At 62.1% G+C, this 57,671-nt stretch carries 54 protein-coding genes (1 of these 54 running past the window's edge); 29 read left to right on the forward strand and 25 right to left on the reverse strand.

Annotation, left to right across the window (positions count from 1 at the left end):
- Nucleotides 1–255: 255 nt before the first annotated feature.
- A complete protein-coding gene (locus AC1DN2_RS19335) occupies nt 256–816 on the forward strand; it encodes a hypothetical protein (RefSeq protein ID WP_476851566.1) in 561 nt (186 codons plus the stop codon).
- Nucleotides 817–1,059: 243 nt separating this feature from the next.
- Here AC1DN2_RS19335 and AC1DN2_RS19340 read toward each other — a convergent pair whose 3' ends face one another.
- A complete protein-coding gene (locus AC1DN2_RS19340) occupies nt 1,060–2,118 on the reverse strand; it encodes a hypothetical protein (protein WP_476851567.1) in 1,059 nt (352 codons plus the stop codon).
- Nucleotides 2,119–2,320: 202 nt separating this feature from the next.
- On the reverse strand, nt 2,321–2,614 hold the full coding sequence (locus tag AC1DN2_RS19345) for a hypothetical protein (RefSeq protein ID WP_476851568.1): 294 nt from the start codon (nt 2,612–2,614) through the stop codon (nt 2,321–2,323).
- 223 nt (nt 2,615–2,837) lie between these two features.
- On the opposite strand from AC1DN2_RS19345, the gene mobC reads away from it, so the two are divergent.
- The 10 genes from mobC to AC1DN2_RS19395 all read left to right on the forward strand — a co-directional run bounded on the left by mobC (nt 2,838) and on the right by AC1DN2_RS19395 (nt 15,954).
- Entirely contained in the window at nt 2,838–3,230 is a 393-nt protein-coding gene (mobC, locus tag AC1DN2_RS19350; protein WP_476851569.1) for a plasmid mobilization relaxosome protein MobC, read from the forward strand.
- Between the two features lie 2 nt (nt 3,231–3,232).
- Nucleotides 3,233–4,849 carry a relaxase/mobilization nuclease domain-containing protein gene (locus tag AC1DN2_RS19355; protein WP_476851570.1) on the forward strand — a complete coding sequence of 539 codons (1,617 nt, stop codon included), beginning with the start codon at nt 3,233–3,235 and terminating at the stop codon, nt 4,847–4,849.
- Nucleotides 4,850–4,878: 29 nt separating this feature from the next.
- Nucleotides 4,879–6,111: a hypothetical protein gene (locus AC1DN2_RS19360; protein ID WP_476851571.1), complete on the forward strand. Its 1,233-nt coding sequence runs from the start codon at nt 4,879–4,881 to the stop codon at nt 6,109–6,111.
- 205 nt (nt 6,112–6,316) lie between these two features.
- A complete protein-coding gene (locus AC1DN2_RS19365) occupies nt 6,317–7,009 on the forward strand; it encodes a hypothetical protein (RefSeq protein WP_243182102.1) in 693 nt (230 codons plus the stop codon).
- 768 nt (nt 7,010–7,777) lie between these two features.
- Nucleotides 7,778–8,149, forward strand: coding sequence for a hypothetical protein (locus AC1DN2_RS19370; protein WP_476851572.1), 372 nt, complete (start codon nt 7,778–7,780; stop codon nt 8,147–8,149).
- A gap of 456 nt (nt 8,150–8,605) precedes the next feature.
- The gene (locus AC1DN2_RS19375; RefSeq protein ID WP_243182100.1) at nt 8,606–11,815 is read left to right on the forward strand and encodes an RHS repeat domain-containing protein; all 3,210 of its coding nucleotides are present in this window, start codon (nt 8,606–8,608) and stop codon (nt 11,813–11,815) included.
- A gap of 1,403 nt (nt 11,816–13,218) precedes the next feature.
- Nucleotides 13,219–13,821, forward strand: coding sequence for a zinc metalloprotease (locus AC1DN2_RS19380; RefSeq protein ID WP_243182099.1), 603 nt, complete (start codon nt 13,219–13,221; stop codon nt 13,819–13,821).
- 14 nt (nt 13,822–13,835) lie between these two features.
- Entirely contained in the window at nt 13,836–14,381 is a 546-nt protein-coding gene (locus tag AC1DN2_RS19385; RefSeq protein WP_476851573.1) for a hypothetical protein, read from the forward strand.
- A 609-nt stretch (nt 14,382–14,990) separates the two neighbouring features.
- The gene (locus tag AC1DN2_RS19390) at nt 14,991–15,452 is read left to right on the forward strand and encodes a hypothetical protein (protein ID WP_243182097.1); all 462 of its coding nucleotides are present in this window, start codon (nt 14,991–14,993) and stop codon (nt 15,450–15,452) included.
- A 40-nt stretch (nt 15,453–15,492) separates the two neighbouring features.
- The gene (locus tag AC1DN2_RS19395; protein WP_243182096.1) at nt 15,493–15,954 is read left to right on the forward strand and encodes a hypothetical protein; all 462 of its coding nucleotides are present in this window, start codon (nt 15,493–15,495) and stop codon (nt 15,952–15,954) included.
- Between the two features lie 211 nt (nt 15,955–16,165).
- Here the strand turns inward: AC1DN2_RS19395 and AC1DN2_RS19400 are convergent, their stop codons facing one another.
- The 13 genes from AC1DN2_RS19400 to AC1DN2_RS19460 form a co-directional block, all read right to left on the reverse strand.
- Nucleotides 16,166–17,098 (reverse strand): DUF8175 domain-containg protein, encoded by a 933-nt coding sequence (locus AC1DN2_RS19400; RefSeq protein ID WP_476851574.1) that lies wholly within the window; start codon nt 17,096–17,098, stop codon nt 16,166–16,168.
- 425 nt (nt 17,099–17,523) lie between these two features.
- Nucleotides 17,524–18,120, reverse strand: a complete 597-nt coding sequence (locus AC1DN2_RS19405; protein ID WP_243182094.1) for an RNA polymerase sigma factor — start codon at nt 18,118–18,120, stop codon at nt 17,524–17,526.
- 324 nt (nt 18,121–18,444) lie between these two features.
- Entirely contained in the window at nt 18,445–18,882 is a 438-nt protein-coding gene (locus AC1DN2_RS19410) for a DUF4913 domain-containing protein (RefSeq protein WP_476851575.1), read from the reverse strand.
- Nucleotides 18,883–18,896: 14 nt separating this feature from the next.
- Nucleotides 18,897–20,669, reverse strand: coding sequence for a type IV secretory system conjugative DNA transfer family protein (locus tag AC1DN2_RS19415; protein WP_476851576.1), 1,773 nt, complete (start codon nt 20,667–20,669; stop codon nt 18,897–18,899).
- Entirely contained in the window at nt 20,666–22,264 is a 1,599-nt protein-coding gene (locus AC1DN2_RS19420) for an ATP/GTP-binding protein (RefSeq protein ID WP_476851577.1), read from the reverse strand. Before AC1DN2_RS19420 ends, AC1DN2_RS19415 begins: the two co-directional genes overlap by 4 nt.
- Nucleotides 22,264–23,772: an SCO6880 family protein gene (locus AC1DN2_RS19425; RefSeq protein ID WP_476851578.1), complete on the reverse strand. Its 1,509-nt coding sequence runs from the start codon at nt 23,770–23,772 to the stop codon at nt 22,264–22,266. The genes AC1DN2_RS19420 and AC1DN2_RS19425 overlap by 1 nt, the downstream gene beginning before the upstream one ends.
- Entirely contained in the window at nt 23,759–25,042 is a 1,284-nt protein-coding gene (locus AC1DN2_RS19430; protein ID WP_476851579.1) for a TrbL/VirB6 family protein, read from the reverse strand. Before AC1DN2_RS19430 ends, AC1DN2_RS19425 begins: the two co-directional genes overlap by 14 nt.
- Nucleotide 25,043: 1 nt before the next feature.
- Nucleotides 25,044–25,793, reverse strand: a complete 750-nt coding sequence (locus AC1DN2_RS19435; RefSeq protein ID WP_476851580.1) for a DUF8175 domain-containg protein — start codon at nt 25,791–25,793, stop codon at nt 25,044–25,046.
- A 26-nt stretch (nt 25,794–25,819) separates the two neighbouring features.
- Nucleotides 25,820–26,089, reverse strand: coding sequence for a hypothetical protein (locus AC1DN2_RS19440; protein ID WP_476851581.1), 270 nt, complete (start codon nt 26,087–26,089; stop codon nt 25,820–25,822).
- A gap of 11 nt (nt 26,090–26,100) precedes the next feature.
- Nucleotides 26,101–26,712 carry a DUF6668 family protein gene (locus tag AC1DN2_RS19445; protein ID WP_476851582.1) on the reverse strand — a complete coding sequence of 204 codons (612 nt, stop codon included), beginning with the start codon at nt 26,710–26,712 and terminating at the stop codon, nt 26,101–26,103.
- Between the two features lie 33 nt (nt 26,713–26,745).
- On the reverse strand, nt 26,746–28,221 hold the full coding sequence (locus AC1DN2_RS19450) for a MinD/ParA family ATP-binding protein (protein WP_476851583.1): 1,476 nt from the start codon (nt 28,219–28,221) through the stop codon (nt 26,746–26,748).
- A 41-nt stretch (nt 28,222–28,262) separates the two neighbouring features.
- Entirely contained in the window at nt 28,263–28,772 is a 510-nt protein-coding gene (locus AC1DN2_RS19455; RefSeq protein WP_476851584.1) for a hypothetical protein, read from the reverse strand.
- A complete protein-coding gene (locus AC1DN2_RS19460) occupies nt 28,769–29,800 on the reverse strand; it encodes a CHAP domain-containing protein (RefSeq protein ID WP_476851615.1) in 1,032 nt (343 codons plus the stop codon). Before AC1DN2_RS19460 ends, AC1DN2_RS19455 begins: the two co-directional genes overlap by 4 nt.
- Before the next feature lie 244 nt (nt 29,801–30,044).
- Here AC1DN2_RS19460 and AC1DN2_RS19465 point away from each other — a divergent pair, with 244 nt between their 5' ends.
- The 7 genes from AC1DN2_RS19465 to AC1DN2_RS19495 all read left to right on the forward strand — a co-directional run bounded on the left by AC1DN2_RS19465 (nt 30,045) and on the right by AC1DN2_RS19495 (nt 35,889).
- Nucleotides 30,045–30,782, forward strand: a complete 738-nt coding sequence (locus AC1DN2_RS19465; RefSeq protein ID WP_476851585.1) for a hypothetical protein — start codon at nt 30,045–30,047, stop codon at nt 30,780–30,782.
- Nucleotides 30,779–31,543 carry a hypothetical protein gene (locus AC1DN2_RS19470; protein ID WP_476851586.1) on the forward strand — a complete coding sequence of 255 codons (765 nt, stop codon included), beginning with the start codon at nt 30,779–30,781 and terminating at the stop codon, nt 31,541–31,543. Before AC1DN2_RS19465 ends, AC1DN2_RS19470 begins: the two co-directional genes overlap by 4 nt.
- Before the next feature lie 12 nt (nt 31,544–31,555).
- Nucleotides 31,556–31,864, forward strand: a complete 309-nt coding sequence (locus tag AC1DN2_RS19475; RefSeq protein WP_476851587.1) for a hypothetical protein — start codon at nt 31,556–31,558, stop codon at nt 31,862–31,864.
- 240 nt (nt 31,865–32,104) lie between these two features.
- Nucleotides 32,105–32,308 (forward strand): hypothetical protein, encoded by a 204-nt coding sequence (locus tag AC1DN2_RS19480; protein WP_243182081.1) that lies wholly within the window; start codon nt 32,105–32,107, stop codon nt 32,306–32,308.
- Between the two features lie 374 nt (nt 32,309–32,682).
- Nucleotides 32,683–34,299 carry a hypothetical protein gene (locus AC1DN2_RS19485; protein WP_476851588.1) on the forward strand — a complete coding sequence of 539 codons (1,617 nt, stop codon included), beginning with the start codon at nt 32,683–32,685 and terminating at the stop codon, nt 34,297–34,299.
- A gap of 310 nt (nt 34,300–34,609) precedes the next feature.
- Nucleotides 34,610–35,524: a ParA family protein gene (locus AC1DN2_RS19490; protein WP_476851589.1), complete on the forward strand. Its 915-nt coding sequence runs from the start codon at nt 34,610–34,612 to the stop codon at nt 35,522–35,524.
- A gap of 152 nt (nt 35,525–35,676) precedes the next feature.
- A complete protein-coding gene (locus AC1DN2_RS19495) occupies nt 35,677–35,889 on the forward strand; it encodes a hypothetical protein (protein ID WP_476851590.1) in 213 nt (70 codons plus the stop codon).
- Between the two features lie 59 nt (nt 35,890–35,948).
- Here the strand turns inward: AC1DN2_RS19495 and AC1DN2_RS19500 are convergent, their stop codons facing one another.
- Nucleotides 35,949–36,122 (reverse strand): hypothetical protein, encoded by a 174-nt coding sequence (locus AC1DN2_RS19500; protein WP_476851591.1) that lies wholly within the window; start codon nt 36,120–36,122, stop codon nt 35,949–35,951.
- Between the two features lie 452 nt (nt 36,123–36,574).
- On the opposite strand from AC1DN2_RS19500, the gene AC1DN2_RS19505 reads away from it, so the two are divergent.
- The gene (locus tag AC1DN2_RS19505; RefSeq protein WP_476851592.1) at nt 36,575–37,405 is read left to right on the forward strand and encodes a class II glutamine amidotransferase; all 831 of its coding nucleotides are present in this window, start codon (nt 36,575–36,577) and stop codon (nt 37,403–37,405) included.
- A 263-nt stretch (nt 37,406–37,668) separates the two neighbouring features.
- Here AC1DN2_RS19505 and AC1DN2_RS19510 read toward each other — a convergent pair whose 3' ends face one another.
- On the reverse strand, nt 37,669–37,830 hold the full coding sequence (locus AC1DN2_RS19510; RefSeq protein ID WP_476851593.1) for a hypothetical protein: 162 nt from the start codon (nt 37,828–37,830) through the stop codon (nt 37,669–37,671).
- 304 nt (nt 37,831–38,134) lie between these two features.
- On the opposite strand from AC1DN2_RS19510, the gene AC1DN2_RS19515 reads away from it, so the two are divergent.
- From AC1DN2_RS19515 to AC1DN2_RS19560, 10 genes are all read left to right on the forward strand, one after another.
- Complete coding sequence (locus AC1DN2_RS19515) at nt 38,135–38,647, forward strand: hypothetical protein (RefSeq protein WP_476851594.1); 513 nt, start codon at nt 38,135–38,137, stop codon at nt 38,645–38,647.
- A 260-nt stretch (nt 38,648–38,907) separates the two neighbouring features.
- On the forward strand, nt 38,908–39,519 hold the full coding sequence (locus tag AC1DN2_RS19520) for a recombinase family protein (RefSeq protein WP_476851595.1): 612 nt from the start codon (nt 38,908–38,910) through the stop codon (nt 39,517–39,519).
- Nucleotides 39,520–39,759: 240 nt separating this feature from the next.
- Nucleotides 39,760–40,281: a hypothetical protein gene (locus tag AC1DN2_RS19525; RefSeq protein WP_476851596.1), complete on the forward strand. Its 522-nt coding sequence runs from the start codon at nt 39,760–39,762 to the stop codon at nt 40,279–40,281.
- 250 nt (nt 40,282–40,531) lie between these two features.
- On the forward strand, nt 40,532–41,353 hold the full coding sequence (locus AC1DN2_RS19530; protein WP_476851597.1) for a hypothetical protein: 822 nt from the start codon (nt 40,532–40,534) through the stop codon (nt 41,351–41,353).
- Between the two features lie 414 nt (nt 41,354–41,767).
- The gene (locus AC1DN2_RS19535; protein ID WP_476851598.1) at nt 41,768–42,967 is read left to right on the forward strand and encodes a competence protein CoiA; all 1,200 of its coding nucleotides are present in this window, start codon (nt 41,768–41,770) and stop codon (nt 42,965–42,967) included.
- 217 nt (nt 42,968–43,184) lie between these two features.
- On the forward strand, nt 43,185–43,394 hold the full coding sequence (locus tag AC1DN2_RS19540; RefSeq protein WP_476851599.1) for a helix-turn-helix domain-containing protein: 210 nt from the start codon (nt 43,185–43,187) through the stop codon (nt 43,392–43,394).
- 6 nt (nt 43,395–43,400) lie between these two features.
- A complete protein-coding gene (locus tag AC1DN2_RS19545; protein ID WP_476851600.1) occupies nt 43,401–46,664 on the forward strand; it encodes a helicase-related protein in 3,264 nt (1,087 codons plus the stop codon).
- The gene (locus AC1DN2_RS19550; protein ID WP_476851601.1) at nt 46,661–47,359 is read left to right on the forward strand and encodes a DUF4391 domain-containing protein; all 699 of its coding nucleotides are present in this window, start codon (nt 46,661–46,663) and stop codon (nt 47,357–47,359) included. Before AC1DN2_RS19545 ends, AC1DN2_RS19550 begins: the two co-directional genes overlap by 4 nt.
- On the forward strand, nt 47,347–49,209 hold the full coding sequence (locus tag AC1DN2_RS19555; RefSeq protein ID WP_476851602.1) for a site-specific DNA-methyltransferase: 1,863 nt from the start codon (nt 47,347–47,349) through the stop codon (nt 49,207–49,209). The genes AC1DN2_RS19550 and AC1DN2_RS19555 overlap by 13 nt, the downstream gene beginning before the upstream one ends.
- Before the next feature lie 5 nt (nt 49,210–49,214).
- Nucleotides 49,215–52,295, forward strand: coding sequence for a type III restriction-modification system endonuclease (locus AC1DN2_RS19560; protein ID WP_476851603.1), 3,081 nt, complete (start codon nt 49,215–49,217; stop codon nt 52,293–52,295).
- 115 nt (nt 52,296–52,410) lie between these two features.
- On the opposite strand, the gene AC1DN2_RS19565 is transcribed toward AC1DN2_RS19560, so the two are convergent.
- The 8 genes from AC1DN2_RS19565 to AC1DN2_RS19600 all read right to left on the reverse strand — a co-directional run.
- Nucleotides 52,411–52,965 carry a hypothetical protein gene (locus AC1DN2_RS19565; protein WP_476851604.1) on the reverse strand — a complete coding sequence of 185 codons (555 nt, stop codon included), beginning with the start codon at nt 52,963–52,965 and terminating at the stop codon, nt 52,411–52,413.
- A gap of 72 nt (nt 52,966–53,037) precedes the next feature.
- Complete coding sequence (locus AC1DN2_RS19570) at nt 53,038–54,081, reverse strand: ATP-dependent DNA ligase (RefSeq protein ID WP_476851605.1); 1,044 nt, start codon at nt 54,079–54,081, stop codon at nt 53,038–53,040.
- Nucleotides 54,068–54,352, reverse strand: a complete 285-nt coding sequence (locus AC1DN2_RS19575; RefSeq protein ID WP_476851606.1) for a hypothetical protein — start codon at nt 54,350–54,352, stop codon at nt 54,068–54,070. Before AC1DN2_RS19575 ends, AC1DN2_RS19570 begins: the two co-directional genes overlap by 14 nt.
- 44 nt (nt 54,353–54,396) lie before the next feature.
- Nucleotides 54,397–54,705 carry a hypothetical protein gene (locus AC1DN2_RS19580; protein ID WP_476851607.1) on the reverse strand — a complete coding sequence of 103 codons (309 nt, stop codon included), beginning with the start codon at nt 54,703–54,705 and terminating at the stop codon, nt 54,397–54,399.
- Between the two features lie 62 nt (nt 54,706–54,767).
- The gene (locus tag AC1DN2_RS19585) at nt 54,768–55,103 is read right to left on the reverse strand and encodes a hypothetical protein (protein ID WP_476851608.1); all 336 of its coding nucleotides are present in this window, start codon (nt 55,101–55,103) and stop codon (nt 54,768–54,770) included.
- Between the two features lie 38 nt (nt 55,104–55,141).
- Nucleotides 55,142–56,422, reverse strand: coding sequence for a Y-family DNA polymerase (locus AC1DN2_RS19590; protein WP_476851609.1), 1,281 nt, complete (start codon nt 56,420–56,422; stop codon nt 55,142–55,144).
- Between the two features lie 10 nt (nt 56,423–56,432).
- Nucleotides 56,433–56,864: a LexA family protein gene (locus tag AC1DN2_RS19595; protein ID WP_476851610.1), complete on the reverse strand. Its 432-nt coding sequence runs from the start codon at nt 56,862–56,864 to the stop codon at nt 56,433–56,435.
- A gap of 350 nt (nt 56,865–57,214) precedes the next feature.
- Nucleotides 57,215–57,671: the 3' portion of a helicase associated domain-containing protein gene (locus AC1DN2_RS19600; RefSeq protein ID WP_476851611.1), read on the reverse strand. It continues 200 nt past the right edge of the window; the window shows 457 of its 657 coding nt (coding positions 201–657); its start codon lies beyond the right edge, outside the window — the gene reads right to left on this strand; it ends in the stop codon at nt 57,215–57,217.

Here is a 57,671-nt window from a genome sequence, read left to right on the forward strand (position 1 = left end):
CACACACCAGCCCCGGAGCTTCAGAGGTCCGGCGCTGGTGTTTTAGTGCTGCTTACGGGGCGACCGTGAGAGCGCGGCGGGTGGCCGTGAAGTCCAGACCTGGTTGGTTTTCTATGTCGCTCATGTGTGCGGAGATGACCTTCTGCCTTCCCGCTGCATATAGATGAGGCTCCCGGCCTTGACAAGTATTATCCCGCCAAACATACTTGAGTCACCCGGGACCACTATCTATTACTTTCCAGCCAAGGAGCACCAATGCTGCACATCACCGTCACCGCCAAGAAGCCTGTCAATCCTGAACAGGACGGTCTCGGCCGCCCGTACGTCGGCTATGAACCCGGCATGAGCCAGGATGAAATGTACGAGGCTAACCACGGCGAATGGGCAATCGGGGCCCGTGGCCAGAAGGAGCGGTACGCGCTGTTCTCCTTCGGGCGGACCGTCATCCAGGCCGTCGAAATCGACTCCCTGGAACGCACCACGCTGTACGGACGGAACCCCGAGGAGAAGCGCGATGACCGCTACACGATCCACGGCAAGATCCTCAGCAAGGGACACCCGGTCTTCGACAGGTACGTCGGCCACCCTAGCCCCGTCAGCGCCGCCCGGAACCCGGTTCGCTACTTCGAGGACACTGACTTCGACGGCGAAGCCGGCCAGCCTTGCCGGTGCGGGTGCGGCGAGATGACGACGGGAGGCGACTTCGTTCCCGGCCACGACCAGAAGGCCATCCACGAGCGCATCGCGCGGATCGGTACTGTTGCCGAGTTCCTGGACTGGATGGACGTCGTACGGCCCGCTTCACTTAGCAGGTAGGACCTGGAAGGCCCGGGCACAGTCTCTTAGGGCAGGGCCCGGGCCTTCCTGGTGACCTCTGGCCGAGCCGGTGCTTCTGGGCCATCCAGTGACAGGACAAAGCCCGCAAGTTTGCTTCAGCCATACCTGGCATCCCATGTGTGCGAGGGGCGCGCCTATTGAGCCACGGTATCCGGACCTTCGTAGGCAGGGGAGTACAACATCGGCCAAACGCGTGGTGCTGAATCGAATGCAGCAGCTGCCCTACAAAGCCGGTGGTGCTCCTAAGAGCAACCGATCAAATGTTTCTGGTGTGGGTAAGTCGTTGTCAGAGTCGATCATGTTAATAAGAACATCGCGGAGGAGGACCCACGATTCCTCGGCCGTCTTGACCAGAACTGCTTCCTTGATTCCTGCTCCATGTACAGCTTTGGAGCGCAATCCATAGAGCTTCTTTATCCGGCTTCTGATTGCCACTCTTGACTCAGGGTCATCGGAGAGTATGACCGCTAGGTACATCGGGATTCTGTAGCTCAGTTCATGTTCGATCCCAAGCAAAGATTCAAGGCCCGCCCACGACGTGGCAATAGACATTCGTTCGGTGGACTGAAATGGTGCTTCACTGAGGGAATCGAAAGCAAGGCGGAAGCCCGGTTCTTCGTAAAGTTCGAACGTACGCCTCATGCGTTGAACCACCCAGTTGAGGTCACCGGATGAAACGAAGCCGATCGGAAGCAGCTGCGTTTTGCGCTCTTCCAAGGCAATGGGGTTGAGGAAGACCTGCTTATCTTTTCCTGCTATTTGGTTCCACGAGGTGTCACTCCAGAAGGGCACCCTAAAGAAGCAGCCGCCCCGGGCTCGGAGCAAGCACAAAACCAGATGGGCAAGTTTCAATGCCTGCTCAGAATCGAGTGCGATGGTGTTACTGATGTATAGCTCGTAGAGCCTCGAGCGGGGCTCACCGAAGACTTGATACGTGTAGTGGGCGCATTCGTCGGTAAGCGCTTGGAGTAGGTGGATTTGTCCTGGAAAGTTGTCCACGACATGAAGACTGATGAGTCCGCTGTCGATGAGAAACTGACCTTCTTGGTGACTCTCCGTCACAACGCCTGAAACATCGTAAGGAACACCCGAGATACATTCGTCATCGAGTTCTCTCACACCTTGAAGAAGGAAGAAATACCCCGCCCGCTTATCATTTTGCGAGTAAGCATGGGACCGTGCTTCGGCAGACCTCATCACTTGGTCAACACGGGCATATCGCGCCCTAATCTCATCCAGTCGTGAAAGAGGGCCACCAGTTTGCTGTGATGGTTCGTCCATACGGGCCTTCATCCTTTTCTTCTTGACGGCAGCCGACAAGTTGGAGGTTGTGCATGATCGCCGGCACGCTGGGGTGACGTGATCGCCATCGGTGACCTGGCGATTGTGTGCAGCCGGTCCGATGGGTCCCGTCGTCCAGATGTGTGCGGGAAAAGCAGCGGAGCGATTGGGCTTTTGCCGTGCACATGTGGGCGAGGGGTTACTACTCGGAGCCGCCAGCAACCGGAGCGGACTTCTGCGTTCGGCCACGCGGACGCCCGCCGGCCTTCTTGGCCGGAGCGTCCAAGCCGAAGCCCCGCAGGTCGGATTCGGTCCAGTCTGCGCGCAACGCCATCTGATAATCCTTGGCATATTTCTGCTCGGCCGCGGCAAGCAGCTGGGCAGCCTCCTGGACCTCAACACCGCTGGCAGCGGCCCTCTTCACCGCGTTCACTTTGGTGTCCCTGGCGGCGTCGATCTTGGCGGCAGCTTTTGCGGCAATGTCTTTGATGTCCATACCTAAACCCTACCGGCCGCCGCTGACACCGGACGGCAGGTTCTCGGAGACCACGCACATGAGGCGAAAAAACCATCAAAGACCACGGTGCGGAGCAAGCTATACACTTACACGGGTGTAAGTGGCTTGCCGCGCTCGACACTGGCGGTCGAGTGCGGCACACTGGTCAGTGTGGTCCCCGGTTCCGGGGTCGCTGCGCTGGGCCTTTGAAGGGATGGATTGAATGTCGGATGAGGACTTCACTCACCGTTTCAATCTGTCGCGCCGACGCCGGGAGAATACTCCCGCCGGCAGCAAGAAGCGCCGTGACCTGTGGGTCACTGTTGAAGAGGAAGCCGCGCTTGTGGCTAGGGCTGAGCGGGAGAAGGTTTCCGTCCCGAACTTGCTGATCACAGCGGCGTTGTCCGAGACGCAGGAGACGACAACGGAACGGCGTGCCGCTATTGCGGAATTGATGTCCCTGCACAATCTGCTGGCTCGTTCTTCGAACAACATCAACCAGCTCGCACGTCAGGCCAACGCCACGAGCGAGTTCCCTGCCGAGGCGCACGAAGCGTTGAAGCACCTCCGGTCGGTGGCGATGCGTATTGACCGCACCATTGAGGGGTTGATGTAGGGATGATCCCGAACATCACCCGCGGTTCACGCATGGGCGGACTCATGGTTTATTTGGCCTCGACCGATGCCAACAAGACCAAGAACGCACACAGCGATCCCCACTTGGTAGCGGGCGACGCTGCGATCATGGCGTGGTACGACGACGGTGTTCTGAACCATGACGATGCCCTGGCTATTGCCAAGCATCTTGACCAGCCGCGCAGGGCATATGACGTATCGGTGCAGATTAAGGACATGCAGTGGGACGCGGCCAAGAAGGAGCGCGTCCACGTCGGCTACAAGGATGCCAGCGTGTGGCACTGCTCGCTGAGTCTGCGCGCCGAAGAGGGCGCATTGACGGACCAGCAGTGGGGCGATATCGCCAACGACTTCGTGGACTCCATGGGCTTTACCGAAGCCAGTGGGAAGGCCCGCTGCCGGTGGGTCGCGGTCAACCACGGCACGAGTGAGAACGGCAATCACCACATCCACCTGGCCGTGTCCCTGGTCCGCGAAGACGGCACCAAAGCATCGACCCACGGGGACTACAAGAGGGCGCAGGAGTCGTGCCGTGAGCTGGAGGTTAAGTACGGGCTGGAACAGCTCTCTACCGTGCACTCCACCCGTGGCTACGACCGGGCCGAGAAGGCCACCGCTGTCCGGGACGAGCGGGAGATGCACCGGTCCTCTTTGGCCCGGAAAGTCCGTGCCAGCGCCAGCTCTTCCGCGACAGAGGGTGAGTTTGTCCGGCGTGCCCGCGACACCGGGATGCTGGTCCGACCCCGCTATGCGAAGAACACCACCGAGGTCATCGTTGGCTACTCCGTGGCCGAACGCCCCAAGCAGGGCGAGCGGCCTATCTGGTTCGGCGGCGGCACCCTCGCCTCGGACCTGAAGCTGGGTGCTTTGCGTGAAGAGTGGATGGACTCACCGCACCTTGCAACAGAGGCTGCAGCTGAGTGGAACGCGGCAGCCCGCAACAGGCGCACCGTGTCCAGGACCGGCCCCGAGAACGGAACACCTCCGGCGGAAATGTGGGTGGAGTACACCCGGAACGCGACCGCGTTGGTGGAGCATCTGCGCACACTGCCTCGTGATGATCACGCGACCTGGGCGAAGGCAGCGCGGGAAGTCTCCGGCGCGTTCGCGGCGTGGTCCCACCGGCTCGAACCGACGCCGGGTCCGTTGGCGGCCACCGCCGCCGAACTGTCCCGCACCGCCCAGCTCCGCGCCCCCCGGCAGCACAGCAAGCCCGTCGCCCTGCCGTCCATTGCCGGCACTGCCATGTTGTTCATGGCCGCGTCCAGCAAGAACAAGACGGCCGCCCAGTCGGCGCTCATGCTGCAGTTGGTCAACACTGCCTTTGCCATCCACGAAATGCACCAACAGTCCGGACGGACCCGTGAAGCGCAGCGGCTCCGTGCCGTCGTCACGGAACAGCTGAAGCCGTTCGCGGCGACGATGCCCCGGCCGGTCACCGTCGGTGCACCGGAACAGGCAGCGGCATCGAACTCCGTAGAACTTGGGCTGCGTGGCATGGCGCCCATCCGTCCAGGGTCAGCGGTGCCGAGCACACCAACGCCGGCCAGGACCCGCCAGTACACGGGCCGTGATTCGGGCCCCGTACTTGACCGATAACGACTACCACCAACTGCAAGGGGAGCACGATGAGTGAATCAGACGGAATTGAAGAAGTTCTGGACGGCGGAATGCGGCAGTCGCTGATGATCGCGTCCCGCATTGCCGAGACGCTGGCCCGTCGCCGGCAGGAGTCCCAACGGCAGCAGGAACACCAGGATGCACAGGCAGCGCACGAAGCGCAGGCACGCCTTGCGGCAGACCGCAGTGCAGCGCACGCGGCGCTGGCACCGGTAGAGAAGGACCAGTGGTGGGACAAGGCCCGGCCCCATGACATTGCCACGGCCCACGCCGTCGCGATGAGCTGGAAAGACTACGACCCGACCGCCCTAGCGGCCTCGGAAAAGATCCGTAGGCAAGTCCTCGCCCGCTACGGCATCGACACCCGCGACGTCGGCGCGGACGGCGCCTACCTGGAGTCAGGGATCCAGACCATCACCACGGACAAGGCCCGGCAGGACGCACTGGAACGCAGCCAGGAAGAGACACGCAGGGCGGCCGCCGAGCACGAGAAGGCCATGGGATTGCTCGCCGCGGCCCGCGCGGAAGAACTCCGCGCCCAGGCCGCGACACTGGCCCCGGAAATGGAACGCCACCAGGTGCCCGTGGAATACCTTGCCAACCCCGAGCTGGCCCAGGCATTGCAGACTGCCCACACCGCCAAGACACCTACAGCGGTAGAGGCAGCGGACGCCATCGTGAAGGAACGCCTGTTCCTCATCGGCAAGGACGGCATCAACGGTCCCGACATCGACCAGCTCCGCAAAGAGACCACCGCGAACATCAACGGCGCCGGCGACGCGCACTTCGAGGATCCGGAGTTCGTGCAAGCAGCCAAGAATATGCACGAGGCCAGGCTTCTGGCCGCGGCCGGTGTCAAGAGCGAACAGTGGGAGTACCTGGAACAGCGGTACGAGCAAGCCGAAAAGGAACTCTTCGCCCGCATGGAAAGCGTCGGCCGCGAGATCGAGAACCGCGTCACCGGCAACGACAGCAGCCGGCTCAAAGACCAGGGACTGAAGACTGAGGCGACGTCGGCCGCCGACTATGGCTCAGCGGAACGCCAGGAAGCTTTCGCCGCATCCTTGGCCGGAACCGGAGCGAACGAAGCACAAGTCCGTGGGCGCGCCACCGCAGAACGCAGTGAGGGCACACACCCCCGCGCGGCGGTCACCATGGGCAAGAGTGCAGCTAAAGCCAAGAAGACCCGCACAGGGGCGGCCGTGGGTGCGGAACGGACCAAGAGCGGTCCGGCTCGCTAGGCAGTTGCCCGGTATCTGGACTCAGTCCGCTGAGCCTGGCATCGGAGTGTCTCACTGAACAACAGGAAGCCCCGATCGGGTCATCCGGTCGGGGTTTCTAAACTGTCTTTATGAACCGCTTTTTTTGCCCCAATGTATGTGTTACTTTTCAACCAGCCTTTCATTTGGGGGAGGCGATCAATGCGGATCGCTTGAAAGGAAGAACGTGGTTCAAACACGAAGAAAATTCGGCGCGACTGTCATGGCAATCGGAGTCTCACTGGCGGTACTGCTGCCGACATCCGCCGTCACAGCAAATGCGGCGACCGAGGATAAAACCTCAAGTGCGGAAACCCAGTACAACGGGATTTACGTCGTCAGTGAGGCAGCCGTTGCTCCTGACGTGGAAGGCAAAGCCACGTTCATCCCGCTTCCGGAGAATGCGAAGCAGTCACTTGTTGTCCTTCCGGAGGTTGCTCGGAAGCTGAACCTCAAGCAGGGCAAGGTAGCTAAAGCCGATGAGGCTCGCGTTTTTGGTGAGCTTGGGGCGCCCGGCGGCAAGAAGAAATCCGAACCCACTGTCACGCCAATGGCAACAACCAGTAACTGGACGAATTTCAACGCCCCGCTCGGCGGCGGGTGGTCGGGTTCAATCCGTCGCAACACCTCTTTCATCGGGTCGGGCGGCAAGGTCTACAACTGGTACATGGATGGAGCCACCGGCACCTCGGTCTGCGCCCAGGGCGTCGGCTACTACCAGGGATACTACGGAAGCAGCTTTGGCATCTGGAGGACCTGGTACGACATTGGTTGCGGACGGGCTGCCACTATTCGCGTTCCGTGGGACGGAGTCTCTGCCTATCCCGAATTCAACGTAAGGTCGATCACCTATACGTGGGGTTTTGGGCAGTTCGAGTAAATCGGACGACTGAAACTGCATGAGAAATGGAGGGATGACATGTCATCCCTCCATTTCTTTACCATTTTGTGTGACAGCTTTGTCATGCATACTTGACCGGCCCGCGATATGCTTCTGGCTATTCATTACACAGCGGGAGCATGCAAGAGAGACATCACCACTGATCCGCGTTTCCGCCGAGCAGTCCAACTAAATGCGTGAGGACGGACGTTATGACTACCCCCGATGAACCGAACGGAAGCCTGGTTGGCTCCGAAGACGGTGGCGGACACAGCTGGCCACCCAAGCTTTCAGCTCACCGACTGTGTACTGTCGGCATCGTCCTCATCTGCGTGGGCGTATTGGGCGGTGAGTGGATCATGCCGGCTCTGGCTATCGCCATAGATTCCGCATCGGGGTCCACTGCTCAGATCGGGACGAGCCTCGTATTTGGCCTGGCAGGTCTCTTGACGAAGCTCATGCTTCCCCTGGGCATCGGCCTGTTTTCAGCATCCCTTGTGGTTCGAGCGTTGGACGCCAGCCCAAGATAACTGGTGCCCATATGCAATCGGGCGACGTTTGCGGCCCTCGGGCCTGTGAGCCACGCCCACCTTATGTCAGGATAATTTCAACGAGACAAGTGGGGGTCTGAAGACCATGGACAAGCTCAAGTACAGGAACGCCGCCGCCGCTCTGGCGCTAGGGTGCCTCCTTTCAAGTTGCGCGGCAGCTGGACAGCAGACCGCTGCGCAACAGCCGGCTGCGCAACAGCCAGCCGGACAACAGTTGGTGGATCAGGGGCTACCCGAATTCGGCTCCCTCGACGATGCCCTCCACGCCGTTGACAAAGTCCTGGGCTGCGAGAAGAAGCCCACGACGGATCCGATCATCAACAAGGCCATTGACGAGAAGGGGATCAAAGCCGAATATGCCGTGTGCTCCGGCCACGTCCAGATCGACTGGTTCAAGGATGAAGCGGGTCGGAAGGCGGACTACCAGGTGTACGCAGACGCCAAAACCCAGCCCGTCTCTGTCGTGACGGGAAAGAACTGGCTGGTCGTAGACCTCTCCGAGGCATTGCATGAGCCGGCCAGCGGGAAGGATCTGCAGAAACTCGCAAAGGAACTGGGGGCCGAGTACGCGGCTCTGAATCGGCCCTAGCCTCAGGGGGACATACCCCCGAAAACACAGAACCCCGTCCGGGCCATCCCGGACGGGGTTTCTTTTTGTGGGCCTCCAACGCAGCCTAAGGGCGCAGCCAAAGCCAAGAAGACCCGACCCGCGCAGGGGCAGCAGTTGGCTGAGCGGAGCAGAAGCGGGCCGGCCTTGTAGGGCTGACTGTGGCAAGTGTTTCCAGCCCCGGGAGGACGGTTGAAAATGACGGCACCCCCGTGATGTCTGGAGGGCTCGGCCTTCCGCTGAAGGTGGTACGTGACAGCCGGTGCAATATTTTGTCACGAAAATGACAAGCATACTTCTCTAGTCATTGGACAAAACCCGTGCCTAAAGTGAGCGCCATCACTCACTTCCAAGTCTGGGGGCACAATGCTTGTTGGGGGAAGGCGGCCTGCGCCGCAACGTTCAAATCGATCTGCCGGTGGCCATAGGCCGCCGGCTTTGTTGTTGCGGGGCGCCATCGCCTCCTGCCTGGGCATCGGCCTGCTGGCCGGGACCGCGGGCCCGGGCCTGGCAGTAGTGCCTGTCCCGATGGTCCTCCCCGGCGCCTCGTCCGGGGAACAGACCACCATCGGCGAGCTCGGCTCCCGGCCCGGGGCGACCCGGCTGCCGCTGCAGATCTCCGACCAGGTCACCGGCTCCGTGGACGTCGGCACCGGCAACCTGATGCTGTCCGTGAATGGGCTGGCCCTGCCAGGGGTCAATGCCGACGTTCCGCTCGGCGCGGTGTTCAACTCCCAGTCCACCGCCACAACCCAAGGGGACGCCGCACAACGGTGGACCCTGAACCTCGGCGGGACCGGTTCCCTTTCATCGATCCCTTCCGGCGTGCTCTACACCGCCGGCGACGGCTATTCGGCCCTGTTCACCCCGGTCTCCGGATCGACGACGGCGTTCACGGCACCGGCCGGGACGAAGGCCGACCTGGTGAAGTACGGGGACGGCACCTACACGCTGACGTCCAGAACCAACGCATCCGTTGTGACGTTCAACGCCGACGGGCGGGTGAAGTCCCTCGCGGACCGCAACGGCAACACGACGACGTTCACCCCGGGGACCGGGAAAATCACCGACATCAGCGGGAATAAGGGCGTGGGCGGCAAACTCGCCTACGACTCCTACTCCGGAACCCTCGCGACCATCTCCCTGACCAGCGGGTCAGCGACTCGGTCGGCTGCCCTGTTCAACGACGGCTACGGCAACTGGACCAGGTTCACCGATCCGGCCGGGAAGATCACGACCTTCGGCTACAACAGCGGAAGGATCTCGGCGATCACCCCGCCCACAGGCGGTAAAACCCTCCTGACCTACGACACCACCGGCCGGGTCACGCAGATCGAACGGGTCAACACCTCCGCCGGGTCCCCGGGGAACTCGATCACCCGGATCACCTACCCGACGAGCACCCAAACCCTCGTCGCCGGACCCAACACCGACCCCGCGGTTCCGGTCGCCTCGGGACCCCGCACCACGTACAACCTCAGCACGGACGGACGCGTCACCTCCGCGACGGATCCGATGGGCCGGGCACAGGGGGCGACCTACACCGGCGACTTCGACACGCTCACCGCCACCCAGGGCACCGGAACGACGTCGGGGACGACGACGAACACCTACGGGGCGAACTCCGGCCAGTCCATCACCGCCTCAGCCTCCCAGGGCGGCGCCGCCGGCCAGGCCGAGTACGCCAACACGGCCGTGAACACGAGGTACCTGGCCAGCTCGAGCACGGACGATGCCGGGAACAAGTCGCTCTACACCTACAACGGTGCCGGGAACGCGCTGACCTCCTCCGACGCCATGGCCGCCACGGCCACCCTGGGGTACAACACCAACCTGGACGGCACGGTTGTCTCCGCCCTCGCGCCGGGGAACGGGACGAACAAGACCCTGTACGGCTACAACAACCTCCACGAGCTCACGGACCTGACCCCGGTCACCGGCTCCTCGCTCGGGGCCAGGGCCTTTACCTACGATGCCTGGGCCCGGCCGCTCACCGCCACCGACGGCCGCGGTAACACCACCACCTATTCCTACGACGCCGTCGGACGGCTCATTGGCACGAGCTTCTCGGACGGCACCCCGGCCGTGGCGTACACGTACAACGCCAACGGCCAGGTCCTCACCCGGGTCGACGGCTCCGGCACCACCACCTACGGCTACGACCAGATGGGCCGGCTGACGTCCCGGGTGAACACCGCCGGCGGCGGGACCATCTCCTACGCCTACGACAAGGCCTCCAACCTGGTCTCCACCACGGACACCCGCGGCACCACCTCCTATGCCTTCGACACCTCGGGCGTCATGACCACGATGACCTACCTCTACAACGGCACGCCCCAGACCCTGGCCGTCGCGACCGATGACCGGGGCCGGCGCACCGATACCTGGCTGCAGGCCAGCGCGGACCGGACCACCTGGGCCGCGCACACCCACACCGACTACGACCGGACCGGACGGGTCACCCGCGTCCTCGCAGAGCAGGGGACAGGGGATGCCAGTAACTCCAATGTCGTGGACCTGACCTACTGCTATTCCGCCGGTTCCACAGCACCGACCTGCCCGAGCACCACGACGGCGGACCGGTCCAAGATCCAGTGGGTCAAGAACAACCTCACCGGAGCCGTCACCGCCTACACGTACGACAAGGCCGGGCGCCTCACTAAGGCCGCGATCACCGGCGGCTCATCGCCGACGACCTACCTCTACACCTACGATGCCCGCGGCAACCGGCTCACCGCCAGCGGCGGCACCGGGGCCAGCCAGAACTTCACCGCCAACCCGGCCAACCAGATCAGCACCGCCGGCTACACCTACGACGGGGCCGGCAACCTCACCGCCGACCCGAACGGCAGCTACGGCTACAACGGTGCCGAGCAGATGACCTCGGTCACCAAGGCCGGCACCACCTACAATTACACCTACGCCGGAGCCTCGCAGAACGAGGTGCTTTCCCAGACCACCCCGAACGGGACCTACAAGGTCATCTACGGCCGCACCGACGCCCAGGGCCAGCCCATCATCGAGCAGTACAAAAAGGACAACGCCACGGCCTACGTCGAGCACGACCCCGTCACCGGAGAAGCCCTGATGCTGCGCACCAGCTCCGGGATGCAGTCCCTCTACGTCTACGACGGCACAGGCAACCCGGCAGCGCTCATCACCAGTGCTTCCTACAGGGCATTCGCCTACGATTACGACCCCTACGGCGTCCCGACCATCACCGCGGACTCCGGCGGGCTCGGCACCTCCCAGAACCCCTACATGTTCAAGGCCGGCATCCAGGACCGCGTCACCGGCTGGGTCAAATACGGCCAACGCTGGTACAGCCCGACCCTCGGGCGGTGGACCCAGCAGGACACCCTCGACGCACCACTGAACCCCAAGAACGCCAACCGGTACGCCTTCGCCGGATGTGATGCCATCAACCACAGCGATCCAACCGGACGCAGTGTATGCGACGGTCTTACCGCTGCAGCGGCTGGGATAGGGGTTTTCGCCGCGGGCCTCTTCGGTTTGTCCGTTCTGGCTGATCTCTCCATCATTGCTCTTCCAGAAGGTGTGGCGCTCGGCGCCCTCTCAGGGGCGGCAGGGGCTGTCGCCGGCCTAACTGGCGGAGCAGCTTTCGTTGCATGCGCGGCAGGGTGGTGAACGATTGATCTACTGGCCACTTGTTCCGCTTGCCGCTGGTCTCATTCTGCTCGCCGCCTGCGCTCTCTATGTGAGGTCAAAGCGACCCGGCCCAGGACAGCCATACCAGGGATCGCGGATCGTCTTGATCTTCATAGGGCTTGCCCTGGCCCTGTGCGCCTCCGCTCTGATCGGGGTTTTTACGACACCCAGCTAATGCAACACGCCGTTGCTGCACCGATCACACTCAGATGGTGACCATGCCATTTGTCCCGCTCGCCGCCGGACTAATTATCTTCTGGGGTTGCTTCCTCTACGTGAGATCTATACGACTCGGCCCGGGAAAGCCCTTCTCGGGCCGGGGTGGGTGGCTGGGCTCGGGGGAGCCGTAACTGTCGTCTCATGCGTGATTTAGGGAGTGGCTTCAATGGGCAAGATAGTTACAGTGATTTCTCGGGCAACGTGGTGGCAGGTTGGCCTTCTTGTCGCGCTTGCCGTGGTGAGTCTCTTGGACCTAACTCCTCCACGTGTCGCGGGAGGAATATTGTTGTTGGCCTTCGCCCTTTTGATTGCTATGTGTAAGCTCCTCGCACGCGGCAACAGAGACGCGCCTCCCCAGGCATGACTTCTCCCAAGCCAGCAGAGAAGCGATTCTTTCCCAGTGTCGGAGGGGTCATCGCCGGGCTCCTCCCAGGGGTATTCGCACTATTCACAGATGTATCCCAACCATTTTGGATTGGCTTCAAGGTGGTCCTGGTAGCAGCGGCGCTGGGGTTCGCCGCTGCAAACATCATCGGGTTGGTCAAGCATCGTCGCTCATCTAGGGATGGAGCGAGGAATTACTTAGCTAGTGTCGTCGCACTCCCCGGGCCCCGACGGGGAGGCCGGGAGACCCCGGACCGATATGCGGTCCGAGGTCTCCCGAGGAAGTTAGGCCATGGTAGTGCCTTAAAGAAGGCAAGGGACAGAAAAGTCCTTGGAAGGAGCAGGAGTGAGCCTCCACTGGCGCGTGGCCAGGGCTGCCGCTCTTGGGGCGTAGTAAGAGGCTAGGGCAGGCAACTCCGATCTCACGCACCAAACACTACATGTGGCGTCTTTTCCACAATTTTTGCCATATCTTGTGGTTCTGACATCACCGATAACCATGATTACGTAAAGCTGTGCTCTCCGTGCACCTCGGTTACCGACTACGGCTCCCCCGAACACCACGAAAAGTTCGGGGAATCCCTGACAAACACCGGCGCGAACGAAACCCAGATACGCGCACTCACCGCAGCCCACAGCAAGGGGTTCCGAAAGGGGCAAGAACGGCCTCACGTGGTAGTTCTTGGTCCGAACGGCTGGGGCGGTCCCGCCCGATGGGCGACTCCCAGGTTCCAAACCGGTTTTATCCAGATCACATTTATGTCACAAATACATACTTATTGCTCATTCTGTTCATTCCGGGCAGATACTTCTGGTATGCCGGAACCGGCACTCATGGAACAAGGGGGATCCAGATGCTATTGCGCCGCCTTACGCGTATTTCCGCTTTCTTCGCCGCACTTCTCTTCATCACCGTAACCGCCCTGCCCGCCCAGGCATACAGCTGGTCCGGCTATAAATGGGGCTCCTCAACCCTTGCCGTCTACATTGATGGCGGTCAAAGCGGGCAAAATTCCAGTGGATGGTCAGCGGCGACCTCCAACTGGTCCAGCGCGACCGATATTAACCTCTATGTCACGACGGGGACCGCCAACATTTATTTGCGCCAGACGCGAATTAGCAATGTGACGTGGGACGGTATTACTTACCGTTCGACGGCTGGAAGCCTGTACCAGGCACCCATGAATGCGTACCTGAATTCGTACTACACCGACGGGTACACCTACACAACGACTCGCGGTGTTGCGGCACATGAGCTGGGACACGCGCTTGGGTTGGAGCACGTGGGCGGGTGCTACTTGATGAACTCGGCGACGCCCAATCGTTGCGGAATTTACTATCCAACAAGCGACGAAATCGCCGGTGTCAACGCAATTTACTGAAAGGGGTGACCACCATGAAGAAACTTCCATTTCTCCCATCAATGGCTGCGGTCTTTGTCGGAGCTTTACTCCTGAGTGGCTGCGCCTCGCCGCAGGCACAACCGCCGGCCAAGACTACGTCCATAAGCGCAAGCTGGGCCAAGGCATACCCGACACTGAAGGATCTCGCACAGAGCGCTGACGCAATTGTCGTGGGGACAGTTGAGAAGTCCGCACCGGCAGCAGCTGTTGATGGCATCCCCTTCACAGACGCTACGGTGACCGTTAAATCGTGGCTGAAGGGAACCAAACCGGCAGCGACCATAACGGTGCAGCAAACCGGCGGGGCGCTGAAGGACTCGGTTGTTGTTGTGGAAGGCGATGCGATTATGCAGCCAGGGGAAGAATCCATGCTTTTCCTCCAGAAGAACGACGATGGCACATACGTGGCACTTTCAGGGCCGACAGGCCGTTTGCCGGTCTCCGGCACGTCGGTCAAGAAGATGCCGGATACCACCCTCACCGAAGCAATTCCTGAGACGCTTCCCGAACTGATTGCCGCCGTTACACGACTTCTCTGAAACGACCGCCCAACCCGACAAGGGGTCGGCCGATTCACTCGACGCACCCCGGGCTCGGGTTAGTTTTCAATCCAGGGAAGAGCAGGGATGGCCACGCCATCCCTGCTCTGACCTTCTTGGCGGGATGTTGCCATCTCCGGCGCCAAATGTGGGTCCCGATGAGACTGCAATTTAGGTCCATCGTGGGCACAAATCAGACTGACATTCCCAGACCGGATTTGCAGTCTCACTCAGCGCTGGGCGCTGCTTCTGACAGCCTTGCCCACAGCACCGCTTGGCAGCCCGCCGGCCGCGGGCTCGGTTTGAGTTTGAACTCAACGATGTATTCAAGCATCACTGGACACTCGATTAGTTGGCGCGTAGCCAGCGTCCATGCTCGAACGTTTGCTCGCACTGGGCTGGCTCTCCACTTGACTTGTATTTTAGGGTGCCGCCCATCTCACCCCATAGCACGATTGATTGCGAATTTCACGACGGCTTAACACAGTATTTCCTCAAGACTTCATGATCTAACTGCGTGTTTTTCGAAACCTTGACATTCAGGTTTAGCTGATGGAATGAACCGCATAAGCGTCGCTCGGGGCGCGCATTATTTCTTTTGGGGGAAATATGATCGAGATCAAGAGTGCACTTGCGGCGATACTAGTAACCATCGGGTTGGTATCAGTTCCAGTCGCCGCCCAGGCGAATGGAACCAGTGCAAGTCCGAATGGTAACTACTCGGTTGATGGAGTATCTTTCTACAATTATGCCTTAGTTCAAACCTCTAACGGCTTCGCTACCGGATACACCTACAGTGCTCCGGTATCTAAGTGTGTCATTGCTGGCGGAATAGCCGTTCAAGCACGCTTGATTCAAAATTACCAACAGAGCGCTGAGGTTCTTGTTTCCAGCAGTGCGATGTCATACTCGGATCGAACGCTCTGTGGCGCCCAAACGTGGCGGACGTCTGCAAGTTATGCCGGAAAGGGAAACTTCTATAGCAAGGGAATATCTTGGGCTTTCAACTATTCCAACTATGCTTACGAAGGATTCGAGACATTCCCAACGGGAATGCAGACTGCAAACTGACCTAAAACAATCTTGGGGGAATGTTTTGAAGAAAATAAAAATGACCGCCGGCACGAAGATCATGACCGCAACCGCTGCCCTTCTGATCGCGGGGATTGGCATGGGATCAGTTGCGGCTGCCGCTTCCATCTCCAGCGATGCGCCAGCCACGCGTCTAGCCTCTGAGCCTCACGACAATAGGAACCGCGAGGGGCAGACCATCTTCAAAAGAAACGCAGCCGGCCAGACGTACGGATCGATCAAGAACGTAGACGGCGTGGTCGTAGAACCCGATTTAATCAAAGCCCTTGCGACCAACGGAGAACTGGGCTATGTCAGTAACGATCAACTAAAAAAAGGGGAAGGGCATCCGTCGTTGTTCAAGTCCCCAGCGGAAGCCTTGAAATGGCAAGAGTCTCAAGGAAAAAAGGCAGTCAGCATTCCGGTGTACGACGAAGCCGGAACCACAAAGATCGGTGAGTTTGTGATCGCTCCGGGTTCTGGGGAAGTCGCCGGGGGTTAGTTTTTCAGAATAACTCGCGACACAAAAGCGAACTGCCACCATCGGATGGACTCTGATGGTGGCAGTTCTTTTGGTGGCAGGGTGGCTTTGGACTCAAGCAGCGGAGGCTTGGTTTCCCGGCTACAAGCGCGTCTGCATCGTCATGCCGGCCGACTCTTCCATGTCTGTCCTCGAATGACGACTTCCTGATCGCGTGAGGGGCTCATCAAACTCAAGCTCCGGCCCATGGGGTGTAGCCCGTGAGGTCGTTGATTGGGGCACCAAGACTGCTGAGGACACTTGAGGCGGCGATAGTCCAGTCCGATCCGGCCCACTCCAGGTTCATTTGCCCGCTGACAAGTGAGCCTTTCAGTGAGATTGCCATCTGAACAATTGCCTTGTCCGGTCCATCCATGGTGATCCGGTATCCCTTGATCTGCGGAACGGGATCGGGCAGGGATGCCGCCCTGGTGTTCAGGCTGTCCAGTACCCAGACCTTTTCCGGGGAATCCACGGCGTATTTGGTAACGACCGCTGCGGGGCCGTCCTGCCAGGTCACGGAGAGCATATGGGCTGCGGCGAACAGGGCCCCGGAGGGGTTGTGCGCGAAACACTTGGCTATGCCACCGGTGGTCGTGGCGGGCCCGAACGTCGTCGGGGCGGAAGGGACGGCAACTTTACGGTCCAGTGCCCAAATTGCTTCGGGTGCGGTCCGCGGTATTCCTTGTTCCCCCTTAGGCAGGGCGCAAGCAGTGCTGCTACCAGGGCCGGTCGGAAGCTCGCCGGAGAGTACATTGTCGTTGTTCTCACCAGGCCCGCCTCTATCTGCTTCGACGACGAACTCACCCACGACCGTTTTGCCGGCCACGTCATAGACGGGGATGGGGAATGATTTTCCGCGGCGGGCCTTTTGCCAGTCGACTGCGTCCTGGGGGCTCCTAAACGTCCGCATGGCTGCCGTGCCGTCGGCTTCTTCCAGGTCAGTGCGGTAGGCGTAGCCCCGGATGCCATTGGTTGCCATAACAGAGACTAGGTCGGGTGCTCCGGTTTCGTTCTGGACGCCGTACGAGTTGCCGTTTTCGTTGCGGACCCAGCCTGTGGTTTCCTGCCGCACGTACTGTGCCGTCAGTCGCCAGCGCGCGTCTGGTTCGGTCGTGATGGTCACGCTCTCCTGCCCAGGGGAGAGTGGGACGGTGAGTCCGCTCCGCTCTCCGAGCGAGCCGACGTCGGCCGCTGCACAAGAGCTGCTGGCGGCTCCTTCGTATTCGAAACGCCCAGGAGTCAGGCAGACAATATCCATTTGGACGCCGGTTGCCCCGTCCGGTGGTGCCCCGAGTTGCACAGTCGCCGTCCCCGAGTGTGTTGCTGTCACCGGCGATGATAGCGGCGTAACGCGCAGGCTGCCGGGCGTCACGAACACCCCGGCAGCAGTTGCGCCTACCCCGCCGAGAAGTCCCGCCCCCGCAAGTGCGGCGGCACTAAGCCAACGCCGAGCCCGCTTCCGAGCACGGGCGGGTCCCGTGTCCTGAACCCGTGTCACAAGTTCCGCCCGGAGTGCTCTGCTGAAACGGTCATCGCTGCGAAGCTCGTTCATGGCCTTTCTCCTTCCAGTGCGGGTTTAGTCGTTGGGTGTCCCTGAAATGATTCGGACAGCGACGCCTTCATACGCTTTCGTGCCCGATGCATGCGCGTCTTCGCCGCGGTCGGCGTCAGGTTCAGAACGGTTGCCGCCGCGACGACACTGTATTCCTCGAAGATGACCAGAGTCACGAGCTTTAGATCCAGGGCGTTTAGTCCCCCCAGCGCACGGGCGGCAACCTTGTCCATCTCGTTCTGCAGATACGGGTCGCCGGCGGCATCTGATACATCGCTGTTCCGAGGGAGAGAGCTCAGCAATCTTCGGTAGCGAAATGCGGCCCTCCCGCTATTACGGGCCACATTGGTCGTCGTGACGAGCAGCCAGGGAAGTACGGAGGCCCCCACGAGCCGCACCTTCGCCCGCCGCCGCCAAAGTTCGAGAAAGGCCGCGGCCATAATGTCTTCAGCGTCATGTCGATCCCCGGCCAGCCGGTAGGCATGGCGAAAGACTCTATCGCGGTGTCGGTCGAACAACACCCCAAAGGCTCCGCCGTCGCCCTCGAGGCTTTGCGACCACAACTCCTCATCTTCAGATTCAAAGTTCCCCATGCCTTGTATTGTCCGGGAAAGGCCAAAAGGTTTCACAACCAGAGAAGTTTAAAAAAGAATCTGCAATTCCGATGAAGTTGACATTCCCGCCAGGTCAGACCGCGCCGCTGATTGAGCTCTTGAACCGGGTCCTAGGGCGGAAGGCAGCACCGCCAATCCTCAAGCCCTTCAACATCAGTTCACCCCCTGGCTCAGAGTTCAGCAGTGACCCCGCAACCTCCGCGCGTGGCCACCCTGAGAAGCCGCGAACGCGAGGGCGATGCCCAACTTAGTCAAGATTGCGGAGCCTGCTGGCAGTCTCCCCTTTACGGTCCCGCTGGGTTCCTACATTGCCTGAGTTCGCACGTCAGGGAACCAGCCCTCAGGTGCTTTCTTTGGTTCCAGATGGTCAGGGTCGCGATGTTCTTTCATGTCGCAGTTAAAGAACGGCCCTTGAGGGTTCAGCAGGACGCCCATGTGAGCGTCTGCGTGGTCGCGCCACCAGACGCTCATTCCGGTGGCCGGGTCGAGGCGCAGGTGCTCCCAGGAACGCCACAGCGCCGCAACGCGGGAGACGGCTTCGGGGTGGAAGTACCACTCGATGCACCACTTCGCGGTCTTCCCGGTGACGCTGCGGACGTACGTCGGCAGCAGCTGCTCGTGAAGGAACTCCTCAGCCGTGCCATAGACGAGCTCCGGTGTCTTCTCCGGTTTTCCGTCTTCTCCCGTGCCGGGGTTGGGGGTCGGCGTGTCCGTGTCGAACAGTCCGAAATCATCTGCCATGGCTGTCTGCTTCCTTACCCGGTGACCCAGGGATTAGCGGCCGGAGCGGAGGGCACCGGGACGGCCGCCGGTTCCTCCGGGCGGGGGCTGTACTTCTTGATGGACGTCTCCACGGCGTCTTTGTGCCGGCCGGTGTACCAGGGCACGGTGCGGACCAAGGTGGCCGGGGCGCCGGAGGCGAGGACGACGGCGCGGCCGCGGTCGAGTTCGGCGAGGTTGGAGACGTCGAAGATGCGTTCCTTGCCTTCTTGGCGGGAGCGGCTGGAGCCGGACTTGCCGGAGGAGATGGAGACGTTGGTGTAGCTGTAGTCCCCGATGAGATCCGAGAGTGCCCGGAGGAAGCCTTCTTCAGCGACGCCGCCGCCGTAGACCTTGACGTTCGCGGCTGACCAGATTTTCCGCATGTTCGCCTCGCCCCACAGTTCGACGCCCTGGGACCAGGACTGCAGGATGCCCATGACGATGAGGCCCTTGGAGCCGTAGTGGCTGAACTGGTCCGGCAGGGCTGCCCAGCGGACGACGTTGGCCAGTTCATCGAGGGCGAACAGCGCGGGTTTGGGCAGGCGTCCGCCGCTGCGTTCGGCCCGTTCCTCCATGGCCTCAGCGATCGCCACCGTCAACGCCGTGGTGAGCGGGGACGCGGAGCCGGCACCTTCCTTGGAGAGGATGTAGATCGTCTCCTGGGAGGCGGCGAAGGCGTGCGGGTTGAACTGCCGGCGGGCATCCGTGGCTACCGTCGCGCCGGCCATCGGGGCGACCCAGCGCAGCGTGTTCCTGGACTTGAGGCACTGGATCATCTTCTCGGCGGTGCCGAAGATCCCGTCGCGCTGTTTGTCGGCCAGCTCCAGCGTGGACTCCAGGCCCTTGTACTGCAGCTCGTAGTCATGCTCTTTCAGGATGTTGATCGGTTCCCGGTTTACCTGCTCCGTCACCCACAGGTAGACCTGCGTGATGGGAAGTTCACCGAGCGCGGCCGCGAGGAAGTACGAGGAGAGGATGTCTTCGGCTTTGGGGTCGAAGTAGGCGTCCGGTTTGGACCCCGGGACCCGGGAGCCGACGGAGAAATGCTGGGTGAGTTTGTAGGCCTTCTCTTCGTCGGTGACGTAGGAGAGCGGGTTCCACCACCAGTCTGCTTCCTCCTGTGCGATCTTCTGCGGATCAAAGACCCATACCGGGGCCGTGAGCTCGCGGACGCCACGGGTGCCGTCCACGACGTCACGCTTGTTTGAGGTGGAGACCACGGCGCCGGGTGCGTCCAAGATGGCGGGCATGACCCGTGAGGTGGACTTACCGGTACGGGGACCCCAGATGTCGAGGCTGAGGTCTTCCCAGGACTGAATGAACGTCTGGCCGGTGGAGACCACCTTGCCGACGACGATGCCCGGCGTGTCCTTCACGCCCAGGCGCTCAGCCGTTGCCCTCGCGCCCTTCTCGGAGAACGCGGCCAGGGATTTGCCGCGGCCCAGATACCGGGCGGCCTTGTCGACGCGGGCACGCTTGGACGCACCCTTCCTCCACGCCACGAGCACGACGATGGCCAGAACCAGGACAACGCCTGCCATGAGGGCCGCCGCGACGGTGGACTGGACGGGCCACGGCACCCGGCCCTTGACCAGCCCGGCGATCAGATCAATGGGATGTTTGGGCGGCGCGTCGATGCCGGCCATCCAGGATCCCAGGTGAACGGCCGCGTAGGTTCCGCCGCCGACCACGACGATGAAGCCGATGGCGAACCAGACCAGCAGGGCATCTCCCAGGCCCATTCCTTTACGGTTCGGTGCACTCACAGCGAACCTCCTTCAAGGGGCAGGTCAGGGGTCATTGGGTCGAGGAGGGTTTCCGGCGCCTCATGCCACTTCCCCTCGGTGTCGTTGACTCCATCCGGGCCCTGTTCAAGCGAGGTCAGTCCCACCAGGACGGGGATCCCGGGCCGGCCGCCGACCTTGATCAGGAACTTCCCGCGTCCGGGAGGTTCGACATCGAGCCCGCGGGAGTCCCAGGCGGGCGGGTCCTGCCAGGAGATGAGCTTCTGCTGCTCCTGCCGCGACAACGGAATGGCGGAGGTCAGCAGCGGCATCTCGGAGGCAGGGAGGCCGCCGCAGATCACCATGCCGGAGCGTTCGACGAAGCCGCGGGCCTTCATCCGGTCCTCTTCTGCCGGCAGGGCCAGCAGGTCGGACATGGTGTGGGAAATCATGATCTGCCCGACACCCACGGAGCGGTTGAGACGGGTCAGGGCGTCCACCCGGTCCACCATGCCTTTACCGGCGCGCAGTGCCCTCCAGAGTTCATCGAGGACGACGAAGTAGTTCCGGCGCGGTTCCAGCCCGGCGTCCGCGAGGGCGTTGGCGACGTTGACGGTGCCGAAGCCGTAGGACCAGCACGCGAGCAGAATGGCAGCCTGCAGGTCGGTTTCAGTCTCGTCAATGCTGGAGACATCGAAGACCACGGCGCGGTCGCGCATCATCGGGTTGGTGGTGCGCCGGGAGAAGATTTCTCCGAGCTTCCCGCCGCCGGTCAGGCCCAGCAAGGTCGCCTCCAAGGCCCTTGTTTCCTGCAGATAGACGTTCATGTCGCCGCGGTCCAGCGCGACCTGGCGCAGCTCATCGGGGGCGGAGATGATCACGTCCAGCAGGTCTTTGAGGACAGGAACGCCGTCAAACCGGTCATCGAGGACGCGCAGCGCACGATCCAGGATGGTCTGTTCCTGATCGGTCGGCGGGTTGTTCCGGCTGATCGTGATCAGGGAGACGACCATGGTCAGGCGCCGGCCGTGCGCGTCGGCGCGGACCCGGGTCGCGTCCTCATGGTGGCCGCTGTCTTCGAGCAGCTGCGCCGCTTCGACGGCCTGGCCGGGATCAAGGATGTTCAGGTAGCCCACGCCGCGGCCGAGCCTGATGACCTGCCCGCCGAGCGCCTGGACGGCCTTGACGTGCTCGCCTTTCAAATCCCCGAGGATCAGGGGGTGGACGCCCTGGCCGGAGAGTCCGATGAACATCCGGCGGACCACGGTGGACTTGCCCAGCCCCGGCTTGCCCAGGATGAACGCCGACGGATTGGAAATCAGCCGTGCCCGCTGGAACCAGCTGATCGGGTCACAGCAGACCGTGGCCTGTGTTTCTTCATGGCGTCCGAGCGGGACGCCGATCATGGGCGAGGATGCTCCGGAGGAAAAAGGCCACAGACCGCAAACCTGGACCGTAGTTCCCCGGTATTCCTTCACGGACGGCACGAGCTGGGCCATGCCGCCGCCGCGTCCGGTCCAGCCGCGGGCCGACGGCCCGGGCTGACGCTGTTCCTTCTCAGCCTTCTTCTTCGGTGCAGCCTTGACCGGTGCTGCAGCCTTCTTGGCAGGGCGGGTGAAAAGTTTCATGCGGGCCATTACAGGGCATCCTTGATTTCGGAGGGCAGGAGGCTGTGCTTGGGAAGGACCAGACCCAGCGGCAGCGACGCGGCGAACGCGGTTTCCTGGGCGCCGTAGGCCCGGCGCAGCAGCACCCGGGCGGTACCGGAGGTCTGTTCCACGGCGGCCACGGCATCGGCGAGGCGTTCCCTGTCGGTCACGGTGGCGGTGACGACCATGCCGAAGTTAACCAGCCCTGCGCCCTGGGCTTCTTCCTGGGCGGTCTGCACGGCGGAGCGGGCATCGACCAGGGCGCGGGCGGACGGGCGTCCCCCGGAGGTGATGCGGACGTTGGCGTTGTTCTGGTCCCGCTCGACCACGGCCGCGGCACGGGCCGAATCCATCGGACGGTAGAGCAGTGAAACGCGCTTGCGGTCGATGTCCCCGTGCGGGGCCAGCAGCCGGGACAGGACCGAGGAGTTCACCGACCCGCGCGGGGCACCTGTCATGGTCCACGAGACGGAGAACGCGCCCTCGTGCCGGTAGTCGTCCCAGGACGCCTGAGTTGCGGAGGGTCCGACTTCGCCCCAGGTCAAGGAGACCGGGGAACCGGCGGAGTGCGCTTCGTCAATGATCAGGGCGGCAGGCGGATCGTAGGCGATCCGGACGACCTCGCAGAGTTCCTGAGCGGACATGGGACGGGCGATCCCGGCGCCGGTGGACTGCAGCCGGGCCGACAGGCCGGGGATCCGGGACGCGAGGTCCCGGGCTACGTCCTCCGGCGTGCGCTTCTTCGATCCTGCCCGGAGGGAGGCGTTGAAGGACAGGGACACCCAGGCCCGGACCGTGGCCGACCCTTCCGGATACGTGTCGACGACCTCGTGGAGCACGTTCTTGGCAAACTCCGGGGCGTTCGGGTCGATGTTCATCGTGACCTCGTTGCGGAGCCGGTAGCCCGAATCCGGTGCGGTCTCCACCGTCACCGCTGCGGCGTCCAGGCCTGCTTCATCCCCGAGGCCGGCGATCCAGCCGCCCCAGTTCGCGACCCACGCATCAACCTGCTCCGGGTCCACCAGGGACGCACCGTCGGGTTCGGTGGAGAAGATCACGGTGTAATGGCTGGTGGAAGGCACATGCAGGAGGGCGAACGGGCGCTTGTAGGAGTCGGTGAATTCATACAGGGTCGACTTCGCCGCAAGTCCGGGCAGCTGGTACATGCCCCGCTCCGTCACACCGAGGGGGCCGGAACGGTAAAGATTCGTTCCCGAGGACCTGGAGAGACGGAAGCTCATCCGTGTTCCGAAACGGTCGACAACGGACTGGCCGTGCTTGTCCTTGACCGTCAGCAACAGGGCGCTGGCCCCGGCCACGGCCAGGACAGCAAGGCCCGGGAACAGTCCCCAGATGGCGAAGCTGATGATGCCCAGCAACAACCCGGCCATGACAATGCCGGTGCCGATAGCTCCGAGGTTGCCCAACCCGGCAGAGCGCGGGACGCGCCAGTTGCCGTAGGACGGTTCCTTGTATTCGGTATTAATTGCTGCCACTGGGGCCCTCCCCGGTTGAATCCTGCGCGGTCTGTTGTGCGGCCTGAGAAACCCTGGACGCTGCTTGTGCTCCTACGGCGACGGCCATGCCAGCCGGACCGGCGGCCTTCGCCGCACCCGAGGCGGCGCCTGCGCTGCCCGCGGCAGCTCCTGCCCCGGTGCTGCCTGCTGTCCCCGCGGTTGCGGCGCCGGCTGTCCCACCCGGACCGGTAGCCCCGGGTGTCGGCTGGCCTCCGCTCCCCTTCGGGCCAGGCGTTCCGTTACTGCCCTTCGGAGATGCGCCTGACTGGTTGCTTTGTGTACTGGCCGGTGTCGGGGCGGCGTTGCCCTTACCGCTGCCACTGCGGCCCATGGACACGGCGCCTGTGGCCATGGCCCCAACGGCGGCTCCTGCTCCCGCTCCTCCGCCGGAGGCGACGGCACCGACCATCGGCGTCACGAAGCGCATCAGCGCCGGCAAAGCGAAGAGGGCCACAACCATCAACGTGAATCCAGTGATGGACCTGATCAGGCCGTCCTTCCCGCTGTTGTGCCCCATGAGCAGGAATGCGACGGAGTAGACGATGGCCGCAGCTGGTTTGTAGAGGATGAACGCGATGGTCCAGCCAATTGCTTTTTGGAACCACTGCTTTCCCATCTCCGTGTTCGTGAAAGCAGCGGTGGTGGGCAGGATGCCCGCCAGGATCACCAACATGCCGCTGCGGACCACCATCAGAACGATTTGGACGAGGGAGGCAATCAGACCGATCAATCCCAGAACGATAAGGATGAAAACGCCCACCCCCGTCTGGCCGGACACGATCAGGAGGTTCATCGACTCAGCAAAGCCCTTTCCGTCCGTGGATCGGTCGATGATGGCGGCAGAGAAAGCATCCGCGGCGACTACCAGAATCGAGATGACACCCAGGCCCAAGCCACTGACAAGTGTGAGCGTGACGAGGGACCGCAGTAGCTCCTTTAGCGGTGCTCCGCGCTGTTCCCAGATCATCCGGATACCGCCGAGAATGACGGCGAGGACAGCCAGCGTCAGCGTCCAGACCATCAATTCACTGTTCACCATGGAGACGATGGGGCTCGGCGTCGCACCGTCGGCGCTGGCCAGGTTCACCGTGGGCATGGACACCCAGAAAGTCGACAGAGTCGTCACCATCTGGCTCATGCCCTCCATGATGGCCTTCGCCATGTTGCCCATGGCGTCATCGGCGAGCCCTGAGACCCAGTTCCCGACTGCACATCCGGCATCAATGGGTCCACATGCTTTTTCTGCCACGTCAGGCTCCCGACCAGGGGATGAAGCCGCTCAGGTCTCGAAGTTGGGCTATTTCGTTGATCAATTGACCGGAATCGGCAATTGCCAGTTTCCAGTCCCCATCGGCCCATTGCAAAGGAAGGACCGCGTGCCCAAGCATCCCTTTGTCGGTCTGAAAGGCGATGTCAACGTTTGCTGCGGAAGGTGAGTAACTCTTGATTACGAAGCCGCGAAATTGAACGGTTGTGTTCGACGTGGACTTTGTCGAGGAGTCTGCCCTAGCGATATCCCGGCCCGGCCCGGGCATCAAGAGCTTGTCTGTTGCTTTCCGATTGAGGACAGGATCTCCAGAGGAGCCCAAAGCCAAGATGTTGGCGGCCGCATATAGGGCACCAGTTGGGGACTTCGCGAAGCATGATCTGAAGCCGTCTCCGTCTGTCACGCCCGGACCGAAGGTCTTGGGCTCGGTGGGTGCCGCCATTTTTCCTACAAGTTCCCACTTGGATTTAGGCGCTGCCCCCAGCGCCGTTTCCGTGCTTGAGGGCAGTCCGCAGACGCTTTTGTCAGCGGCAGCGTGGGCGGTGGGGCTCGTTGTGGCTGAGCTGCTGGGCTCCGCCGTCCCGGGGGCCGGTTGTGCGTTCCCCTGTCCTTTGGGGAGCAGGAAGATGACGACGGCTGCTGCTATCAGCGCGACCACCAGCGCGGCAGCAATGATGAAACCGGGTTTGGTGAACGGATTGCTTTCGGTGGTGCTCTCTGTTGACTGGCTCATGGTGAACCTCCCGTTGTTGGTGCTGGTTAGACGAAGGCGCGGACGATGCCGGCGGAGCCGGTGATGATGATGCAGCCCATCAGGACCCAGCCGAGCTTGCCGATGGCTTGGGCTCCTTCGCCGCGTTGGAGCTGGATGACCATGCCGATGCCGACGATGATGACGCCCAGGACGCCGAGGACCAGGCCGATGCCGGAGGCCCAGTTCAGGATCGTGAGCAGTCCACCTGCCTGTGCCGGGACGACCGGGGTGGGGTTGGGGATGACGCTTGCTGCAATTGCGGAGAAGGAGTTCATAGTGAGACCTTTCAGTTCGTGGTGGGTGTGGTGTCGGTAGCCAGGGCGGCTAAGTCAGTGATGAAGCGTTGGTATTCGCGGGCCGGCGGCGGTGTTGTGGAGTCTCCGTGCCGCCAGGCCTCGACCCAGGGCAGGGTCCAGAGCCGGGGCGCTCCCCCGCCGACGATGGCGGCGAAGTCACGCAAGGGTTTGGGAGTCTTCCCCGGTGCGTCCGCCAGGACGGCGAGGCCGAGCAGATCAACCGCGGGTGCCGCGCCTGATGCCCACTGGGTCAGGGCGCTCTGTGCGGCTGTCAGGCCGCGCATGTCTGCGCGGCAGACCAGCAGCACTCGAGGTTTGCTGCCGTCCCGGAGGGCGGGCCAGCAGTGATCCGCGATGCGTGCGCCGTCGACCAGATCGGCGATTCGGCTTTCCCCGGATCCACCGTGGGCGCCGGTGACCCACAGTGCTGCGGATCCTGCGACGGTGCGGCGGGCCAGACGGTCTGCGGCGTCCGGTTCGACCATGCCCCTCAGCGGCGCACTGATCACTGCCGCCGGCGGCACGTGCGCCTCCGGGGATGCCGCCTCCGCGCCGCCGGCCGGAGCCGGGCTGGTAATCCAGGGGTTCAGGGACTGCTGCATGGCTCCTCCTCTCAAAGTCCGTTGGTGGGTGGTTTAGAAGCCGGCGGCGACGGCGGCCGCGGCTGCCAGCCATGCCCGCTGGGTGGCGGGCTGGAGGGCTTCATAGCGGATGGGTCCGTTGACCAGGGCCGGATCGTAGGGAATCCGGACGACGGCCCGGACGAACGGGGCGAAGCCGTCAGCGATCCGCTGGGCCTCGTCCTTGGCCCGCTTCAGGGCATCCCCGCTCATGCTGCGTTTGGCGTCGGTGGACTCGGAGACGATCACGACGGCGCCCCGTGCCAGTTCTGCGTCGTGGCCGCCACGGGATTCCAGGGTCTGCAGGGTCAGCCGGGCGGCTTCGGCGCGGTCCTCGATGGCGGTGACGGGCACGACGAGCTGGTTGGTGTGGTCGATCATCCGGCGCCAGTTCGCTGCCCGGGCGGTGTTGCCGGAGTCCATCACGACGAGGCGGTAGTAGCGGGTGAGGACCTGGTGGGCGATGTCGACTTCCTCGGCGGTGACTTCGTGGTCGCCTTCTTCGTTTTCATCCGAGCGCAGGACATCGAATTTGTCGGCGGTCTGGTGGTGGACGAACTTGGCGATTTCGGCGGCGTTCGTTGACGGGGAGAGCAGTTCGGTGGATGCGTCGATCAGGTCCAGGACGCTGCGGTCGTGGGAGCCCTTTTCTGTCCGCCAGCCGAGGGTGCCTTGGGACTCGTTGTTATCCCACGCGACGGCGGCGGCCCCGCTGTAGCGGGCGAGGATGGCCGAGAGCATCACCACGGTGGGGGTCTTGTTCGCCCCGCCCTTGCGGTTGACGACGGCAATGGTCCGGGGACCGGGCCAGTGCTGGCTGACCGTGCGAATGTCCTCCCGCTCGGAGAGTTCTTCCTCCGAGGGGTCCATCCGCAGTCCCAGGCGCGTCAGCATTCCCCGCCAACCCTGAGTGGCCGGTTCCAGCACCGGGGCGCTGACCAGAAACGAGGTTTCTTTCAAGCTGCGCCGCGTCGGCGCCGCTTCTTCAGTAACGGCGGCGGCCGTCTGCGGTTCCGGGTTGGCCGGCACCGGAGCCGCATCGGCTGCGACGGGGGCAGGTGGCCACGGCTGGGCGTCCACCGGTGCCGCCGGAGCAGGAGATGGCGCGGATTCAGCTGGAGTGGCCACGGGCTCCGGTGCGGGGACGGTCTCTATGATCGCCGGGGCGACTGCCTTGGGTGTGGTTTCCGGAGCTTCCGCCCGGCGGCGGGTCTGCCGGGGGTCGTAGGAAACGGATTCGATCTTGTTATCCGGGTGGACGATGAGCTCACCGTGGCCTTCGGGGTCCTCGATTTGGACCCGCACGGGGCGCTGGAGGGTCTGTGCCTCGCCCACGATGAGGGCCAGGGCATTGTTGCGCAGTTCCTGAACGGAGTCTCCGGCAGGGACGACGCGGGAGTTGCCCGCGACGACGACCTCGGCGGTGCCGTTGTCGCGGACGATGGCCCGGATGTTGGGAAAGGCCATGACTTCGGTTGGTGTAGTACCCATGAGCTTCTTCCTTACGTGTGTGAGATTCAGAGGTGCGGCGCTTAGGGCAAGGGCGGGGTGAGCCGGTTGACCTTCCACGGGGCGTCCCTGCCTGTGCGGAGCAACTGCACCGTGTAGGTCCCGGCGTTGGTGGGGACCGCTGCCATGACGCCGAAGCCGTTGGCTTCATCGACGCTCAGCGTGGCGGGGCCGGTGACGCGGCTGACCGGGACGTTGGACGGGTCCACCGCCGAGTAGTCAGCGGTCGCTTGCGGGGTCAGCCAGCGGGCCAGGTCATTGGCCCACTGTTTTTCCTCCACCGTGGGGCGGGCGAAGTCCGTCATTGCCTTCCCCGCGACTTCCCCCGCGTTGTCTTTGCTGGCCTGATCCCAGGTGATGCCGATCGTGGCCGGGACCGTTCCCCCGGGCGCCTGGGGTCCGCTGTTGGCGCTCAGTGAGACCGGTGCGGACGCTGTGGGCTGGCTGGTTGATGCCGCCGGAGTCGTGTTCGCCGCCGGTGCGCAGGAAGCGCAGAGCAGCGCCACGGCGAGCAGGGTCAAGGGCTTCTTCACTTCTTCTCCTCTTCAGTGGGCAGGTACAGGAAAGCGGAGGGGACGGTGTTGGCCACTGTCCGGGTGTAGTAGCTGTGGTCCGCCGGGGCCGGGTTGCCGTTGTAGCCCTCTTCGACGTAGGTCCCGTTGTCCTTGACTTCCTTGACCACGGCTACGTGGCCGAAGTTCGGGTCCGCTCCCCCGGACCCTGGCGCGTACCAGACGACGGCGCCGACCCGGGGTGTGCTGCCGGTTGGCCAGCCTTTGGCGTCCCAGCCGGCCTTCCACGTCACTGCGGAACCCAGCTGCTGCCCGTCCGGGCGGAAGGTGCCGTTGAGGACCTTGAACGGTGCGCTGGTTGAACCCATCTGCTGGTTCACCCGCCACAGGGCGAAGTCCACACACTCGCGGTAGTACATGCCCAGCGGTGACGTGCTGGCTGTGTTCGCTCCGGCCTGCAACCAGGTCGGGGCGTTCTTCCACGGGTAGTCATCCCCCGCGCCGGATTGTCCCGGGATGGCGCAGTCGCTGCCTTGCAGGGAGAACTTCGAGTTCGAGAGCGCCTGAACGAGTTTGACGGCCCCGGGCCAGTACCTCTGGTAGTGGTACGGGTCGGCATTGCGCTGGACCTTGTTACCGGCAAGGGTCGGTTCCAACAGCTCCCAGCCGGGCACGGCCTGCAGGGCCTTGATGAAGTTGGTGGCGCTCCTGGTGGGGTCCATGCGGTCTGCGTAGGAGCCCCACGCGCCGTTGTCGCGCTGCTGGAACAAACCCCGCGAGTCCGGGCCGGCACCGTCGCCGGAGTCCAGCACCCGCAGGCCCGACTCTCCCAGGGCCACCATGACGCTGATCATCTGACCGTTTGCGGATAAGTTCAGTGCCTTGCCGGCGCCCATGATGGCTGCGGCATTCTTCAGCTGCTCCTGGGTGTACCCCTCGACCTTGGTGCTGCCGTCGATGACGACGGACACGGCAGGCCCGCAGTCAGCCGCGGCGGGTTTCGCGGGGGCCAGCAGCAGGAGCATGGCGAAAACCGAGCCGAGCATCATCACGGGTGCTACGACGGCGGTTCCGGTGCTGAGCCTCTTGGACGGCTTCACGGCTTCCCCCTGTGCTTCTGTGCTGTGTTGCCTAGCGGTCATGTCTCGTAGGTGGGCCCCGGCTAAACTCGGTGCAGAAGATACGATGGATTCAACCAAGATTTGATCTATCGAAGAAAGTTTAATTATTGGTTCAACCCTAGCAGGTATTGATCGCCCGTGCTTGTCTATGCCCTTTGTCTAAGGAGTGTCCGTGCCTGTCTCAGCCGCCGAATTTAGGGAGTGGTTAGAGGGGAGCGCCGTCAGCCCGTCACCTACTGCGTTGAGCACGCTGACCGGTATAAATCGGGGGACCCTGAACAATCAGCTCAGGCGTGGAAATGTTGCGGAGTCCACGGTGATTGCCGTTGCAAGGGCTACCGGCACGAACGTCATCGATGCGCTCAGCGTTTTCAGTCCGTACCGGATCATTAAGTCCCGGCCCATAGAGCCCTCTTCGGCAGAGGTTTTGAGCCAGGTTCATCACGCCGATCTCATGGCCGAGCTGCAGTTCCGCACCTCTCAAAGGCACTATCCCCGTGAGATGCGCAAGGGAATCGACCTCATTGCCTTCCCTCATGAGGGCTCTGTTCGGGCCTGGATCGATGCCATCGACCCGGGGGACATTCGTCAGAGGATGTCAGAGGAAACGGGCATGGCGCTTACCTATATCGCCACACAGCTCACTGAAAATAAGTTGAATCCTCACTTGGCGATTGCTGCGTCTCGGGCCGGCGGGGGCTCGTACGCGTCCGGCCTTGTGGTGACTGAATTGATCACGCCGGCCGAGGGAGGGTGGCAGATCCGGGCGCGCGAAGACGAACTACTTGAAGTTTCCGATGATGTCCTAGTGGACGCCATTTCCGCCCGCATTCATCTTTTGCAGAGGCGTGTGAAGCAACGCAAGGAAGCCCGCGAATACGCGGAGAAGATGACGGAACTTCTGGGATGAACCCGCTCACCGTCGTCCCGGTAAGCCTGATGCTCATTCTCCTGGGCAGCCTGACGTTCAAACGCATCAATACGCCGGTGTTGGGACACCAACACGCACTGCAGGGAAAAGCCAGCAGCATCGCCCTGTCGGGCATTTTCCTGACCCTTGCTTATCTGTTGCTCCTGCCCCCGGTCTACATGGGTGTGGAGTCGCTCATGCCTCTGACCAATGGCACCGACCTGATCTCCAAATACTTCGCCCTCGTGGCCGTCGCCTTCCTGGGCGGGCACCTCAGCGTTGCCTACGACTCACCGCTTGCGCGCAGGTGGACTGTCGGGGCGCCCGGAGCGGCCGTGCTGGGAATCGTCGCCACGGGCCTGCTTGGGACCCTTCTGGCGACGGATGCCCCGAATCCGTCACCGCAGCTGCTGGATTACGCTTCGCAGCCGAGTGTGCGCCTGAATACGTGGCTCGTGCTGGCCTACGTCGCCTACATAGTTTTCCCGCTCATCAGGCCCGCCTACAAGGACTCACGCAAGAATCCGCTCCGTGTCGGCCGGCTCGCGTCCGGGCTTATTGCCACCGGCTTTGCGCTGTCACTGATGCGTGCCTTCACCTATCCGGTCGAATTGGGCGCGACCGGCGACGTCACCTACCTCTTCATGATTGTTTCCTATGTCTCCACCGCCTTCGTGGTGATAGGCCTGGCACTCTTCGCCTATGCCCGGAAGAACCGCACACCGCAGACCGAGCTTCGCTCGGCTCTTTCGATCGACTAGAAAGGCTGCCTCATGAATGCCACGCCGCAAGACGCCCAACTAGCCGTCAAACGCGTCCTCGCCAAGGTCCCCAAGGAAGACGAGGCCGCCTACAGGGTCATCTTCGAAGCAGTGAAAATCTGCATCGTCTCCGGGATGAATCGACGGGAGGCAGCTAAGTTCCTTGGCGTGCAGGCTCGACGAATCGACCGCCGCGGACAGTACTTCCGATCACTCCTGGCAACCAGGAACCTGTTCCGTGGCGCCTTGAACGCCGGCGGCGGCTCATCGGCCGATGCTGCCGAGGTCGAAGCCATCGTTCGGCGGGCCTGGAAGCGCTAACCTTGAGGCCGCAGTTTGATCCATAACTAAAATTTCTTGATTTTGTGGCATATTGGAACCATGGCGCTATCAATGTCTTGCAACCCAGTCGCGAACCGTCGCCCGCACGGGAATAGCGCGGTCGACCTGCGGGAACGACTGCCCGGAGATTGGTGCGACACGGCAGCGACATCCCACTTAAGGGAACCTGATTCCGGTTCCATGGAGAATGTCCATGGAAAACCAAGGAATGAGGACGCCATGCCACAGCCCTTCAAGGGAGACCGCCGGAACATCACCGTGCGGATGCAGGCTGCTGATGCCCAGAAGCTGCAAGCTTTCTCGGACATTACCGGCGACTCCAAGAGCGATGTTGTTGCTCGCTTGGTGATCGACTTCCTAAAGACCATCGACTTCGACAGCATCTCTGGCCAGGAGGCCCTGCCTATCGCTAAGGCCAGTTAAAAACTGAAGGCCCGCTTTCGCGGGCCTTCAAAAAGTATGACGTTCAGATCCACATCTTGGCGGATCAGCGATCTGAACTTATCAAGCTCCCCGTGAGGGGCGCTCCATTTGCTATACCCCGAAGGGACTAGCTGTTGTCTATGGTACCTGTAGCGGCCGTGTCGTCAACATCCGACGCACTACAGTCGGCGCGTCAAGTCACGCCCGAAATGACATGGGCACTTGCCCCATTAATCGCCGGCGCATCTACTTACCGCTTGGGACGCTGGATCGGCGGTCGCTTCCAGTACCCGCGGCCGCAGAATCCGCCCCGGATCACTGCGACGTTGCCGGCACGGCCGGCGGCTGTCCTCATTCATGGTGCAGATGGCTCTGTGGCTACTCTCTGCCTTGACCTGGACACCTCTAAAGCGCTGCAGGGAGTCGTCGATGATGACGCCCAACGGCTCGGGAACCTCTTGGAAAGCTGCAGTATCCGCTACGTCGGGGACGTCTCCCCCAGCGGCGGCCGCCACCTTTACATCCCGCTTGCAGAGCGCATGAGCGGCACGGAGGCCCGGGAGCTCGTCGAAGCCATGGCTCTGATGGCTCCGAGTCTCGATCCCGGTCCGCACCAGAACGTCACGGACGGCTGTATCCGGGTTCCTGGTTCCGCGCATAAGTCCGGCGGTCACCAGCTCCTGACTACTCCCTTGGCTGCTGCCTATGACATCCTGCGCCGCCGTAATCCCGCCAATGCTGTGGCCGCGCTCCGGCTGGTCCTTGCGCCGGAGCTCAGGCGCGCCCGCGAACTGAAAGACCGGACGGCCAAGATGACGGCCGCCGCGACGGCGCACGGTATTCGCCCCGTCCCCTTCGGCGGGAGCCAATCCCCCTTGCGGGTGCTGGCCCGTACCGGCCTGTACGACACGGCCAAGTACGCCAGCCCGTCAGAGGCCCGCATGGCGGTCCTGAACCACTTCGCTGCCTGTGGCTGGACCCTGGAGCAGGTCCGCCTCGAGCTGGGCGGCCAGTTCCCCGGCCTCGCAGCCCTGTACACCACCACCGACCGGCAGGAGCGTCTCATCGACACAGAGTGGGCCAAGGCCTGCCGCTGGATCGAAAAACGGGGAACCCAGCCAGCAGGCAGAAGGACTACCCGTATTAACGACACAAGCCCCCCTAAACCCACAGGGGGGGGCGATAGAACCACCAGCAAGGCTGGCACACACCAGCTCGTGAACGATCTGGAAAATGTCCTCTACGCTGTCCTGGACCACAGACTGAAAGAACGCGGCCGCGAGGGCGTGAGTCTGCGTCTGCTGCTTCGGGCGGTGCTCGGCTACATGCGGACCACGGAGACTGATCTGCTGGACGTAGGCTGCCGTACCTTCGCTACCGCACTGGGCAAACACCACGGCACTATCGCCAGACTCCTTCCGCTGCTTCAACAGGCGTCTGATGGCATCCTGACCAAAGTCTCCGATGCCCGCGGCCGCGACGCTGATGTCTACGTGATTCAACTCCCCCAGCACTTTGAACAACTCGCGCGGGAACTGTCCTGGCGCAGCGGAAAAATCCATGGCATCCGCCCCGTTTTCCGCGTCCTGGGCGACGTCGCTGCCCTCGTTTACGAAGCCATCGAACGCGGACGCCTCTCCCCCACCACAGCAACCATCGTCCGATCCACAGGCCTCAGCCGGACAGCCGTAGAAACAGCCCTGGGCACCATGAGCAGCTACAACATGATTGAACGCCGGCACGGGCAATGGAGAATTACGGCCGGGACCAGCCTGACGGCGTTGGCGCGCCGGCTCGGGGCACTTGAGGATGCTGCAGAGCAGATTGGCCGCCATCGAAAGCAGCGCGCAGCCTGGCACGCATGGCTGGATCGGAACCTGGTACCTGAACTTGCAGAACATGAAGTGGAAGACCCCGACTCGGACCTGTACTGGATCCCTCCCTCCGAAAGTGAACTGGACTGGGGCGGGACGCTGTGGCGGGTGGCCTAGCGCTTCGCCGCGGGCAGATGACTGGAAACCAGCAATCAATATCAGCAGTATGTACTGGTTTCACAAGTGAAAAAAGTGAACAAAGGGAAACCATCTTCACAAGTAAATCCAATTGTCAGGGGAGTGCCACGTTAGCCCGGACGCTTGGAGAGTGTTCGCTTGTAAAGCAAGTGAACACAGCAGAGACAGTCAACCCGTATTTGCTGGCTTCACTGGTTTCACAAGTGAAAAAAGCGAAGACACGGAAACCAGCTTCACAAGTAAAGCCAGTGTTGCTGGCTACGCTGGAATCACTTTGGAAGGGGATTTGATGAAACACGATCTGGACCGCGGTGCCCTAAGCCGCGTTATCGCGGTAATTAACGGCAAGGGCGGTGTCTTCAAGACCAGCCTGGTGGCCAACGTAGGTGGACTCCTCGCTGAGGGCGGATCGCGTGTGCTCCTCGTGGATCTCGACCCTCAAGGAAACCTCGCCGAGGACCTTGGCTACGCCGACCAAGGTGACGGTGGTAGAAGTCTGGCGGCTTCGCTATGTTTCGGCGGAGAGCCCGACCTGCTGGCCGGCGTTCGACCCAACCTCGACGTCATCGCCGGCGGCGCCCATCTCGACGATGCCGCGGCATTCCTTGGCGCCAAAGCGCAGAAGGATCGTGACGCTGCGCAGCTGGCCTTGGCCAAACTGCTTGCTAGCGTCGCGGGGGAGTACGACCTGGTCCTGCTCGACTGCCCGCCCGGAAATGAGCCCCTGCAGGCAGCCGCGGTAGCTGCCGCTCGCTATGCACTGGTACCGCTGAAGACAGATATGTCCAGCCGTAAGGGTGTCGCCGCCGTCGCGGCCCGCATGGACAGCGTCGTCGGACTCAATCCATCTCTGGACCTATTGGGCGTTGTCCTGGTTGGTACCGGTACGAATTCCAAGCAGGTTCACAAGGTCACCCGCGACCACCTCACCGCCGATTTTGGAACGGACGAAGTGCTGTTCCCGATGAGCATCCGCCACGCGGAGGCCACGGCCCAGGCGTGTCGTGAGCGTGGATTGCTGGCCCACGAGCTCGAACGGGAGCTCAGCAAGGGACCGAAATGGTGGGAGGTCCTGCGCGGTGAAGCGAAGGCCGGACATGCCGGGCCAAAGTCGGCTTCCAGCGTGGCCGAAGATCTCCACGCAGTCGCCATGGAAGTGACCCGTCGCATCGCCGTCACAGAATCCCAGGAGGTCAACGCGTGAGCGCCGAACCGACACCCAGCCGACCCGCACTCGGATTGCCCCCGCGACGCACTGCAGCGCCGTCCGCCGAGGCGCCGCTGGCACGGATGCTCCCCGGACACCGGCCGGAGACGCCAAAGAGGGCAGAACCCAAAGAAACCGAAACAGCGAATATGACGGTGAGTATCCCCGCCCCGCTGCGAAACCGGGCGCGGGCCGCGTACCGGGCTACCAGCTACGCCGAAGGCGATAACACCTGGAGTCACTTCGTGGCGAAAGCCATTGAAGCCGAGACGGTTCGCCGCGAAGCCGAACACAATGACGGTGCGATGTACCCGTCTTGGGGTGAAAATCTTCCCGGCGGCAGGCGGCTCAAAGACAGCTGAAGCAGCACGGCTAAGTCCGTTGCCTTCCCGGAGTCGCTGCGCTGGCATGAGTAGTCGGCCTACTTGCCATGCGGATCCTTCCAAGCGCGGACCAGGCGCACCAGGTTGAGGTTGGACGGCTTGTGCACGAGCACGAGAAAGATTGCAACAGCGGTGCACGCCAGGCACGCGGCAACGATCCAGAGAGACTGTGCGTTGGTGATGATGCTGAACAAGAGGATGAAGAGCTTCACTGTGTTCCTTGCTGTTGAGATTGCTACCGACTGAGAGGGTCGGCTCCTGCGGACACAGTCACCCGCCACGCTGCCGGCGTGTGGGAAATGCGCTGTGTCCGCTTTTATCTCTATGCAGTCCGAAGCCCGACGGCTGCACGCTCTCAAAAAGGAACAGTTTGTTTGGTCGCACGACTCGCGACATCGCAACCCCGCTCAAGTACAGTCCGGTCATGGCTCGAACCGTAGGACCACCCAACAGGACCGAAATCATTCTGGTAATGGTTACTTGTGCGCTGATCTTCACTGGCCAGCGTCGGGACGCGCCGTCCCCTGTCATGTCCTTGGTCCAGCCCCGGGAATGGTTCGCGGGGCCCTAACGTGGCTGCAGCTTCGACGTCGAATCACCCCAGGGTGATGATGCGCGCGCCCGGTACGAGTGATGGACTGCAGTCAAAGCAGAGGAGGACGCCATGTGCCGTTGGCTCGCTTATTCAGGTTCGCCGGTAAAGCTTGAGGAGCTTTTGTACAAACCCGCCAATTCGCTCGTGATGCAGAGCAAGCACTCACGCCTGGGTGCCACGACCACCAACGGCGACGGCTTCGGCGTCGGCTGGTACGGATCCGCGCCGTATCCCGGGGTGTTCCACAGCACGGAGCCGGCCTGGCACGACCGCAACCTCCGCGAACTGTCCGCCCAGGCGTCGTCCGGCCGCGTCTTCGCGCACATCCGTGCCACGACCGGCTCGGCAGTCCAACAGACCAACTGCCATCCGTTCCGACACAACCGCTGGCTGTGGATGCACAACGGGCTCCTCACGGATTTTCCGACCATGAAGCGCGACTTGGCCTTCGCCGTCGAGCCCTCGCTCTTTCCGCTGATCGAGGGAGCGACAGACTCGGAGCTGTTCTTCTTCCTCGCGCTCACTTTCGGCCTGGAGCAGGACCCGCGCGCTGCGGTCGCTTCCGCGGTTGGGCTCATTGAAGAGGTCGGCCGGCGCCACGGCATCGATTACCCGATTCAGATGACTGTCGCAACCACCGACGGCGACACCACCTGGGCGTTCCGCTACTCCAGCGAAGGCCGGTCCCGGTCGCTTTTCCACAGCACTGACGTCGCGACACTCCGCGCCCAATACCCGGACAACCCCATGCTCCATGAGCTCTCTGATGAAGCACGCCTGGTGGTCTCCGAGCCTCTGGGGGACCTGCGCGGGGCGTGGCGGGAAATACCCGAGTCGACCTGCGTCGTAGTGCACGGAGGCGGGGAAGACCTGTTCGACTTCTCGCCCGCGGCCGGCTAGGGCGGGCACTGGTCTGCGCCCGTCAGCTGCTGAGTATGTCAACCCGAATCAGGACCATTGGGACGGGGTGGATTCTAACGATCGTCGCATGACTGGTCCTGTCTGCTAAATGCTCGCGCGATTGCCTGGATGGGGTATGCCGTCAGCCGAGTAATCCCGGCAAGAACCAGAAGAATCCCCACCGCGGTTAGTTGCCGATAAACATCAGCAGCGTCACGACCAGCGTTCCGCCATAGGTCAGGGCAAAACTCAACGTGTCCGTATTAAGGGGCACTAGTGGTTGCCAGGTCAGCGGCGGGGGAGCGAGGTGGCAGGTGCCGGTACATGGTGGTGCGTTTCAGCCCGGTCTTGGCGGTGATCTCCTTCATGGAGGAGCCTTTGTCCCGCAGCAGGGCGGCGTGTTCGAGCTTGTCGGCATCGATCACGGAAGGACGTCCCGTACGCCGCCCGTTGGCAGATGCCCCACGGCGTGTCAGAAGTCCTCTGCTCCGAACCGGTGATGGGGCGGTAGCGAATGTCTGGCGGTCAGGTTCCACTTAGTGCCGATTCAGCTACAGGCGACCGGCGCCGGGCCTGACATTTCATTTGCTGTCGGTGCGGCTGCACTGATCAGCTGGGCAAGCAGGTCCCGCATGACAAGGCCTGGACCACTTGGGCGATCTACGTCACGTACTAATTGGAATAGTGCTAGAGTACGTGACGTAGTGTTCCAGCGAACAGGAGAGAGCCATGACCATCACCCCACCCACCGACCCGGCCGCGGAGTTCCAGTACGTCCCGGTACCCAACGAGCACGTCCGTGCCGTGCTTGTCTTCCTCGGAGAACGGCTTTCGACTTCGGCCGTCACACCCGCCACCCCCATCGAGCCAACTGCTAAGGATGCGTTCGTCACCGATCAGGCAGCGATCGACAGCTGGACCGACGAGAACCTGATCAAGTTCTTCGCGATGGACACCAAGACCAACGTCATCGTCGGACGAATGCTCCGCCACCTCTCCGGCCACCCCGGCCCGGACGGCGCTCTGAGCACCCGTGAGTTGGCGGAGGCGCTGGACGTGGACTACTCCGTCATGAAGAACATCCCGACTCAGGTCAGGCGCACGCTGGGCAAGCACTTCCCAGAGTTGACCAAGCCTTGGTGCGCGCAGTCCGGGCCCAAGTTCACGCCGCCGCGTCCCAACGAGGTGTTCTTCTGGGTCACGGCTGAGCGCGCGGCTCAGTTGAAGCGCCTGCGTGGCTGACGCGCGGCCTCCTTACAGGAACCTTTAGCGGGCGGCCGGTCCCTCCACCGCGGCACCTTCCGCCCGTCGACGGGGGCGCCGGGCGGAGCGTTCATGGCTGGCCTGACGATGCAGCTATTGCGTCTCAGTTCCTAGGAAGTGGAACGCCCGAGGTTGGGTCTTCGAAGAGTTGCGACACGCCAGGACATTTCGTTCCAAAACTATCTTCTTTTTGATGTCCCGTGCGGAGCGTGCAGGATAAGTATCGGTACAGTGAATCCATGGAAATTGGGTACGCCCGCGTCTCGACCGCGAAACAGGACCTCGACCGGCAGATAGAAGCACTACGCGGCGAGGGCATCCCTGCCCGGCACATCTACGTGGACAAGAAGTCCGGATCCACCACAAACCGGCCCGGACTTCATGAAGCACTCGACCAGGCCCGCGAGGGGGACGTGATCGTTGTGCATACCCTGGATCGGCTGGGCCGCACCGTCCGGGACACTCTGAACCTCATCCACGACCTGGCCGGCCGCGGGGTCGGAGTCCGGAACCTGGCTGACCCGATCCGGGTTGATTCCGCCAATCCGGAGGATCCCATGTCGCAGCTGGCGGTCGTGATGCTCGCGCTCTTCGGCCAGATGGAACGAACCTACGCGATCGAACGCGCAGCCCACGCGCGTGCTGTTGCTGCTGCTAAGGGCAAAAGGATCGGCCGGCCCAGCGTGGTCGATCCAGCGAAGCTCGCCTACGCCGCACACCTTCGTGACCAGGAGGATCAGTCCATCTCCGAGATCGTCAAAGCCACGGGTATCACCCGCTCCAGCCTCTACCGTTATCTGCCACCTCGTCCACGAGAGACGCTGACCGCCGAGAACCAGCAGAACGCCTAAAGAGCCCAACGTTCGTGGCGGTTCGTGCAGACGACTTCAGGCAGAGTGACGTTTGGTGCACGCGACTTCGAACAAAAACGACGGTTGGTGCAGACGACTTCGAGCACCTCCGTGTCAGGAGTCGCCTGCACAAGTCCCGTACTTCCGGGGGATCCAGTGCAGACGACTTCTGAAACTGACAGATTCGGATTCGCGCGGGGGTGTCCCACCGAGGGCGTCCCGGTTCCAAGGAAATGGAACATGGCAACGATTGGGCTTCTGGGGGTGCGCTCAGTGTGGAATAGTGCCGTCAATAACCTTGGGGGTAGACGTATGAAGTGCAGTCGTTTGCTGGACATCGTTGTCGCGATTTCTCTTGTGGCGGTCCCGCTCACGGGATGCGCGGGGCAGCCGCCAAGAGGCGAAGACCTGCAATCTTTTGGCTCCATTGATGAGGTCTACGCTGCCGTCGATGACGTCTTGGGTTGCGATTCTAAACCCGGTGGCGATCCGGTTGTTCCCATGGGCGATGGCGTCCGCCTCACTTCGGCGCAGAGACTATGTTCGGCAAATGTCCAGATAGACCTTTATCCGAATCAGGACGCTCTTGAGGAAAGCTATCAAATATGGGCTGACTCAAGTCAGGGCAAAATCCCTCTCGTTCGAGGCAATAATTGGATGGTTGTTGACCTCAGCCAAATTGCGGGTGGCCAGGTGTCAACGTTCGACCTCGAACGTTTGGCCGAGAAACTGAACGGCGAGTACGCCGTTGTCGGCACATAGGTGGCGGCACCCCAAGAAGTGTCCGCAGGCGAGTAGCCTCGACCGGAACGATGCCCGCGAGCCCCGGTGAAGGATCCTCGGGGGGGAGTGCTCCATCTGGTGTCCCAGTTCAAGGAAGTGGAACGGTGCCGATTCGCCCCCACTGTAACGTTGTGCCTGCGTCGCCAACGCAGCAAATTGACTACTTCTTCTCATGCCGGCCCCCTGGGACAGAGGCCAACTTCGATTTCCAATCGGGAGCACCTACCTCGTGAAGCCACTGCGCGAACTTTCACTGTCGCAGGCCAGAATCAGTCGTGCCCAGGGCAATATCAAAGAGTTCGCCCAACTCCTCGGTGAGTACCTTGAAGGCCGCCCATCACGGATACGAGTCGACATCGATGCCCAAGGCCACGGGGCCATTCGGGTGGAACGCCGCGAACCCATCCCCGACCAACTCTCCATCCTCCTGGGAGAGGCACTTCAAAACCTACGCGCCGGCTTGGACAACTGCCTCTACGCCGTAGCGATCATCGACTCGGGAACCAACCCACCGCCAGGAGCTTCCCAACTTCAATGGCCCATCGCGCTTTCACCCAAGGAATGGACCGCGAACAAGAAGCGGCTTCAGCACCTATCTCCGCATCTCATCGAGGCCCTTCATCGCATCCAGCCCTTCCAGGCTGAGAACCCCGGGTGGAATTGCCTTCGCATCTTGCACGACCTTGCGCGCATCGACCGGCACCGCGCCGCCCACGAACTCGCGATGATGCCGGAGAAAGTCAAAGGAACCTACGACAAGAAGACCATTCACGACCTCAAGATTAATGAAGGGCCACTCGACGACGAGGGCATCGTGGTCACCTTCACCAGGCTTGGAGACGGAGAGCTGACACCGAAGATGCTCGACCTGCAGTTCGAGTTCGATATTGATGTCCGTGACGTCGAAATGGCCCCACATATCGTGACGGGCAAACCGTCCCGACCATGGGGGTCGTTGGACAATCGTCTGAAGGTCATGTGCGCCGCAGTCGAAGACTACGCTGACGGCCTGGTGGAGCTGGCCCGAAACCCTGAACTGGCACGGGGCTGAGCAAGCGTAGCGGAATGCTCGGATTAGCCGGTGCCACGGTAGCCATCGCAATGGTTGGTCACGGCCTGAAGAACGCTGAGCCAGTAGCGTACAGGAGCTTGGTGAAGCTTTTCGAACTCCGCAACAAGGTCGCTCACACTGGCCGACTCGAGTCAGAGCCGAGTGCCGTGGAATCACTCAAGCTCGCACAGACGTCCGTGCGGGCCGCCTACAGAGCTGTGTCATGGTTGCGTTCAGCGTCCGTCTAAGGAGGTGGTTCAACGTGGGGTTCATAGATGCGTGCGAATTGTTCCGCCCGAAACCCAGGCTCCCTCATCCTTCTCACTATGGATTGAGCCTATGCGCTGAAGCCGGGTGGTTTTGTGATTGAATCTGTCCATCGAACGGCGTACTGAGGCGCCGAAGGACACTGTCATGGGGGTACAGGTGCCGCTGATTGCGATGTTAGACGGGGAGCGGGTTGACGCCACGAGGCACGATCCGGAATCGTGGGCGGCCCTTCAGGCATCAGAAGACCGGAAGCGGCTTGTCATGCCCGTGTGTAATATCCGGGCGGTCGCGAAAACCCGCGGACAAGCCACGAGGTTTTTCGCTCACTACCGACTGACCGACTGCGCCGTTGACCACGGCGGCGAATCACCCCAGCACCTTGCCATGAAAGAGGCCCTGGCCAAGGGGATCGCGGAGGTACCCGGCTGGCATGCCGTCATCGAGTACCCCCATCCCTCCCGCGAGTGGATTATCGATGTTCTGGCAGAGTCCGACGACATGCTCCACCGCGTCGCCTTCGAAGTGCAGCTTTCTTCGCAGACGCCGGCGGACTACTTCCGCCGAACTCAAAGGTACTTCGACAGCAACGTCTTCCCGGTGTGGCTGGTACCCCGGGCCCTCGAATACAGTGCCATCCATCTGCCTGTGGTGATCACCGGCTTCGGCAAGACCTCAGAAGTCCCGGACGACCCCGCGGAGCTCCTTGATCTGGAGACTAAGCACAATTTGCCTGCGGAGCAGGACGGCCTGGGCGACTTCATTAAGGACCTGTTGAGTAACGGCCCACGCTGGAGATCAGGGACGCCGAAGAAACAGCAGGAGGACTGGGACGCCGAACAGCGTCGACGCGTCGAGGAGCAACTGGCCGAAGCTGAACGTATCGCGAGGGCCGAGGTAGCCGTAGAGAAGACGAACCGCCGTAGCGTCGCCCCTGAGAAGGCATTCGAACCGCACACCGTTCATACCGAATCCGGCCCGTTTGTGTGGGCAACCTTGACGGACTGCTGGAAATGCGGGCGACAGATGATGGTCTGGGAGGCAGCCAGCGGCCGCGCGGGTGAGCAGTATTCCTCGGCGGGGCAGGTGGCCGTGAAAAGCACGGTGGGGCAGAAGCGATACGAAAACCACCCGGACGTCCATCATGCCGTGAACACATGGATTACACAGTCCGGTGCGACCGTGACGAAGGCGAAAATCGAACTGCGGAACAGCCAGGGCAGGGGGGAACCTTACAGCGCCTTCATATGTCCGGAATGCGGCGCACTCATGGGCCAGGTTTTCGTCGCACAGATCAATGCCGAGCACTGGTCAGTCATCAGTGCGCCACTTCTCCGGACTAACTGAAAGTCGGAAGCAGAGGATCCCACAAGGCGGTCGCCGTCTTGGTCGATGCCATGGTTCCCCTGAAGCTGTGTGCACAGAATTTTCGAAGGTGCCCCGTGTCGAGAAGGAGCTTCCTGAGCCTTCATAGGACCGTTCCAGCGTCGACGCAGGGACAAGGTTCGACCGGATACACTGGCACTTGCTTTGCGAAACTCGGTAAGACTTGGTCAGAAAGGTAATGATGCCGGAGTCCTGGTTGTCCGCTGAAGAGATCGCCGAGCATTTGGGCGTGATAAAAGACACCGTCTACTCCTGGATTTCTACCAAAGGCATGCCCGCGCACAAGGTCGGTCGTCTCTGGAAGTTCCAAATCAGTGAAGTTGATGAGTGGGTCCGCAGTGGCGGTGCGGCGGAAGACTCGCCCATATCGTCGGATAAGGCGGAATGACGGCCCATGCGGATCATCGACAACGTTAACGAGCTGCTAGGCGACGATCTCAAGACAGAGATTGTAACGGGTTCGAGGTTGCGCATCGCGGCCTCTTCCTTCTCAATCTTTGCGTTCGAGGCTCTGCGTAAAGAGCTGGAGCATCTGGAGGAGTTACAGTTCATCTTCACCTCGCCCTCTTTTGTGACCGCAAGGGCAACTGACCGACTCCCAAAGGAACAGCGCGAGTTTTTCATCCCGCACGGCCAGAACGGCGAGTCGACGTTGTACGGCTCGGAGTTTGAAATTCGGCTGCGCAACAAGATGACTCAGCGGGCCATCGCGCGGGAGTGCGCTGAATGGGTGCGGCGCAAAGTGCGATTCCGGTCGAACAAGACGGCCGCGCCGATGCAGCAGTTCGCCATTGTTGACGATAAGGCAGCATATCTGCCGCTCCAAGGCTTCACATCAGCGGATTTGGGTTACGAACGCGGCAACGCGGTGTCCAACATGATCACCAAGCTCGACGACGCGCCGATGACGTCGCAGTACGTGCAGCTCTTCGACCAGATCTGGCACAATTCTGCGCAGCTCGAAGACGTGACCGAGGCAGTCCACGACCACATCGCGTCCGTGTACGCAGAAAACTCGCCAGCCCGCGTCTACTTCCTGATCCTGTTCAATCTGTTCGCTGAGTTCCTCGACGACATCAGCGAGGACGTGCTTCCCAACGACCTGACTGGATACCAGGACAGCGCGATCTGGAAGAGCCTGTACAACTTCCAACGTGACGCCGCGACGGGCCTCATCAACAAGTTGGAGACCTACAACGGCTGCATTCTCGCTGACAGTGTCGGTCTGGGTAAGACCTTCACGGCCCTGGCGGTCATCAAGTACTACGAGCTGCGTAACAAGTCCGTGCTTGTGCTCGCGCCGAAGAAGCTGGCCGAGAACTGGACGAACTACAACGCGAACCTCACTACGAACATCTTCGCCTCCGATCGCTTCAACTACGACGTTCTCGCCCACACTGACCTCTCACGCACTCGTGGCGAGTCGCTGGGCATCCCACTGGACCGCGTGAACTGGGGCAACTACGACCTCGTCGTGATCGACGAGTCGCACAACTTCCGTAACGCTGACTTCACCACGGAGAAGGAAACCCGCTATGGGCGACTTATGCGGCAGGTCATCCAGCAAGGTGTGAAGACCAAGGTTCTCATGTTGTCGGCAACGCCGGTGAACAACCACTTCACCGACCTCCGTAATCAGCTCGCGCTGGCCTACGAAGGAGATTCCCAGAACCTGTCGGCCAAGCTCGACATCTCCACGAGCGTCGAGGAAGTTTTCCGGCAAACTCAGCGGGTGTTCAACGAATGGTCGAAGCTCCCTGCCGAGCAGCGTACTACCGATGCGATCCTCTCCAGGCTGGACTTCGACTTCTTCGAGCTGCTCGACGCGGTGACGATCGCCCGCTCCCGCAAACAAATTCAGGCGTTCTACGACACATCCGACATCGGCGCGTTCCCCGAACGGTTGCCGCCGGAGTCCGTACGGTCACCGCTGACCGACCTTGCTGGGGTGCCGTCGTTCAACGAGATGTTCGAGCGGCTGTCGTCACTAACGCTCGCGGTCTATGCACCGCTGACATATGTATTCCCGAGCAGACTGGAGAAGTACGAGCTGCTCTACGACCCGGCCACCAGCGGGAGTATGGCGAACCTCGGACACGCGAACCGTGAGCGCGGTATTCAAAAGCTCATGACGGTGAACCTGCTCAAACGGCTTGAGAGTTCCATCGAGGCGTTCCGTATCACTCTCACCAAGCTCGCCGGCACAGTCGACCAGGCTCTCTCTGCCATCGACAATCACGTCGGTTCTGTAGCCGATCTCGCGGCGACCATCGGCGACCTCGAAGCCGATGACGACGACTTTGAGTTCCCTTCCAGCGGCACTGTTGGCACAAAGGTACAGATCGACCTCGCTGACATGGACATTGAGTCCTGGCGGCACGATCTCGTCCAGGACGCAGGCGTCATCGCCGAACTCTTGGCAGGGGTCAGCGTCGTCACTGCCCAGCACGACCTAAAGCTCCAAGCACTGAAGCAGCGCATCCAAAGCAAGATCGCCACACCGATCAATGCGGGCAACCGCAAGGTCCTCATCTTTTCGGCCTTCGCCGATACGGCTGCCTACCTCTATCGCGAACTCGCCCCGCAGCTTGCACAAGAGGGCCTGCACACGGCAGTGGTGACAGGTCAGGGCAACCCTCGAACCACACTCGGTAAGGGCTTCGGTTTCCAGCAAGTTCTCACCCTGTTCTCCCCGAGGTCGAAGTCGCGCCATCTCGCCATGCCGAGCGAGCAGCGCGAAATAGACGTGCTGATCGGCACCGACTGCATCAGTGAGGGGCAAAACCTCCAAGACTGCGACTACTTGGTCAACTACGACATCCACTGGAACCCGGTGCGGATCATCCAGCGGTTCGGTCGCATCGACCGGATCGGCTCCACAAACGCGCAGATCCAACTTGTGAACTTCTGGCCAGACATCTCCTTGGATGAGTACATCAATCTCAAGGAGCGCGTCGAGAATCGGATGGTAATCGCCGACCTCGCCGCGACTGCCGACGACAACGTCCTCACCCAGGAGTCCAGCGACACCGCATTCCGCAAGGAACAGCTTCGCAAGCTCCAAGACGAAGTGATCGAGCTGGAGGACGTGCGCACCGGCGTGTCCATCACCGATCTCGGTCTTAATGAATTCCGAATGGACCTCCTCGGCTACGTCAAGGAATACGGTGAACTCGCCGCAGCCCCCAAGGGCCTGCACGCCGTCGTGCCTGCGCGGCCCGACATTGGCCTGCAGCCTGGCGTCCTCTTCGCACTCCGTAACGTCAACGCCGACGAGACAATCAACCGCGGAAACCGCCTGCATCCGCACTATCTCATTTACCTCGACAATGACGGCAACGTTCTCGCCGACCACACCGAGGTCAAGCACCTGCTCGACCTCATTCGTGCGGGGTCCCGCGCGCATGACGAACCCGTTGCTGATGTTTGCCGGATCTTCAACGCCGCCACCCTTGAGGGCTCCGACATGAGCCGCTACTCCGACCTGCTCAGCGCCGCGATCCGCTCCATGATCGTCGTGACCGAAGAACGTGACCTCGATAGCCTGTTCACCGTCGGGCACACGACTGCGCTGACGCAGGCCATTAGCGGGCTCGACGACTTCGAACTGATCGCGTTCCTCGCCATCGTGGACCCCACACCGGGAGCTGCAGGATGAGCTCGCCGCTGTACCGATGGCCGGCGGCCGCCAAGTTCGGTCGTGTGGTACCCAAAACCAAGTTCTACGAGCGAGCCACCATTGTGGCCACCTTGCGCGAGAAATTCGTTTCTGAAGTCCAGCGCATCACTTGGGCATACAAGCTCGCCGACGAGACCATTCACCTTCGCGGTGACGACAGCGTTCCCGAGATTCAAGTCTTCTTCGTCGAGGTGAAGGGCGATGACATCAGCAGTGACGTGCTAGCCGCCATCGACAGGGTGGTGCCGTTCCCGATCATCTTCGAGATCAGCCGCGCCTCAGGCAGCACGCGCATGGTTGCGTCTCACAAGCTGCTCGATGGCGCGACCCCGCGGCTCAGCGCCTATTTCACTACGGGATGGCACGCATCCGACGCGCCGCGTGCTCCGTTACCTCCCGCACTCGATCTACCAGGGTTATACGGCGGACTACTGACGCCAATCCTGCCTATCGCGTCCCGGCCCGGCGAGGAATTATCGGTCGCAACAGGCAGGATGGACAGGGCGGCGAAGCTCCAGCGCGAAATCGCTGCCCTGGAAAAGAAGCTCCGAAACGAACCGCAGTTCAACCGCAAGGTGGAACTGAAACGCCAGCTCCGCGCCAGCGCGGCTGAGCTGGCCCTTCTTATTGACACTGCAACTCCGATGACCGAGGACACCCCGTGGACAAACTGATGATGCACTCACCCGACCTTACAGAGCGGAATATCGACAGGATCGCCGAGCTGTTCCCCACGGTCATCACTGAGGGCATTGACGATGAGGGCAGCCTCGTACGTGCCATCGACTTCGACCTGTTGCGGCAGGAACTGGCCGATCACATTATCGACGGCCCGCAGGAGCGCTACCAGCTCGACTGGCCCGGCAAGCGCGAGGCGCTGTTTGCAGCCAACGCACCCATCGCCAAGACGCTTCGCCCGATGCGTGAGGAGTCGGTGGGCTTCGACACCACGCGTAACCTATTCATCGAAGGCGACAACCTCGACGCGCTCAAGCTCCTTCAGGAGTCGTACCTCGGCAAGGTCAAGCTGATTTATGTCGATCCGCCTTACAACACTGGAAATGACTTCATCTACAACGACAACTTCACGGCTGGCTCCGAGGAGTATCTGGCGAGGTCGGGCCAGCGCGATGACGAGGGGAACCGTCTCGTCGCAAACCCCGAGTCAAACGGCCGCTTCCATTCCGACTGGCTCAGCATGATCTATCCGCGACTCAAGCTGGCGCGCAATCTGTTGTCGAGCGATGGCTCGATCTTTGTCTCTTGCGATTACCACGAGAGCGCAGACCTGCGGCTGGTGATGGATCAGATCTTCGGCGCCAGTAACTTTGTAGCCGAGTTCATTTGGCAGCACAGCGTGCAACCAAAGGGCTACACCAATACCGTGTCGGTGCACCACAACACGGTTTACTGTTACCGTCGCAGCGAGGCGTTCGGGCTTCGTCCCCTGGCGCGTACCGACGAACATAACAAGAACTATCGGAATCCTGACAATGATCCGCGCGGGCCGTGGCGAGCCGGCGATGTCCGAAATGCGTTGCCCCGTCCCAACCTTCGCTATGAATTGGAGACACCGGGCGGGGGATTCATACAGCCACCGGCAAACGGCTGGCGCTGGAGCCGGGAAACTATGCAGGCGAAGATGGATAGCGGTGAAGTTGTCTTTAACGACAACGAGACTGCGATCACGCGCAAGATTTACCTGGACACGCTGGAAGGCCGCGCCGTCGAGTCGCTGTGGCACGGCGCTGAGGTCGGTGTTACACGGGACGCTGCGCAAGAGATAAAGGACTTGTTTGACGGTAAGGCGTTCTTCGATACGCCGAAACCGACAAAGCTCATCGAAATGATTCTTTGGATTGCGGGCGTCGACGATGGAGACCTTGTATTGGACTTCTTTGCTGGTTCGGCGACAACAGCGCATGCCGTGTTGAACGCTAACGCTCGCGACGGAAAGAGCCGACACTTCATCGTTGTGCAAATCTCCGAGCCGATTGATCTCTCTACGGACGCGGGCAAGGCGGGCTACACGAACATCGCCGATCTATCGAAGGAAAGAATCCGGCGCGCCGGCAACAAAATCGTGGAAGGGGCTGGGCACAGCGGCGAAGGCTTAGATGTGGGCTTCCGCATGCTGAAGGTGGACTCTTCGAACCTGCTGAACGTACTCCGCACCCCGGACGTTCTCGTGCAAGAAGAGCTTGATCTTTACGCCGACAACGTGAAGCCTGACCGCACGGGCGAAGATCTGCTATTTCAGGTGCTGCTCGACTGGGGGCTCGAGTTGACGATGCCGATCAAAGTCGAGCGGATTGACGGACGTGACGTGTTCGTGGTCGAGGACGGCGCGTTGGTGGCGTCCTTCGACGCCGAGGTTACTCCTACCTTGGTGCGAGAGATCGCACGCCGCGAGCCACTTCGTGCAGTATTCCGTGACTCCGGATTTGCGACTGACGCTGATCGTATCAACACTGAGCAGGTGTTCGCCGAGGTCTCGCCCGCGACCGATGTGAAGGCGATTTGAGCCCCATGAAGCTTCAGTTCAAAGTACAGCAGTATCAGACCGATGCCGTCGATGCTGTGATCGACTGCTTTGCTGGGCAGCCTCGCGACGATGGGATTTCCTATCGGATCGACCCGGGTCGCCGCGTGACGTCTGCCCAGCCGACGCTGGACATTCCAGCGACAACGGACGCCGGCCTGCGGAACGCGGAGATCGCGTTGAGCGCTGTGCAGTTACTGGAGAACATCCAAGCGGCGCAGCGCAGCCGGAACCTGCCGTTGTCGAAGGCGCTCGTTCCGAGCAAGGCATCTGCGCCGGGTACCCCAAACCTCGACGTCGAGATGGAGACGGGGACGGGCAAGACCTACGTCTACATCAAGACGATTATGGAGCTGCACAAGAGGTATGGGTGGAGCAAGTTCATCATCGTGGTGCCGAGCGTGGCGATCCGCGAGGGTGTGAAGAAGTCGTTCGACATCACCGCTGAGCACTTCCAGCAGATGTACGGCACTAAGCCGCGGTCGTTCGTCTATAACTCCTCGCAGTTGCACGAACTGGAGCGGTTTAGCTCCGACGCCGGTGTGCAGGTGATGATCATCAACATCCAGGCGTTCAACGCAACGGGCAAGGACAACCGGCGCATCTACGACGTCCTCGACGATTTCCAGTCACGTCGTCCGATTGACGTGATTAGTGCGAACCGGCCGATCGTCATCATCGACGAGCCGCAGAAGATCGGTGCGGCCAAGTCGTTGGAGGCGCTGAGCCGGTTCAATGCCCTGATGGTGCTGCGCTACTCCGCGACCCATAAGGTGGAGCACAACAAGGTGCACCGACTAGACGCAGTGGATGCCTACAACCAGAAGCTCGTGAAAAAGATCGCCGTGCGCGGCATCACAGTCAAGGGTCTTGCGGGGAGCACCGCCTACCTGTACTTGGACGCGATCGAGGTCGCAAAGGGGGCAAAGCCCCGCGCGCGGGTCGAACTGGAGGTACAGACCAAGAGCGGCATCAAGAGGCAGGTCAAGCGGCTCGACGTGGGAGCCCGACTCCATGACATCTCCGGTGGGATCGAGGCATACAAGGACCTCATCATCACCGACGTCGACGCTAATCGTGACGTCATCGAACTCAGCGACGGCAGCATCCTGGCTGCCGGGCAGATCACCGCGGACGTGACCGAAGAAGCCAAGCGCCGCATCCAGATCCGTGAGGTAATCCGCGCCCACCTTGACAAGGAGCGCGAGCTCTTCGCGCAAGGCATCAAGGTGCTGTCGCTGTTCTTCATCGACGAGGTGGCCAAGTACCGCGACTACGAGCGTGAAGACACCCTCGGTGACTATGCACGCGTCTTCGAGGAGGAATACCGGGCACTGGCGGCCGACGAGCTGAGCCAGTTGGACTTCCACTCAGAGGCAGAGGCATACAGGGACCACCTAGATTCGATCAGTGTAGAGAAAACACATCAGGGCTACTTCTCGATCGACAAGAAGACCAAGCGGCTGGTAGACCCGGGCGTGGCCAAGCGGGGCGAGGATGCGGGCCAGTCCACGGATGTCGGAGCCTACGACCTGATCCTTAAGGACAAGGAGCGGCTGCTGTCGTTCGCCGAACCGGTGCGGTTTATCTTCAGCCACTCTGCGCTTCGCGAAGGCTGGGACAACCCCAACGTATTCGTCATGGGCATGCTCAAAAAGAGCGACAACACCGTCTCTCGCCGGCAGGAGATCGGTCGTGGCCTGCGGCTTGCCGTCGACCAACACGGCGAGCGGATGGACAACCCCGCCACCGTACACGACGTCAACCTGCTGACTGTCGTGACCGACGAATCCTACTCCGACTTTGTGGCGGGCCTACAGAAGGAGATCAGTGAATCGCTGGCATCCCGTCCACGGAAGGCCAGTGTGAAGTACTTCGTGGGCAAGACGTTCGTCACCGAATCTGGCGAGAGCATCGTCGAGGAAGCGTTGGCGAACGCGCTGTACAAGTACCTCGTCAAGAACGACTACATCGACGACGGAGACACCGTGTCCGATGCTTATAAGGCCGCCCGAGACGCGGGTACTCTCGCGGAGCCGAAGTCGGACGTACTCAAGCCGATCATCGACGACCTCTGGCCGCTCGTTGACGCGCTCTTTGTTGGCGTTCCGCTGCCGGATGACGGGCGCAAGCCCAAGCGTATCCCGCTGAACGAAGCGAACTTCGCCAAGAAGGAGTTCAAGGAACTCTGGAACCGGATAAACCATAAAGCCGTCTATCAGGTCGAGTTCGATTCCCACGAACTGATCGACAAGTGTGTCCCGGCGCTCGATGCCCACCTGAACGTCACCGCGATGCAATATGTCGTGCAAGCCGGCGCACAGAATGTCGGGCTCGATGCTGACGCTCTGGCGGCCGGAGAGGGGTTCTCTGTTAGCTCGACGAACACACATAAGACGATCTCGACGGCGTCACAAGTCAAGTACGACCTGCTTGGTGAAATCACAGAGAAGACTCAACTTACCCGCAGGACGGCGGGCGCGGTCCTGGCAGGGGTGAAGCCGACGACGTTTGCAAAGTACCGGCAGAACCCAGAGCAGTTCATCACCGAGGCCGCGCGACTGATCAATGAGCAGAAGGCCGCCGTGATCGTTCAGCACCTGACGTACGACACGCTTGCCGAGCGGCATGACACCGCGATCTTCACCGCCAACCAGACGAAGCAGGACTTCGCCAAGGCGGGGGGGAGGCTGAAGAAGCACATCTACGACTACGTGGTTACCGACTCCAAGGGCGAACGTGCCTTCGTCACCGAGCTGGACACCAGCAACGAGGTTGTCGTCTACGCCAAGCTACCGCGGGGCTTCTTCATCCCGACTCCGGTCGGCGACTATAACCCGGACTGGGCCATCGCGTTCCAGGAGGGCGCGGTCAGGCACGTCTACTTTGTCGCTGAGACCAAGGGCTCGCTGTCCTCGATGCAGCTTCGGGGAGTTGAGGAAGCGAAGATCGAATGCGCCCGCAAGTTCTTCGCCGAGCTAAACCGCAAGCATGATGAGAACGTGACGTACGACGTTGTGACCGACTATGGCAAGCTCATGCAGCTCGTCGGGGACGGGTCCAAATGAGTTAGTGGACCACGAGTACGCGGGCTCGTGAGCTGAATCGTCCCATATAGCAGCGGACCAGAAATACCGCCCAGCGCATCACGCTCTAGCTGCTGAACTCCGCCCGGATGGAATCTCAGACCTGCTCACTGGATGAGCCGGGGTTCAATCTGTCGTTCCACCGTTCGTGCGCGGACTGCCTGCTGATGCCTACTGCGCGCCCTATGTCCGCCCAGGACGCCCCGGCCGCCTTTGCGGCTGCGACGGCTTTATCCAGACGACGTCCGGCCTGGTTGTATTCGCGGGCGGCCGCTTCCACACCGCCGGTGGCTTCCGATGGGGCTATGTGCGCTTTCCACTCGTCATGGATGGCCTCCTCGACCTCGCCGGAAGCGTTGGCGAATTCATCGGGTGAAACGTAGTCCCGACGGCGGCTGAAGTCGGCGGCAGCCGGCGACGTGACCCGTTCCCACAGCTCGCCGCGCCAGCCGCATTCGCAGGCTCCGCGCCAGCCAATGATCTGACTGTCCGGGATTACTTCGTAGTCGGGCAGCATCTTGTCCGGTGGGTAGTGCCCGGTGATGCCCTTGACGAGCATTCCGTCGGCGGATGATGATGCGGACAGTCGCCCGTCCGGTGCCACGCAGGCTGCCCAGCCTTCGTGTTCGTTATCGGTTGATATCCAGCCCATAGCCCCGCCTCTTCTGTCAGGTGATCCTGACAGTTAGTGTGTCAGGGACCCCTGACAATAGCCACAGGAATGCTATTGAATGTCCGGCCGGAGCATGGCGGGCAGGCCGATGTCTGTTGGGGACAGCTCGGGCCTTGCCCGGACGAGACGGAGGGGATGGCGGAAGGACCGGCCGGACCAGGCTGTGTCGGCGGAGACTTCCACGACCACCGGGGCCACGAGGGTCAGTGCTACGGGTTCTTTGTCGCGGTTGAACCCGTCAAGCGTGGTGCCCTTCACCATGGTTGGCCACGGGTGCGTGCCACGTGGCGGCTGTAGCCACTGTGCCAGTTTCCGGGCGTCCGCTGTCTTCAGCGGCGTTGACCGGCCCACGATCCGCAGTTCGCCGTCCAGGATCAGGCCGGCCACGACCTCGGACGGCTGGGTGATCGGGCCGATGACCGCCCCGCAGACGACCTCCACCGTTTCCCGGTGCTTTAGTTTCAGCCAGTTCCTGACCCCTCCGGCGTACGGTTGGTCGTTTCTTTTAATGAGAAGCCCCTCGATCCCGGTGTGGGGAAGCTCTTCAAACCACCGGGCCGCCACGTCGGGATCGGTGGTTGTGGGGGAGAGGGACAGCGGAGGTTGCCATGTGCTGGCGAGTTCTTCCAGGAGTGTCCGCCTTTGGTACAGCGCCAGTTCCCGGGCATCGTGTCCGGCCACGGCCAGGAGGTCGAATGCGACGTAGTTGGCGGGTGTCTCGCGGACTAGTCCGGGTAGGGTCTTCGGGCCGGCGCCGAGGCGCTGCTGCAGTGCGGAGAAGTCCAGCCGGCCTTGTGTCCAGATCACGGCTTCCCCGTCGATCACGCACCCGGGCGGCACCGCGGATGCGATGGCCGCAACGAGTTCCGGGAAGTACCGAGTGAGCTCCTTGCCCTGCCTGGACCACAGGGTCACCCCGTGGTCGTCGTGGATCGCGACGCAGCGGTACCCGTCCCATTTGGGCTCATAGGACAGACTCCCGGGCAACGCATCAGCTGGTGGCATCCTCGTGATGGCCCGGGCCAGGGCCACCTTCAGTGGCAGGACAAGGCCCGCCGGCAGCCCGGGCCCGGACGGCGGTCTAGCTACCGCCATCGAGGCCTTCCAGCGCCTCTATCTCGGCGGCGTCCAGCAATGCTGCCGAATCGTCGCCGGTGGCCCGGGCCAGGTCGTCCAGGGATTTGAAGTGGACCCGGGCGAGGATGATGGCCACCAGCTCCAGGAAGGGGGTGCCGTTGCGTTGTTCCAGGCCGTCCAGATAGTCGAGCATGCGCCCTTCCAGGGCGCCGGGTCCTTCGGATTCTTCCGCGGCGAGCCGGGTCAGCGTCAGGGCCGCGAGGTCCGGGTTGTCGTAGATGATTCCCATGGGCCAACGCTACCCACCCCGCCGGCGCGGTCAAGAGCTAGTTTTTAGCGCCAGCGGTAGGATTCCAGCGCGCGCAGCAGGGGAGCGGGGTCGCCTTTCAGGTGGTCGACGGGGCGGGACCCGGCCAGGTCCCTGGAGGGGGTGACCATCCAGAGCGTGAAGTAGTTGTGCGGGATCTGCAGCTCCAGCGCACGCTCAAAGAGCACAACTACCGGCGGGCGGAGTTGTCCGCCGGGAAGAAACTGGAATCCCGGGCAGAAGGTGCCGTCGTCGATGAATACGCGGATGAGCTGCTGCATCACCGGTTCCGGGTCCTCCATGAGCTCCGAGAGGCGGCGGTGGACCTGTTCCAAGGGCGGCAGCGTGAATTCCGTCCGAATCCCTGCCCACATCTGATCGTTGATGGGTTGGCGGTTCAATTTTCGGGTGCCTCTTCGGCATCGCTGATGTTTTCCAGGAGCCAGTGCGTGGAGAGCGGTTCCCGGCGGAGCGTGGCGGTCCGGAGGGCCGAATGGGTCCCGGAGCGGACCTGAACTTGCCAGTATTCGATACTGACCAGGTCGCCGCTGCCTACGGCTGCTGTGCGTCGGGTGTCCCACCAGGCGTCCCTTCCGAACCAGTGCCGGGATTCCGTGTCGGGATCGACCAGCCAGATCCGTCCGTCGTGCCGGATGGCCAGGGGTTTGCCTGCCGCGTCGAGTCGGACCAGTGTGTCGTGGGTCTGCGGGGCGGTGTCGGCGATGGTGCTCATGGAGTGGTGCTCTTTCGTGGTGCGGTCGCGCGGGTGGTTTAGGCGGCTTTGACGAGGGGGAGTTCGTCCCAGTGGGTGGTGTAGCGGGGGGATAGCATGTCCCGTTTCATGGTCCAGTCCGGCCCGCCCCGGATTCCGGCGTGGCCGAGGCCGATCGAGCCGCGCCCGTACCGGCGGGTCACATCTTCCAGAAGCGCTCCGACGCGGCGTTCCTCGTGCGGATTTTCGAACAGGGCCAGCGGTGCCTGATTGCCGGTGGGCCGCAGATCGGTGACCATGATGCCGGCCCTGGCGTACCTGATGCCCTCGTTGATGAGCGGGAGGAGGGCGTGGGCCGCCCTTGTCAGCAGGACCGGGTCCGCGGTGGGCATCGGCAGCGGAACGCACACCGAGGGGTAGGCGGTGTCTTTCGGGTTGAAGTGCGAGGTCCCGGCGAACGCGGTGAGGACTTTGGCCTGGAGCCCGTGCTTGGCCAGCCGCGCCGAGGCCTGCTGGCCGTAAACGCTCAGGACCTGCCGCATCCCGGCCGCCGTGGTGATCGGCGTGGCGAAGGAGCGGGAGAAGATGAGCTGGTCCCGGCCGATCCGCTCTTCCTCCATCGGGATGCACGGGGTTCCCTGCAGTTCCAGGACGGTGCGCATCATGACCACGGAGAACCGGTCCCGGATCATGACCGGATCCGCCCGGGACAGGTCCAGGATGGAATGGATGCCCAGGGCGTTCAGACGTTTGGTCAACCGCGTGGCGACACCCCAGATCTCAATCACGGACAGGCGGCGCATCAGGGATTCCCGGTCCGCGGCCGGCACGGAGTCCCAGTGGCAGACGCCGTCGAAAGCCGGGTTGTTCTTGGCCCATTTGTTGGCCAGTTTCGCCAGGGTCTTGGTGGCGGCGATTCCGACGCAGACGGGAACCCCGACGTTCCGCCTGACGGCGGCCTTCATGGTCCGGCCCAGGGCCAGCAGGTCGCCCGGCGCGCCTTTGACGCCGAGGAACGCCTCGTCGATGCTGTAGACCTCCAGCCAGGCCGAGTACCGGCCCAGCAGTTCCATCACCCGGGCACTGATGTCGCCGTAGAGCTCGTAGTTGCTGGACAGGGCAACGAGTCCCCATTCCTTGGCCCGCGGGGCGAGTTTGAACCAGGGTTCTCCCATGGGGATGCCGAGGGCCTTGGCCTCGGGGGACCGGGTGACGGCGCAGCCGTCGTTGTTGGACAGGACCACGACGGGCCGACCCTCCAGGGACGGGTTGAACGCACGCTCGGCCGACGCGTAGAAGCAGTTCACATCCACGTGCGCGATCTGCGGCATGTACCGCATTAAAGCGGGCTTAGACATGATGCAGGCAGCGGGTCGCGACGCCCCAGATGACCAGATCCGCGACCGACGGGACCCGGATATCCGGGTACGCCGGATTCTCCGCCTGCAGCACGACCCCGCTTCCCGTGATCCGCAGCCGCTTGATGGTCAGCTCCCCGTCCAGAACCGCGATGACCACGGACCCGTCTTTGGGTTCCAGGGCCCGGTTCACGATCAGTTCATCGCCGTCGCTGATGCCGGCGCCTTCCATCGAGTCCCCGGACACCCGCACGACGTAGGTGCTGGTGATGTCCTTGATCAGGTGCTCATTCAGGTCAATCCGGCCATCAAAGTAGTCCTGCGCCGGCGAGGGATACCCGGCCGCGACGGGGACCGGCGAGATCAGCACCGACAACAACGACATGCCCGCATCTATCACACGAGGACCGACAACAACGCCCACAACACACCTTTATTCGAATATATGTTCGATTCATTCAGTCTACTGGTGCGGGCCGACAAAAGAACCATCGAGGGTCATGGCTGGGCATTTCAACGGGACGGGTTGTACGCCAATGGGGACAGCTCTGAGCTGTGCGGAGGGCTCCACCTGCCCCCAGTGGGCACAACCTGGTGGGGTCGTTTGCTGCTTGGCCACAACGTGGTTTCTGTTGGGCTTATGAGGAAAGCCTCCGCGCGAGTCCAGGACTCAAGCGCAGAGGCTCCCGGCTCTCCAAGCTGGGGGGACTGGAGAGCCGATGTAAGTCTACTAGCGGGCCTGACTTCCTGGCCGCTGGAGACGTGACCTTCCGGTCACCGCCGTGGGGGGCGGCCACGGGTTCGCCCGGTCTGCCACCCGGGAGCTGCATCGTCCAGGAGCTTGACCCTCAGAAGGTCGAGTTCGCCGCGGCGGCGCTTGTACCGCTGGGTGTGGATCCACACCCCGAGGGTATGTTCCCGTTCTGAATCGGCCTTCCCGTGGCGAGGCCAGTCGTTGCCCTCCTCGCGGTAGACCGCGAGCTGGGCGAGTCGGTCGTGCCAGCGGGATTCGTCTTCAGATTGCCTGCGGCCGCCCGACCACCCGGGCACCTGGGCGAGACCGGCGCTGTAGGCGGGGTCGAGGGCGCCATCGGCTGCTTCGCGCCGGCGTCGGGAGAGCCATCGCGCCATGGAGCGTTCGTCCCGGTCTGCGGAACGGCCGTTGGGCTGCCGGCCTTCGGCCGAGACCCAAGCGATGACCTCTTCCATGCGGGCGAGGTCTTTGGGGGAG

The organism is Arthrobacter sp. 01L42, from assembly GCF_056400005.1.

What these genes read in the sequence shown, in the direction of transcription:
- AC1DN2_RS19360 (WP_476851571.1), top strand. Translation starts at nt 4,879, where the DNA reads ATGAGTGAATCAGACGGAATTGAAGAAGTTCTGGACGGCGGAATGCGG.
- AC1DN2_RS19385 (WP_476851573.1), top strand. Translation starts at nt 13,836, where the DNA reads ATGAAGAAACTTCCATTTCTCCCATCAATGGCTGCGGTCTTTGTCGGA.
- mobC (WP_476851569.1), top strand. Translation starts at nt 2,838, where the DNA reads ATGTCGGATGAGGACTTCACTCACCGTTTCAATCTGTCGCGCCGACGC.
- AC1DN2_RS19570 (WP_476851605.1), bottom strand. Translation starts at nt 54,081, where the DNA reads ATGGCGGTAGCTAGACCGCCGTCCGGGCCCGGGCTGCCGGCGGGCCTT.
- AC1DN2_RS19575 (WP_476851606.1), bottom strand. Translation starts at nt 54,352, where the DNA reads ATGGGAATCATCTACGACAACCCGGACCTCGCGGCCCTGACGCTGACC.
- AC1DN2_RS19445 (WP_476851582.1), bottom strand. Translation starts at nt 26,712, where the DNA reads ATGCAGCAGTCCCTGAACCCCTGGATTACCAGCCCGGCTCCGGCCGGC.
- AC1DN2_RS19345 (WP_476851568.1), bottom strand. Translation starts at nt 2,614, where the DNA reads ATGGACATCAAAGACATTGCCGCAAAAGCTGCCGCCAAGATCGACGCC.
- AC1DN2_RS19585 (WP_476851608.1), bottom strand. Translation starts at nt 55,103, where the DNA reads ATGAGCACCATCGCCGACACCGCCCCGCAGACCCACGACACACTGGTC.
- AC1DN2_RS19495 (WP_476851590.1), top strand. Translation starts at nt 35,677, where the DNA reads ATGACGGTGAGTATCCCCGCCCCGCTGCGAAACCGGGCGCGGGCCGCG.
- AC1DN2_RS19565 (WP_476851604.1), bottom strand. Translation starts at nt 52,965, where the DNA reads ATGGGCTGGATATCAACCGATAACGAACACGAAGGCTGGGCAGCCTGC.
- AC1DN2_RS19405 (WP_243182094.1), bottom strand. Translation starts at nt 18,120, where the DNA reads ATGGGGAACTTTGAATCTGAAGATGAGGAGTTGTGGTCGCAAAGCCTC.
- AC1DN2_RS19470 (WP_476851586.1), top strand. Translation starts at nt 30,779, where the DNA reads ATGAACCCGCTCACCGTCGTCCCGGTAAGCCTGATGCTCATTCTCCTG.
- AC1DN2_RS19335 (WP_476851566.1), top strand. Translation starts at nt 256, where the DNA reads ATGCTGCACATCACCGTCACCGCCAAGAAGCCTGTCAATCCTGAACAG.
- AC1DN2_RS19460 (WP_476851615.1), bottom strand. Translation starts at nt 29,800, where the DNA reads ATGATGCTCGGCTCGGTTTTCGCCATGCTCCTGCTGCTGGCCCCCGCG.
- AC1DN2_RS19450 (WP_476851583.1), bottom strand. Translation starts at nt 28,221, where the DNA reads ATGGGTACTACACCAACCGAAGTCATGGCCTTTCCCAACATCCGGGCC.
- AC1DN2_RS19520 (WP_476851595.1), top strand. Translation starts at nt 38,908, where the DNA reads ATGGAAATTGGGTACGCCCGCGTCTCGACCGCGAAACAGGACCTCGAC.
- AC1DN2_RS19410 (WP_476851575.1), bottom strand. Translation starts at nt 18,882, where the DNA reads ATGGCAGATGATTTCGGACTGTTCGACACGGACACGCCGACCCCCAAC.
- AC1DN2_RS19505 (WP_476851592.1), top strand. Translation starts at nt 36,575, where the DNA reads ATGTGCCGTTGGCTCGCTTATTCAGGTTCGCCGGTAAAGCTTGAGGAG.
- AC1DN2_RS19340 (WP_476851567.1), bottom strand. Translation starts at nt 2,118, where the DNA reads ATGGACGAACCATCACAGCAAACTGGTGGCCCTCTTTCACGACTGGAT.
- AC1DN2_RS19475 (WP_476851587.1), top strand. Translation starts at nt 31,556, where the DNA reads ATGAATGCCACGCCGCAAGACGCCCAACTAGCCGTCAAACGCGTCCTC.
- AC1DN2_RS19535 (WP_476851598.1), top strand. Translation starts at nt 41,768, where the DNA reads ATGGGGGTACAGGTGCCGCTGATTGCGATGTTAGACGGGGAGCGGGTT.
- AC1DN2_RS19540 (WP_476851599.1), top strand. Translation starts at nt 43,185, where the DNA reads ATGATGCCGGAGTCCTGGTTGTCCGCTGAAGAGATCGCCGAGCATTTG.
- AC1DN2_RS19355 (WP_476851570.1), top strand. Translation starts at nt 3,233, where the DNA reads ATGATCCCGAACATCACCCGCGGTTCACGCATGGGCGGACTCATGGTT.
- AC1DN2_RS19390 (WP_243182097.1), top strand. Translation starts at nt 14,991, where the DNA reads ATGATCGAGATCAAGAGTGCACTTGCGGCGATACTAGTAACCATCGGG.
- AC1DN2_RS19550 (WP_476851601.1), top strand. Translation starts at nt 46,661, where the DNA reads ATGAGCTCGCCGCTGTACCGATGGCCGGCGGCCGCCAAGTTCGGTCGT.
- AC1DN2_RS19395 (WP_243182096.1), top strand. Translation starts at nt 15,493, where the DNA reads ATGACCGCCGGCACGAAGATCATGACCGCAACCGCTGCCCTTCTGATC.
- AC1DN2_RS19545 (WP_476851600.1), top strand. Translation starts at nt 43,401, where the DNA reads ATGCGGATCATCGACAACGTTAACGAGCTGCTAGGCGACGATCTCAAG.
- AC1DN2_RS19515 (WP_476851594.1), top strand. Translation starts at nt 38,135, where the DNA reads ATGACCATCACCCCACCCACCGACCCGGCCGCGGAGTTCCAGTACGTC.
- AC1DN2_RS19525 (WP_476851596.1), top strand. Translation starts at nt 39,760, where the DNA reads ATGGCAACGATTGGGCTTCTGGGGGTGCGCTCAGTGTGGAATAGTGCC.
- AC1DN2_RS19440 (WP_476851581.1), bottom strand. Translation starts at nt 26,089, where the DNA reads ATGAACTCCTTCTCCGCAATTGCAGCAAGCGTCATCCCCAACCCCACC.
- AC1DN2_RS19560 (WP_476851603.1), top strand. Translation starts at nt 49,215, where the DNA reads ATGAAGCTTCAGTTCAAAGTACAGCAGTATCAGACCGATGCCGTCGAT.
- AC1DN2_RS19435 (WP_476851580.1), bottom strand. Translation starts at nt 25,793, where the DNA reads ATGAGCCAGTCAACAGAGAGCACCACCGAAAGCAATCCGTTCACCAAA.
- AC1DN2_RS19420 (WP_476851577.1), bottom strand. Translation starts at nt 22,264, where the DNA reads ATGGCCCGCATGAAACTTTTCACCCGCCCTGCCAAGAAGGCTGCAGCA.
- AC1DN2_RS19480 (WP_243182081.1), top strand. Translation starts at nt 32,105, where the DNA reads ATGCCACAGCCCTTCAAGGGAGACCGCCGGAACATCACCGTGCGGATG.
- AC1DN2_RS19590 (WP_476851609.1), bottom strand. Translation starts at nt 56,422, where the DNA reads ATGCGGTACATGCCGCAGATCGCGCACGTGGATGTGAACTGCTTCTAC.
- AC1DN2_RS19490 (WP_476851589.1), top strand. Translation starts at nt 34,610, where the DNA reads ATGAAACACGATCTGGACCGCGGTGCCCTAAGCCGCGTTATCGCGGTA.